Source organism: Parabacteroides sp. AF48-14 (genome assembly GCF_003477465.1).
Classification (GTDB): domain Bacteria; phylum Bacteroidota; class Bacteroidia; order Bacteroidales; family Tannerellaceae; genus Parabacteroides; species Parabacteroides acidifaciens.
Genome location: NZ_QUDI01000015.1, coordinates 57672 through 104295, shown reverse-complemented (window position 1 = coordinate 104295; position 46624 = coordinate 57672). Strand labels below are relative to the sequence as shown.

Annotated in this window: 38 protein-coding genes and 1 pseudogene (1 of these 39 running past the window's edge); 24 read left to right on the top strand and 15 right to left on the bottom strand. The window is 45.8% G+C overall.

Translation table 11 applies throughout. The features are described 5' to 3' along the window. Positions 1-261 precede the first annotated feature (261 nt). The 13 genes from uxaC to DW083_RS09070 all read right to left on the bottom strand — a co-directional run bounded on the left by uxaC (position 262) and on the right by DW083_RS09070 (position 18873). The gene (uxaC, locus tag DW083_RS09135; RefSeq protein WP_122332158.1) at positions 262-1665 is read right to left on the bottom strand and encodes a glucuronate isomerase; all 1404 of its coding nucleotides are present in this window, start codon (positions 1663-1665) and stop codon (positions 262-264) included. A gap of 20 nt (positions 1666-1685) precedes the next feature. Next, positions 1686-2354, bottom strand: a complete 669-nt coding sequence (locus DW083_RS09130; RefSeq protein WP_115498866.1) for a bifunctional 4-hydroxy-2-oxoglutarate aldolase/2-dehydro-3-deoxy-phosphogluconate aldolase — start codon at positions 2352-2354, stop codon at positions 1686-1688. Between the two features lie 112 nt (positions 2355-2466). Next, positions 2467-3510 carry a sugar kinase gene (locus DW083_RS09125; RefSeq protein ID WP_115498867.1) on the bottom strand — a complete coding sequence of 348 codons (1044 nt, stop codon included), beginning with the start codon at positions 3508-3510 and terminating at the stop codon, positions 2467-2469. A 341-nt stretch (positions 3511-3851) separates the two neighbouring features. Then, the gene (locus DW083_RS09115; RefSeq protein ID WP_122332156.1) at positions 3852-4856 is read right to left on the bottom strand and encodes a BF3164 family lipoprotein; all 1005 of its coding nucleotides are present in this window, start codon (positions 4854-4856) and stop codon (positions 3852-3854) included. A gap of 29 nt (positions 4857-4885) precedes the next feature. After that, positions 4886-7441: a glycoside hydrolase N-terminal domain-containing protein gene (locus tag DW083_RS09110; protein WP_122332155.1), complete on the bottom strand. Its 2556-nt coding sequence runs from the start codon at positions 7439-7441 to the stop codon at positions 4886-4888. A gap of 32 nt (positions 7442-7473) precedes the next feature. After that, positions 7474-8994, bottom strand: coding sequence for a toxin-antitoxin system YwqK family antitoxin (locus DW083_RS09105; RefSeq protein ID WP_158582099.1), 1521 nt, complete (start codon positions 8992-8994; stop codon positions 7474-7476). 154 nt (positions 8995-9148) lie between these two features. Continuing rightward, complete coding sequence (locus DW083_RS09100; protein WP_115498871.1) at positions 9149-10492, bottom strand: Gfo/Idh/MocA family protein; 1344 nt, start codon at positions 10490-10492, stop codon at positions 9149-9151. A 19-nt stretch (positions 10493-10511) separates the two neighbouring features. Continuing rightward, positions 10512-11228 carry a DUF1080 domain-containing protein gene (locus DW083_RS09095; RefSeq protein WP_233552018.1) on the bottom strand — a complete coding sequence of 239 codons (717 nt, stop codon included), beginning with the start codon at positions 11226-11228 and terminating at the stop codon, positions 10512-10514. An 11-nt stretch (positions 11229-11239) separates the two neighbouring features. Continuing rightward, positions 11240-11911, bottom strand: coding sequence for a cupin domain-containing protein (locus DW083_RS09090; RefSeq protein ID WP_233552016.1), 672 nt, complete (start codon positions 11909-11911; stop codon positions 11240-11242). A gap of 180 nt (positions 11912-12091) precedes the next feature. Continuing rightward, complete coding sequence (locus DW083_RS09085) at positions 12092-13660, bottom strand: RagB/SusD family nutrient uptake outer membrane protein (RefSeq protein ID WP_122332151.1); 1569 nt, start codon at positions 13658-13660, stop codon at positions 12092-12094. An 11-nt stretch (positions 13661-13671) separates the two neighbouring features. Continuing rightward, positions 13672-17106 carry a TonB-dependent receptor gene (locus tag DW083_RS09080; RefSeq protein ID WP_233552011.1) on the bottom strand — a complete coding sequence of 1145 codons (3435 nt, stop codon included), beginning with the start codon at positions 17104-17106 and terminating at the stop codon, positions 13672-13674. A gap of 156 nt (positions 17107-17262) precedes the next feature. After that, positions 17263-18252: a FecR family protein gene (locus DW083_RS09075; RefSeq protein ID WP_122332150.1), complete on the bottom strand. Its 990-nt coding sequence runs from the start codon at positions 18250-18252 to the stop codon at positions 17263-17265. 66 nt (positions 18253-18318) lie between these two features. Then, complete coding sequence (locus tag DW083_RS09070; protein ID WP_122332149.1) at positions 18319-18873, bottom strand: RNA polymerase sigma-70 factor; 555 nt, start codon at positions 18871-18873, stop codon at positions 18319-18321. Positions 18874-19033: 160 nt separating this feature from the next. Between DW083_RS09070 and DW083_RS09065 the strand changes: the two genes are divergently transcribed. From DW083_RS09065 to DW083_RS08990, 17 genes and pseudogenes are all read left to right on the top strand, one after another. After that, on the top strand, positions 19034-19414 hold the full coding sequence (locus DW083_RS09065; protein ID WP_147382117.1) for a hypothetical protein: 381 nt from the start codon (positions 19034-19036) through the stop codon (positions 19412-19414). Positions 19415-19673: 259 nt separating this feature from the next. Further along, positions 19674-20036, top strand: coding sequence for a BlaI/MecI/CopY family transcriptional regulator (locus tag DW083_RS09060; RefSeq protein WP_115498879.1), 363 nt, complete (start codon positions 19674-19676; stop codon positions 20034-20036). Positions 20037-20056: 20 nt separating this feature from the next. Continuing rightward, positions 20057-21796: a M56 family metallopeptidase gene (locus tag DW083_RS09055; protein ID WP_122332147.1), complete on the top strand. Its 1740-nt coding sequence runs from the start codon at positions 20057-20059 to the stop codon at positions 21794-21796. Between the two features lie 33 nt (positions 21797-21829). Beyond that, complete coding sequence (locus tag DW083_RS09050) at positions 21830-23260, top strand: lipopolysaccharide assembly protein LapB (protein ID WP_122332146.1); 1431 nt, start codon at positions 21830-21832, stop codon at positions 23258-23260. Next, a complete protein-coding gene (locus DW083_RS23345) occupies positions 23257-23382 on the top strand; it encodes a hypothetical protein (RefSeq protein WP_255419800.1) in 126 nt (41 codons plus the stop codon). The genes DW083_RS09050 and DW083_RS23345 overlap by 4 nt, the downstream gene beginning before the upstream one ends. A 33-nt stretch (positions 23383-23415) precedes the next feature. Further along, complete coding sequence (locus tag DW083_RS09045; RefSeq protein WP_233552009.1) at positions 23416-24984, top strand: lipopolysaccharide assembly protein LapB; 1569 nt, start codon at positions 23416-23418, stop codon at positions 24982-24984. Positions 24985-25004: 20 nt separating this feature from the next. Then, positions 25005-26204 (top strand): 6-bladed beta-propeller, encoded by a 1200-nt coding sequence (locus DW083_RS09040; protein WP_122332145.1) that lies wholly within the window; start codon positions 25005-25007, stop codon positions 26202-26204. Positions 26205-26337: 133 nt separating this feature from the next. Continuing rightward, positions 26338-28547: pseudogene (locus tag DW083_RS09035) on the top strand (patatin-like phospholipase family protein). A 19-nt stretch (positions 28548-28566) separates the two neighbouring features. Further along, complete coding sequence (locus tag DW083_RS09030; RefSeq protein WP_122332144.1) at positions 28567-29241, top strand: DUF2461 domain-containing protein; 675 nt, start codon at positions 28567-28569, stop codon at positions 29239-29241. Between the two features lie 408 nt (positions 29242-29649). Further along, positions 29650-30321, top strand: a complete 672-nt coding sequence (locus DW083_RS09025) for a DUF2975 domain-containing protein (RefSeq protein ID WP_122332143.1) — start codon at positions 29650-29652, stop codon at positions 30319-30321. A gap of 26 nt (positions 30322-30347) precedes the next feature. Next, positions 30348-32123, top strand: coding sequence for a signal peptide peptidase SppA (gene sppA, locus DW083_RS09020; RefSeq protein ID WP_122332142.1), 1776 nt, complete (start codon positions 30348-30350; stop codon positions 32121-32123). A gap of 158 nt (positions 32124-32281) precedes the next feature. Next, positions 32282-32947 carry a DUF2975 domain-containing protein gene (locus DW083_RS09015; protein WP_115498889.1) on the top strand — a complete coding sequence of 222 codons (666 nt, stop codon included), beginning with the start codon at positions 32282-32284 and terminating at the stop codon, positions 32945-32947. 12 nt (positions 32948-32959) lie between these two features. Next, complete coding sequence (locus DW083_RS09010; RefSeq protein WP_122332141.1) at positions 32960-33601, top strand: DUF2975 domain-containing protein; 642 nt, start codon at positions 32960-32962, stop codon at positions 33599-33601. An 11-nt stretch (positions 33602-33612) separates the two neighbouring features. Then, positions 33613-34413 carry a CPBP family intramembrane glutamic endopeptidase gene (locus DW083_RS09005; protein ID WP_122332140.1) on the top strand — a complete coding sequence of 267 codons (801 nt, stop codon included), beginning with the start codon at positions 33613-33615 and terminating at the stop codon, positions 34411-34413. A gap of 5 nt (positions 34414-34418) precedes the next feature. Continuing rightward, on the top strand, positions 34419-35246 hold the full coding sequence (locus tag DW083_RS09000; protein ID WP_122332139.1) for a CPBP family intramembrane glutamic endopeptidase: 828 nt from the start codon (positions 34419-34421) through the stop codon (positions 35244-35246). Between the two features lie 3 nt (positions 35247-35249). Further along, positions 35250-35462, top strand: a complete 213-nt coding sequence (locus DW083_RS08995) for a helix-turn-helix transcriptional regulator (RefSeq protein ID WP_115498893.1) — start codon at positions 35250-35252, stop codon at positions 35460-35462. Positions 35463-35650: 188 nt separating this feature from the next. Beyond that, complete coding sequence (locus tag DW083_RS08990) at positions 35651-36061, top strand: DUF3836 domain-containing protein (protein WP_115498894.1); 411 nt, start codon at positions 35651-35653, stop codon at positions 36059-36061. Between the two features lie 88 nt (positions 36062-36149). On the opposite strand, the gene DW083_RS08985 is transcribed toward DW083_RS08990, so the two are convergent. Continuing rightward, complete coding sequence (locus DW083_RS08985; RefSeq protein WP_122332138.1) at positions 36150-37514, bottom strand: TrpB-like pyridoxal phosphate-dependent enzyme; 1365 nt, start codon at positions 37512-37514, stop codon at positions 36150-36152. 155 nt (positions 37515-37669) lie between these two features. Between DW083_RS08985 and DW083_RS08980 the strand changes: the two genes are divergently transcribed. Beyond that, a complete protein-coding gene (locus tag DW083_RS08980) occupies positions 37670-38893 on the top strand; it encodes a DcaP family trimeric outer membrane transporter (protein ID WP_122332137.1) in 1224 nt (407 codons plus the stop codon). Then, entirely contained in the window at positions 38893-39765 is an 873-nt protein-coding gene (locus DW083_RS08975) for a DMT family transporter (RefSeq protein ID WP_122332136.1), read from the top strand. Before DW083_RS08980 ends, DW083_RS08975 begins: the two co-directional genes overlap by 1 nt. Here the strand turns inward: DW083_RS08975 and DW083_RS08970 are convergent. Continuing rightward, positions 39743-41905: an ATP-binding protein gene (locus tag DW083_RS08970; RefSeq protein WP_122332135.1), complete on the bottom strand. Its 2163-nt coding sequence runs from the start codon at positions 41903-41905 to the stop codon at positions 39743-39745. The two genes, DW083_RS08975 and DW083_RS08970, sit on opposite strands and share 23 nt — an antisense overlap. 351 nt (positions 41906-42256) lie before the next feature. Between DW083_RS08970 and rpoN the strand changes: the two genes are divergently transcribed. From rpoN to DW083_RS08945, 5 genes are all read left to right on the top strand, one after another. After that, positions 42257-43726 carry an RNA polymerase factor sigma-54 gene (rpoN, locus tag DW083_RS08965; protein ID WP_122332160.1) on the top strand — a complete coding sequence of 490 codons (1470 nt, stop codon included), beginning with the start codon at positions 42257-42259 and terminating at the stop codon, positions 43724-43726. Positions 43727-43738: 12 nt separating this feature from the next. Then, positions 43739-44359: a hypothetical protein gene (locus DW083_RS08960; protein WP_115498900.1), complete on the top strand. Its 621-nt coding sequence runs from the start codon at positions 43739-43741 to the stop codon at positions 44357-44359. Positions 44360-44375: 16 nt separating this feature from the next. Then, positions 44376-44756, top strand: a complete 381-nt coding sequence (gcvH, locus tag DW083_RS08955; RefSeq protein WP_122332134.1) for a glycine cleavage system protein GcvH — start codon at positions 44376-44378, stop codon at positions 44754-44756. Beyond that, positions 44753-45259: a 5-(carboxyamino)imidazole ribonucleotide mutase gene (gene purE / locus DW083_RS08950; RefSeq protein WP_115498902.1), complete on the top strand. Its 507-nt coding sequence runs from the start codon at positions 44753-44755 to the stop codon at positions 45257-45259. The genes gcvH and purE overlap by 4 nt, the downstream gene beginning before the upstream one ends. A gap of 112 nt (positions 45260-45371) precedes the next feature. After that, positions 45372-46624, top strand: partial view of a 4-hydroxy-3-methylbut-2-en-1-yl diphosphate synthase gene (locus tag DW083_RS08945; RefSeq protein ID WP_122332133.1) — the 5' portion only. The gene runs 586 nt beyond the window's last position; 1253 of the gene's 1839 nt are visible here — the first part of the coding sequence; its start codon is at positions 45372-45374; its stop codon lies off the right edge, out of view.

The window sequence follows — 46624 nt, the reverse complement described above, 5'->3', positions numbered from 1 at the left end:
TTTTATTTATTGTTTGTGATTCCAATGTATAAAAAAAGCCTGGACTACAAATAGCCAAGCTTTACTTGTGTATAGTCAAGGCTTCTTTGGTCAATCCGTCACCCCCTCTGTTTATGATATCTCTTAAAACGGGCAACACCACAAAGGAAGCCTTTTATCTTTGATAAAACAAACTTATCTGACTTTGATTTTTATGCTTCGCAACATGAAATAGGGAGTGTGTCTGACTTTTGACACACCCCCTTTTTGAGGAAAGGACTCTTAGAATCCGAAATACTGTTTTGCGTTATTGTAGCTGATGTCTTCAACCATCTTGCCGATGAAAGGCAGTTCGGATGCGGGCAATTCGCCATTTTCTACTTCGCGGCCGAGGATGTTACACAAGATACGGCGGAAGTATTCGTGACGCGGATAAGACAGGAAGCTACGTGAGTCTGTCAGCATACCGACGAAGCGGCTTAGTAATCCTAAGTCTGACAGAGCGTTCAGTTGCTTTTCCATACCGTGGATCTGATCCAGGAACCACCAGCCGGAACCGTATTGCATCTTTCCGGGCACCGTACCATCGTTGAAGCTGTAGATCGTGGTGACCATCAGTTCATTGTCACGCGGGTTCAGGTTGTAGAAGATCGACTTTGCCAACATGCCTTCTTCGTCCAGGCGGCTCAGGAAGCGGGATAGCGGAGTGGCGACTTCGGCATCGGCGATAGCGTCGTAACCGGTGTCCGGACCTAACTTCTTGAACATACGGGCGTTGTTGTTACGTGTAGCTCCAATGTGGAACTGCTGTACCCAATTACTGCGGGCATCCATTACTGCCAACTCATAGAGCATGGCGGAACGGAATTTGTCGATCTCTTCGGCTGTCAGCTCTTTCTTCATGCGGGCTTTCAGGAAGATGGCTTCGATTTCGGCATCTGTGTAGGGCTCGGCATAGAAAGTGGTCAGACCGTGATCGGACAGGTTGCAACCCTGCGATTCGAAGAAATCGTGACGTTTCTGCAGGGCGCCGATCAGATCTTTGAAGTTCAGAATCGACATATTGGCGGCGGCTTCCAGCTTCGTCAGATATTCATTGTATGTTGCGACATTCTCGATCGCCATTGCCTTATCCGGTCTCCAGGCAGGAAGAACTTTTGTTTTCAGACTGCTTTTGCGGATAGCTGCATGGTATTGTAAATCATCGATCGGATCGTCCGTCGTACAAACGACTTCCACATTCATCCGTTCCATGATCGCCTGGGCGCGGAATTCGGGTGTTTGCAGCTTGGCTGTACATTCGTCATAGATCTCGCGGGCGGTGGACGGGTTCAACACCTTGTCTACGCCGAAGATACGGCTCAGCTCGAGGTGAGTCCAATGATAGAGCGGGTTGCGCATGGCATGTTGCATGGTGTCCGCCCATTTTTCAAACTTCTCGTAAGCCGGTTTGTCTCCTGTGATATATTCTTCAGGTACACCGTTGGCACGCATGGCGCGCCATTTGTAGTGGTCGCCACCAAGCCATATCTCCGTCAGGTCGGCAAACTGGTAGTTGTCGGCTATCTGCTGTGGGATCAGGTGGCAGTGATAATCGATGATCGGCATTTTCGCTGCGTGTTCGTGATACAGCTTCTGGGCGGTATCCGACTGGAGCAGGAAATTGGAATCGAGAAATATCTTCATACTATTAGTGGTTTATGTTGTTAACGATATTTTTTGATAGTAGCCAGCGCGTCGCGGCAGAGAGTGGAGATTGCTTCCCAGTTTCCGGCTGAGATCATCTCTTTCGGGAACAGTTTGGAACCCATACCGACACAGGTCACGCCTGCTTTGAACCAAGCCGACAGGTTTTCTTCCGTCGGTTCGACAGCGCCTGTCGCCATAATCATGGACCAGGGCATCGGAGCTTTGATATTCTTCACGAAAGACGGACCGCCCACGTTTCCGGCCGGGAAGATCTTGCACAGGTCGCAACCTACTTCCTGAGCGAAACCGATTTCCGATACGGAACCGCAACCCGGTGTATAAGGAACTAAGCGACGGTTACAAACCTTCGCAATTTCCGGATTGAACAACGGGCCGACAATGAAGTTTGCACCCAATTGCAGGTACAGGGAAGCTGTTCCGGCGTCTACGATAGAGCCGACACCCAAAATCATTTCCGGACATTCTTTAGCTGTGAACTTGATCAGTTCGGCAAATACTTCGTGGGCGAAGTCACCGCGGTTTGTAAATTCGAAAGCGCGTACGCCACCTTCGTAACAAGCCTTTACGACTTGTTTTGCAGTTTCTACATCCTTATTGTAGTAAACAGGTACCATTCCAGTGCTGACGATTGCGTCGAGTACCTGCATTTTATTGAATCTTGCCATAATGAATAATTTATTAATGTGTTAATATGCCAATGTGCCAATTAGCTTATGTCCCGAATCTGTCTCTTCCATTGGCATATTGGCACATTGTCTAATTGTCGCATTATTCTTCTTATCTCGATACCCGTCCTGAAGCGTCTCCGCCCATCAGTTTTTCAACTTCATCAACAGTCACCTGGTTAAAGTCACCATAGATCGTGTGTTTCAGGCAGGAAGCCGCAACAGCGAAATCGAGCGCCTTCTGGTCGTCTGTTGTATAAGTCAAAAGACCGTAGATCAAGCCGCCCATGAAAGAGTCGCCACCGCCGACGCGGTCAACGATATGCGTGATGTCATAACGACGGGACTGATACAGTTTGCCGTCAGCATAGAGGACACCACCCCAGGTATTGTGGTTGGCATTGATAGCGCCGCGGAGTGTGATGATCACTTTCTTGGCACGCGGGAACTTAGCCATCAACTGTGTGCATACCGATTCGAATTCGGCAGCGTTTACTTCACCGTTTGTGGCTGTCACATCGAAACCTTCCGGTTTGATGCCGAATACCTTTTCTGCATCTTCTTCGTTACCCAGGATCACGTCGCAACCGGCAACCAATGCAGGCATCACTTCAGAAGCCGTCTTTCCATATTTCCACAGGTTCTTGCGGTAGTTGATGTCGCAGGATACGGGTACACCCATTCGGTTTGCTGTCTGGATTGCTTCCAGGCAAGCGTCTGCGGCGCCTTGCGAAATAGCGGGAGTAATACCTGTCCAGTGGAACCAGGATGCATCTTTGAATACTTCTTCCCAATTGACCATTCCCGGTTTGATTTCAGAGATAGCCGAATGGGCGCGATCGTAAACCACCTTGCTGGCACGGGCTACGGCACCTGTTTCCAGGAAATAGATACCTAAGCGGTCTCCACCGTAAACAATGTGGGAAGTTCCGACACCATATTTACGCAGGTCCATCACACAGGCACGTGCAATGTCGTTTTTCGGCAAACGGGTTACAAACTCTGTTGCAATACCATAGTTAGCCAGTGATACAGCTACGTTTGCTTCACCGCCACCGAAGGTAGCATTCAATTTATCACTCTGACAAAAACGGAGATAGTCTGGAGTGGCCAGTCTAAGCATGATTTCTCCAAAGGTTATTACTTTCTTATCCATATCAATGGTTTATAATGTGTTCAGACTACAAAAGTAGGAGTTTATTTTTAAATAAACATGGTGTGTGCGCGAAAACATGATTAATAACTGAAATTATTCCAGAAAACAGACGTATCCTTTTGTCCTCCTCTGCTTTTCCGGTCATCAGCATGGCCTGGCTCGGCATACTGACGACCCCGATAGGACGTCCCCGCAAACACCACCAGCGCCAATACGCTTCCGTTTCGTCCAATATACCCATCCGCTGTCGTCTGCCATGAAGAGTAGTAGCTTTTCTGAAAACAGAAGAAAGATATCAAAAGAACTCTCAAAAGACAGCTGAATAAATTTTAAACAGCATCTTATAGCTCTGCTTTGACAATACTATATTCCGGGTTTAACACGATAGAATAAAAACTATTGTCATTCCCTTGAGATGCCAAATTGATTCTTGGCATATTGAGATTGGCGATTTTAATTAAATTGAGGTTGTAATCATAAACTCCTACTGTGTGTCGTTTAGGGGAAGTCTGGCTGCGGTCAGTTCCTTTATAATCCGGGTCATTTAAAATAGACACAATGTAATCTTTGGTCAGACAAAATCCGACAAGACAATCTTTTCCCGGATTAGGAATGTTCATATTGTTGTCTGAAATATGATACTCGGCGTCCCCTATTTCTTGTTCATTTAAAAGGGTAATGTTGTTATCCTTAATTTGATAAACAGCTGTATATGGAAGCGTGTTTAAAGCAAGCACAAGTTTTTTGTTATAAGGGTTGTACATGATATTGCCCGAAAAACATTCTTGTCTATTAGATATATCTTGTGGATATGGCAACTTCCCGGCAGAAGCGATTTCTTTTCCATCTTTAGAATAGAGTGTGATAATACCCTCTTTTTTAGTTGGATTGTAAATAATGAAATTCCCTTCAAAATCTGTTTGTAAAGAGGCTACGTTATCATTGATAAAACAAGTCGTAATAGGATTTAAAAGCATGCCTTCTTTTGTGTTTTGAGAAATTGCAGAATTATATCTTCCCCATTGATTCCATACCAAGATGCCCTCGTCTTTATAGGGAGTGATATAGGGAGTTGTAAATTCTTCCGGTCCGTTTCCAATTTTCCCGATACTTGTATTAAAAGAGCCATCCGGATTATAGATTTTAATAAATCCATCAGTTTCTTTTATATCGGATATATAGAAAAAATCATTTGTCTTGATTAGTTTGCAATTCTTTGAAATATATAGTTCATTGGTGATAACTTTTGGAATCATGTTGATTCGTTCTACTTTTTGAGGATGCTGATTGCAGCCAATAAGTAAAAAAAGAAAGGCGGCAATGTGAATTTGTTTATAATATTTCATGATTGTTATTATTATTGATTGGTAAATAGTTAATCGAATAAAAGTGTTAATTTGTAACTATTCGACAAATGCGTATCTGATTGGAATGTTGCTTGGTGGTATTCCTTGCCGTTCGATCGGATAGGAGTAGAAGTGGCAACGACTTTGCCGTTTTGTTTGATTGTAAAAGGTTGTCCGGCACGCAGCGTACAGCTTTTCCCTGCCAGGGAATGGATATTTGCATCCGTCAGCTTGCCCTCTTTCCAGTTCATTGCGACTTCAAAGTTTCCTCTTGCTTTCAAGCCGGAAACCGTACCTTCCGCCCATACGTCGGGCAGGGCAGGCAGCAGGTGGATGTAGCCGGCATGGCTTTGCAACAGTATTTCCGTGACGCCGGCCGTATAGCCGAAGTTCCCGTCGATCTGGAAAGGCGGATGCGCACAAAGTATATTTCGGAACAGACCGCCGCCTTTGTGTTCGCTGTTGCCGAATCCGACCGGGTTGAACAGGTTGGCGATGATTTTATAGGCGTGGTTACCGTCTAACAAACGCGCCCAGCAGTTGATCTTCCATCCCATCGACCAGCCGGAAGCAAGGTCGCCGCGCAATTCGAGGGTTTTGCGGACGGCATTGAAAAGCTCCGGCGTCTTATCCGGTGTGATCTGGTCACTCGGGTGGAAGCCGTATAAGTGAGAGAAATGGCGGTGTTGGGGTTCACGTTCTTTGAAATCGTACATCCACTCCTGTAGTTGTCCCCGTTTCCCGACCTGGTAGGGGAGCAGGCGTTCCAGTTTGTCTTTCAGTTCGGCGCGGAGCGGTTCGTCGAGGTCGAACATCTCGGCAGTAGCGAGTGTGCGGGTGAAAGTTTCCCGTATGATCGCCATATCCATTGTCGGTCCCATGCTCATGGCCGCCTGCTGCCCGTCTTCCGTGATAAAGGTATTTTCGGGAGAGACGCCTACCGGGGTAACCAAATGTCCGTTGCCGTCGTCAATCAGCCAATCGGCGAAGAACTCGGCTGCTCCTTTCATCAGCGGGTATGCCTCGTTTTTCAGGAAGTCCGTATCTTGTGTAAACTGGTAGTGTTCCCAGAGATGGCTGCAAAGCCAACCTTGTACCATTGGCCAGAAAGAGGCTGTCGGCACATTGTCGTTCGGCAGGGATTCCCGCCAGATGGAAGTGTTGTGATGTGCTACCCAGCCACGGCGGCCATACATGTTTTGTGCGGTTTCTGCTCCTGAGACGGCTAACTCGCGGATCATCCGGAACAGCGGTTCCTGGCACTCTGACAAGTTGGTCAGTTCGGCCGGCCAGTAGTTCATTTCCGTATTGATGTTGATTGTATAACCGCAGTTCCAGGCGGGGATCGTGTCTTTATTCCACATTCCTTGCAGGTTCAAAGGTTGCCCTCCGGGACGTGAACCGCTGATCATCAGGTAGCGTCCGAACTGGAAGAGAAGTGCGGCCAGATCCGGATCGGCAGTTTGTGCAAACCGCTCGAGGCGTGTGTCGGTCGGCATTGCCTTTTGTCCGGGAGAAGATACCAGTTCTAAATTGACACGGTCGAAGAGAGAACGGTAGTCTTCCGTATGGCGTTGTTTCAATGTCGGGTAATCATAGGCAAGCGCTTTGTCGAGGATATCGGCTGCTTTGGCAGCTGGATCGATACCTTCCCGGCTCGGACTTTTGTCGAAACCGTTGAAGCTGGTTGCCATGCTAAGCAGGAAATAGACTTCTCCTGTATTATAGACGTGTATGCCGGAATCCGTGATTTCGCATTTTCCGTCCTTCGGAAGGACCGGTTTCAATTGGGCTTCGAAGAACATCCCTTTTCCGTCGATTTCATCTCCGTAGAGTATGCGTTTGTTGAATTTGCGGTTTCCCTTTGCATCGTAGAGTTCGGGATGTTTATATTGGTCGCCCCATTGCTCGAGTTGTTCGAATGTGCGCCGTTCCACATAGCCGGGAGCCTGTCCGTGCAGGATCAAGCGGTCGCTTTCTCCTTTCTGTACGGCTGTCGGATGGGGAGAGGTGAAGTCGAGTGAAATATCGATGCCTTTTGAGGTCTCGCTTTTCAGATGAATGACGATGACATCGTCCGGATGGGAGGCGAAGACTTCCCGTTCATAGCGTATGCCGTTTTGTTCGTATGCTGTTGTTGCGATAGCATCTGAAATGTTGAGTGTCCGTTTGTACTGTCCGGCATCTCCGTGTTTATTGTTTTGGATGTGCAGATCTCCGAACGGCTGGTAATACTGGTGCAGGCGTCCCAGCCAGTTCTTGCAGACCAGGTCGGATGCAGCCGTATATTTCCCGGCTTTCATCAGTCCGGTAACCCGGTCGAACATCTCCGGCGTGATCTTCACATCTTTGAAAACGACCGACGGTTCCCCACTGTACAAGGTGTTTTCATTCAATTGCAGTTGTTCTTTCTCAACTCCTCCGAAGACCATCGCTCCGGCCCGCCCGTTTCCTACCGGCAGGGCTTCATCCCAATTGTGTGCCGGCTCATGATACCAAAGGGCGAGAGGCTCTTTTTGTGGTGTTCCCGTACACGCAGCGAAACATAAAAAGAAAACGAAATAAGGAATAATGCGCATATTCATGGTGATTTTAGATTATACAAAACCAACTAAAGTCATATTTCTTCATCAAAATAATCGTCGTTAGACTCCAGTTCTTCTTTATCAAACTCTAATTGCATAAAGTCTTTCTCGCTACTGAGCAATACTGTGTAGTCACCCGTCCAGTTGATGCTCCAAAACGACATAGAACTGTTGTTTATTTTATAGGTACCAACAGGTACAAACGAACTGTACTCTTCGTTGGTCAGATATTTATAGATAGTCACGACGTAGTCACCTTCAAATATGGAACGCAGAGTAGCAATCATTCCGGAATGAGCGTTGATGGCAATTTCCACATCATACAAGGTGAGACAATCATCCGAATCTAAATCCATCATCCTACCGCTGCCATCATCCCGAACAATATACCAACGAACATGATTATAATCGCCGATACTTGAAAAAGCCTGATGGTATTTCAACACAGGATCATAACCATGATATTCATACCTGCGTTTTTCCTCATTTTCAAGTTCGAATATTAACTGCCCTTTTGCATTGTGAATTTTAAGCGGACGCATAATGTCACATCCTTCGAATGATTTTGAATCGCAGCACGTCTGCAAAAGTTGCTTACCTTCCGCTGCCGGAAGACGCGTCTCTTTCACACTGCTATCCGTCCCGCCATCATAGTTATTCTGTAATGTTTGTTCTCCGTTTTCATACATGGTACGCAAACAGATATTACCGTCTGTATTATACTGTTCGAAGATACCGTGAGGAATCAGCTGGTCATTGAAGCGCTCCAATGAAAGAAGGCATCCCTGTTTGTAATCGCGTATTTCAATACCCGAATCCAAAGTGTCCACACGTACTGAGTCGCAATCCGGTTTTAAAGACCAATATACTTCCTTCCCTTGATTATCGTACACCGTACGGCTTTTTAATTGAAGGCGGTCGCCCCCGAAAAGATATTGTTCAGTGATGCGCGGTGAACCTCCTTCAATATAAAAATTCTTCACCATTTCATTCTCCTCATAGTTCCAATTCGTTGACCAACCGTCTAACATACCGTCCTTGTAGTAGTCCACAGACTTCAAGTTTTCATCATTGTCCCATTCCATGCTCTCTCCGTTAAGACGTCCTTTTACATATTCACACGAGCGAAAGAGCGAATTTTTACTATTGTTATACCATTCCTTATAGATTCCCTCTGCATAACCGTCTACCGTACGTACTTCCTTAAAGAGCATATTAATGTCATAGTAGTACTCCGTACAAAGTATTTCATGTTCGGAAAGGCGAATTTCCCGTCTGGTCAACCAATCTGTTTTCTGGTCGTAATGCCACACAGTATCACTACAAATTCCCTCATGGAAATTTGCAGAATAATATTTCAGCACCCAATCATCCGAAAGGTAACGCACTTTCCAGCATCCCTCCAGTTTTTTACCTTTATAAAAATGAATGGGACGAGGACCGTCATTGTTTATCTCAAGACTCTCGCTATTCACTTCCTGTTGGGCATAAATTGTGTTCAAGCCGCACAGGAGCAGCATGACGAGAAGCAAGGCTTTCATGTTTAAATTCAAGTTTTTGTTTTTTTATGGCTTAGTTATTATTGAAAGTTCAAATTTACGATAAAATCTTTAATTTATATGCCAGTCTTATAAAAACAAAGCCGGAATTTGCTTTCACAAACAAATGTCCGGCTTTTCATCGTCTATTTTACCATGATATGACGCTTTAAACAATGGGTTCCCAACCCGGTTCGTAAGTGCGGCTCCACAGGCGTTGTGCTTCAGGGTCGTTGATGATGTGTCCGTTTGTCGGATCGATCATCAGGCGGTGTCCTGTTCGCCAGGCGATGTTGCCTAATTGAACCAGCAGTGTGCTTTTATGCAGCTCTTCTATGTCTCCATTCGGACGGCTGTTCGTCTTTATGGATTCGATAAAGTTTGCGATATGTCCCATATCCAGGTTTGCACTCGGGCTGGACGGGTCGCGTCCATCGATCACATCTTTGGATGCGACTTCTTTGATCAACTTGTTTTTCATATCGAAAATACGATATCCGTTCTCACCCGTTTCCAGCGCGCCGCCTTCTCCATAGAATATGACTCCACGGTCCCGTCCTTCCGTATTGCGGGAATTACAGCTGCGTCCTTCCCAGGAAACAAGGCAATTATCGCCAAAGCGAATATCGATTGTCTGTGTATCGGGTGTTTCCCAGTCATCCTTGAAGCGGAAACGGCCGCCTTCGGAACTGACACTTGTCGGGAAATCTAATCCCAATCCCCAGCGGATGACATCTATCTCATGTGTGCCGTTGTTCAATGCTTCGCCTGTACCCCAATGCCAGAACCAGTGCCAGTTGTAATGGATCAGGTTATCGCGGTAGGAGCGGCGGGGTGCAGGCCCCTGCCACAGATCGAAGTCGATCGTTGAAGGAGCAGGAACTTCCTTCCCGAAACCGATGGATGCACGGTTATTCGTGTACCAGCCTTTTGCAAAATGGATATGTCCGATAACGCCATTGTGCAACGCTTCGATGCCCTCTGTCAGTCCGGGCCAGGAACGGCGTTGTGCACCGACCTGTACGACACGGTTATATTTGCGGGCGGCGGCAATGCTTAGTTCCCCTTCATGCGGGTTGTGGCTGCACGGTTTCTCGCAGTAGACATGTTTTCCGGCCTGGCAAGCCATGATAGTGGCAGGTGCATGCCAATGGTCCGGAGCTGTTACCAGGATCGCATCGATGTTTTTATCTTCCAATATTTTCCGGATATCTTTTTCCGTCTTCGGATTACCGCCCGCTTTTTTCACGGCCGCAACACCTTTTGCCAATGCCTTTTCTTCGACATCGCAGACATACCGCATCTCTACATCTTTATGATTCTGGAAGTTGCGTGCCATACCTGCGCCGCGTCCGTTAGTCCCCATAACGGCCATGTTCACCCGTTCATTCGCCCCTACGATATTTGCATAACTTTTTGCACTTGATGCCTTGAAAGACATACCACCGATTGTCAGCCCCACACCTGTGGCGGCTACCTGTTTGATAAAACCTCTTCTTGTTGTATTTTTCATGTCTCAATTTGTTATAAGATTATTTTAATACTTTTATTTTCACATTGCGGAAAGAAACCTCGTCTCCATGGTCCTGTAAAAGGATATGTCCTTCCTTGACATCACCGAACATCGGCTTGGAATTTTTGTATTTGCTTAATTGCCATGCTTTTTTGTATTGTTCGCTGCTGCGATCAAAAGAAAGGATCTTTTTCCCGTTCAAATAATGAGTGACTTTTGTCCCTTTTGCCACGATACGTGCCTGGTTCCATTCTCCTATCGGATTGACCTGCTTGGGTGAGGTTGGCAACATGTCGTATAGTCCGCCTTCCAACCGGTTCCCATCGCGTCCCAATTTGGCATCCGGATGGTTTTCATCATCCAGAATCTGATATTCCAGTCCGAGCCATCCCCCTTTTTCGTATTTGGTAAAGAAGTATTTGATCCCGCTGTTAGCTCCTTTGGTGATACGGAAATCCACTTTCAGGTCGAAGTCCGAATATTGATCCCGGGTGATGATGTCACCTCCCCTTTTGTCACCCTGTTTACGCACGTTCAGGATACCGTTTTCAACAACCCAGCCGAATGCAGGCGGTGCGTCTTTCCCGACGGAAGTCCATCCATCCAGATTCTTCCCGTTAAAGAGTAATACCCAGCCTTCCTTTTTTTCTTTAGCTGTAAGCTGGTTATCCTGAGAATAAATGTTCCCTGTCCATAAGAACAGGAACATTGTTAGAAATGTGATTATTTTAGTCATATCTATTTTAATTATTTTGTCCTTACTACAATAAATTTCAAAACGTCTTTGCCGGCATTCCGGATACTATGTTTGGAGCCGGCAGGGCAATAGCAGGATGAAAGCGGTTCGATGGTCCGGCTTTCACCGTTAACCGAAACATTTGCTTTTCCATCCAGTATGAAATAAACCTCTTGTCCTGAATAGCCATCCGCTTCATACCGGGCAGAACCGGAAAGGATATGAAGTCGGGCATTCAGTCCTCCGGCAGACATTTCTTTTGTCAGATACCACATGGTCTTGTCATTGCCGTTTTTAGTCAGGGCTGATTCTTTGAAAGGAATCAGGCAGTCCTTCATCGAGTAATTTCTTACTCCCGGCAAAAACGGTTCCGACAGCTTCCCACGAATCTCACGTTTGAACATGACATACTTAATGGCTTGATGATCGTCTGTCCTGCGGATGTTGTGAGAGGAATTTCCCGGCGCATAAAAAGCATCCCCCGGCTTGAGAACATGTTCTTCTTCATTCAGGCGGACAATGGATGTTCCCTCGACCATGTAGAATAGCTCGTCTTCAAAATGGGAATGCGGCTCATGGGTTTTTATCCCTTTGTCTACATAGGACATTTTAACCGAAAGCGTATCCGCAATTCCGTCCGCAGGGATGAACCAGAAAGCCCAGCCTGTACTGTTCTTATTCACGTGTTCCTCCGAAAAAGTGGTTATGCAATCTGAGATTGTACACTTTTGTTCTTCTTTTTGAGCAAAGCAGACACAAGAAAGGCTGCATAATAAGAGACCGAATGTAATTCTTAATCTATTCATAACAATATAGGATTATAAGTTTATTACGAGGGGCGTTTTGCCCCTCGTAAAGATAGTTTATAATTGCGTATATCCTTTATTCTGAATGATTTTTCCCGGATTAGACTGCATAACGGTCATCGGAATCGGATAAGCCAATGCATCGTCACTCCAAGTAAATTCGGGATATCCGTCGAACTTTTGTTCGGCAGTCATTACGTCTTTAGCCCTTCCGGTACGGACCAGATCAAACCAGCGATGGTTCTCAAATGCCAGTTCCACGCGGCGCTCTTTTTCAATGGCGAGTAATAAATCATTCGCCGTTGGGAAATCGCCGGGTGTATAGTCACGTAGTAAATCAGCTGCCGGTGTAATATCCGGATCTCCCGGTGTATTGCGTGCACGTTCCCTGATTTTATTCACGTAATTAATCGCTGTTTGCTTATCTCCGTTTGTGCGGACAAGAGCTTCTGCATATAAGAGGTAAATGTCTCCCAGTCTCAACTCGATCCAATTGTTGTCATTATCCGAACCACTGGATGAAACGTCGTAATATTTGCAGACATATTTCTCATTTTCCCAGCTTCCGGTTTTTGCATTTGTCCAACCATCACGCATGGATACATATTTACGGGGATCTCCGACTTCATATGCATTAGACATATCTTGTGTAGGCGAGTTTTCCCCTCCTTTATCTCCGACCAGGACCACTTCTTTGTCGGAGAATCGAGGTGCGAAATTATTATTCCAAGGACTTCCGGTAGCTCCGCCCTGAGTGCCTTTTTTGTATTGGACTTCGAACAGAGACTCTGACGTATTTTTGTTGGAGACTTCAAACAAGTCTTTATAGGTCGCGACCAGAGAATAGCGGGGATTATTGATTGTCGATTTGAACTGTTCAATCGCCAATTTGTAATATTCATCCCCTTTGTTCAGCGGATAACCGGCCATTGTCATATATACTTTCCCCAATAGAGCGGTTGCTCCTCCTTTTGTCACACGGCCGATATCGGTAGAACCGTATGCTTCAGGTAAATTACCCTCCGCATACTTCAAGTCTTCGATTATCAGATCGTACATTTCCTGCAAAGGAGCTCTGCCCAATTCATACGCTTCGACCTGGGTGATTTCTTTATCCACTTTGATCGCCCCCAACAATTCGCCGTTTAATCCGTAACCGCCAAACGTACGATTCAGGTAAAAATAGATTAATGCACGTAAGAAGCGGGCTTCCGCAATATACTGATTCTTTAGCTTTTCGTCTTTGAACTCGATATTTCCGATTCGCCCGATAACAATGTTACAACGCAAAATAGTTTTATAACTGTTATCCCAGCAACTGGCTAAAAAATTGTTTTCAGGTAACAGCGGAGAAGCAAATTCATCCACTCCCTTCTCGTTTGCCGGGTTTCCGCTTAACCAGGAATAAGTCGTGTTGTCCGAACGGATTTCCCCTAACCTGACATAAGTCTGATTATAAAGAGATCGTAAATTAGCATAAGCCGACAGTACAGCCTGATTCATATCTGACTCAGTCTTGTAGAACCCTTCGGAGTTTAGATCGGAAGGAGGATTCTTGGTGATGAAATCATCACTGCAAGAGATACATAAAAGCGATAGTACGAATAATAAATATATCTTTTTCATAATGAATAGTATTAAGCATTTAGAACGTAATATTGGCACCGATTATAAATGAACGGGCAGTCGGATATCCAGATAGTCACCCCCTTGTGAAAGGCCGCTTTGGCTGCTGGTCTCTGGGTCGTAGCTACATAATTCGTAATAGTGAAGAGGTTCTGTCCTGTTACATACAGGCGCAACCCTTTCATCTTTACTTTATCCAACACTTTCTGGTCGAAGTTGTAGCCGAAAGTCAGGTTTCTCAATCGCAGGTAAGAAGCATCCTGTACCCAGGCTGAAGAAGGATCGCGTTGCCAGCCGGAAGGTGTACGGGTCGGGCGGAAGTGAATACCGTCACCCGGTTCGTTTTCCGAACGCCAGCGTCCCATTTGTTCAATCATGCCGTTACGATCACCGTGATAGATGCCGCACATGCGTTTATAGAAGCTGAATACTTCTGCGCCGTATGAACCTGTAAACTGGATGTCCAGCGTGAAATTCTTATAGCTGAAAGAGTTGCTGAAACCAGCTGTGAATAACGGATTGTTGTCTCCCAATATCGTTTTATCATTCTGATCGAGTTTCCCATCCTTGTTGACATCTTCATAGCGGCCGTCACCCACTTTATCTCCACTCAGATGGGGATATTTGGCTAATTCTTCCTCACTCTGGAAAACTCCGAGATATTTATATCCATAGAAACTGGCAATCGGATATCCCGGTTGGGTGATGAACGCATTATTGGCATTCGGTGCGCTTCCGTAGATCGGGCGGCCGTCAACGCCAACCTCTAACACTTTATTCTTATTGAATGAGATGTTAAAGTTGCTGGACCAGGTAAATGCTCCTGTCAGGTTCTTGGTATTCAAAGAAAATTCCATACCTCTATTCTGGACTTTTCCTATATTTTGCATCTGAGTGGAATAGCCTGTAATGGTCGGGACAGGGACGTTCAAAAGCAAGTCGATAGACCGGCTGTCATAGAAGTCGCCTTCCAAACGGATTCTATTGTTGAACATACCTAATTCAAAACCTAAATTATATTGGCGTGTACGTTCCCAACCCAAATCGTCGTTTGTCATCGTGTTCGGATTAACCGTGTTCTGGACTGCATCTCCTGTCGGATAGAATCCGGTGGATAACAAGCCGATGGCAGAGTAATTACCGATACGGTTATTACCGGAAATACCGAAGCTGGCACGGATCTTCAGGTCACTGATCTGTTTCACATCCTGCATGAACTTTTCCTGTGAAATACGCCATCCTAAGGAGACGGACGGGAAGGTACCCCATTTCTTATTCCGTCCGAAGCGGGAGGAACCGTCGCCACGAAGAGTCGTTGTCAACATATACCGGTTATCATAGACATAATTGATACGTCCCAGATAAGAGATCATCGAATATTCGGATTCGTCACTTGTCAAGGAATACATGGTTCCTGCGTTCAACGTCGTGATGTTGTCGTTCGCATACCCTCTGGCTTCTCCGTACATATGTTCGTAAGAATGCGATTGTGTGGTATATCCTAACAAAGCATTGATACTGTGTTTGTCTGCCAGTGTAAATGAATAGTTTAATGTATTTTCGATTACCCAGTCCCGATCTGTCCAACGTTCATTGATCCCTTTTGCCGGACGCGGCGCTTTGGAACTGTCGAAATCGACATACGACGGTTCGAACTTCTTGTTGATATTGTCCTGAATACTACCATTTATGCTAATACGGTATTTCAGGTTTTTAATGATTTCCCACTCTGCGAAAATCGTACCCAACCATCCGTGACGTTTCCGTTTGTTCATGACCTGTTCGGCTATCCCGATCGGGTTGGCTACGTCGCCTGCCAGAATTTCCGGATTGCGGACCATCGATCCGTATGTGCCATCTTCATTATAAAGAGGATAGATAGGCGGCAGGTTCAATGCGTACATGACAGGAGAGTCTTTTCCGTTGGCCTGCTCTGTTCCATTTGCATAATAAGCCATCAGGCTCATGCCGACATTCAGGCAATTTGCGATCTTGGAGGAAATGTTGGTACGGAAATTATAACGTTCATAGTCCGTATTCAAAACGATACCATCCTGGCTGGTATAACTGCCGGAGAATGTATAGCGCGTATTTTCCGCACCTCCTGAAACCGACAGCTCATATTGTTGCATCATCGCATTCCGGTATAGCAGGTCTTGCCAATCGTTGTCCGGCATTTGTGCAACGGAAGCCGGATCGAGGAAGTTGTATTTGTAGCTGCCTGTCCCGTCCGGTATCATATACTGGCTGCTTGCTCCCGAATAGAGGGCACGGCGGGAATTCGGATCGTTGATTGTATGCGGGGACTGGTCCGGATCGGATGAAATGACCTTTGCGTCCAACCATGCCTGGTTGCGGCCGTCGATAAACCACTGTACATATTGGTCGCGGTTCATCATCTCGACCTTTTTCTCACGTTGCTGGAATCCGACGTATGCATTCAATTGTACGCTCGGTTTCCCTATCTGTCCTTTCTTCGTCGTGATAATCACAACGCCGTTTGCACCTCTTGAACCGTAAATGGCAGTGGAAGATGCATCCTTCAATACCTGGATACTCTCTATATCAGAAGAGTTCAACAGGCGGAAGGCTCCCCCTTCCATCGGATAACCGTCTACTACATAGAGCGGGTCATTGGATTGTGTGATAGAGCCTGTTCCACGGACTTTAATCGTCAATCCTTCACCGCCGGGAGCACCATTCGTTTGTTGGATAAGTACACCCGGAACCTGTCCGGCCATTGCTTCGCCAAAACTTACGGCTGCCCGGTTTTTCAAGTTTTCGGAGGAAACAGAAGCGACTGCCGTTGTTACATCCGACTTTTTCTGTGTACCGTAACCGACAACGACCACTTCTTCCAGCATTTCCGTGTCTTCATTCAGTTTTATGCTGATATTCTGTTGAGTTCCGACCGCGATTTCACGTGGAGCATATCCGATGTAACTGATCAGCAATATGCTTTTTTCCGGGACTTCCAATGTGAAATCTCCGTTCATGTCTGTTATCGTACCGTTAGTCGTCCCTTTTTCAACGATATTGGCTCCGATAATCGGTTCGCCATTGGCGTCATTCACCTTTCCGGTGATTTTACGTTTCTGTGCCTGATTGACTTTCTGTGTTGAAATAACGATGTGTTTCCCTTCGATAGAGTAGGTATATCCGGTATTTTTCAACACGGTTTTTATAGCATCCGGCAAATTCAGATTGTTGATAGAAACATTTACGATTTTATTCAAACTGATGTTTGTATCTTCATAATCGACAGAGTATCCTGTTTGCTTTTCGATTTCTTCAAATGCAGTCTTTAAGGTTATACTTTTTGTAGTCAATGTTACTTTCTGGTTTTCCGCAAAGATTTGTTGCGGGAGTGTGAGAAGTAAACAAATAAAAGCAAAGATGAACAGACTATTTAGCCTGCCGTGTTGTGATTCTTTATTTATTTCCATATCTTTGTAAATTAGATTTTTTAGTTGAATACTTAGAATAAAATGCCCTTATCTGTAAAAAGATATCAGGCGTGGTGTTCTACGATTTCAATTCCGGGGAGAATGATTGGCGTCGGCTCCCCGGTTTCTTTTTTTCATGGTATGTGCCTCCTCTTTTTAATAAATGAATACGTTATTGTTCTCTACCTTGTATTTGAAGCCGATTATTTTTTGGAGAATATCCATCACGTGCTCCAATCCTTCATCCGGAGTGAACTTGATTGTAAATGTCCGCTCTTTGTATCGGCCGGCTTCATAGTTGACGGTAACCCCGAAGCTACGTTCGATCGTTTGTACGATTTCCCCGAATGTAGCTCCCTGGAATATCAGGTAGCCTTGTTTCCAGTAGGAGCATTTGTTTGCGTCAACCTTGCTGAAGGATACTTTCTTATTTATATGATTGTACACAACTTGTTCATTGGGTTTGATAATAAATGATTGCCGGACAGGATATTTCGTGTCGACTTTGATTTTTCCTTCTTCTAATGTCGCGATTGTATTAGGGGAATCCGGGTAGGATTGTACGTTAAAAATGGTCCCTAATGCCTCGACGTCCATGTATTTTGTATTTACGATGAATGGTTTCCGGGGATTCTTGGCTACTTTGAAATTGGCTTCTCCGCTTAAAAACAAAGTACGAGTGGCACCTTTGAAATCCTTTTCATAGACAAGAAGCGAACCTGCGTTTAACCAGACAACTGTTCCGTCCGACAGGGTGATTTGTTTTTTCTCTCCATAGGAAGTCGAACACTCCACCAATTCTGTTTTTTCAACAACCGGGTTTATCTCCGTTAAATAAAAGTACGTTCCAAAAGCTCCGAGTAAAGGCAAAAGCAGGATCGCAGCGATTCTCCGGATATACAAACCAATGGATTTATAAGGCTGCCGGTCGGTTGTTTTCATCCGTTTATGCAGTTGTTCGAGTTCTTGGAACGTTGAATCGTCTGCCACAGCCGGATCTTCCTCCCATAAAGCAGCCAATGCTTTTTCTTTTTCCTTCTGAAAATTCTCGTCAAGAAGCCAGGTGTGAAACTTCTTTTGTATTTCCGGGGACAGGTCGTTACCGAAAAATTTAGCAATTAGTATATGTATATAGCTTTTGTCCATTTTTTCGTCTTTATATAATAGCAGACGGACAAGTGGACGAGCACACACAGCCGGAATGTGATTTAATCAGAAAAAAAGCAAGATAATAGAATATGCAATCTTACGCAGTTCGGCAAGCGCTTGTGTCAGATGGTTTTCGACGGTTCGTTTGCTGATATTCAGGCGCAGGGAGATTTCTTCGTTGCTTAATCCGTCTTTGCGGCTCATGATGAATATGTTGCGCCGTTGGGGAGGCATTTTTTCCACGGCGATGTCTATAAGCAGAGATAACTCTTTGGCGTACAGCTCTTCTTCTATCAAGTCGCTGTAGTCGGATTTGTATTGTTCTTTCTGTTGGTAATTCTCTTCGATCAGGCTATGCTCGTAATAATCGTAGATCATATTGCGGGCCATGCGGAAGAGATACGCTTTAAATGAATCGACTTTTGAGATCGTTTCGCGGTTTGTCCAGATTTTATAAAAGATATCCTGTGCCATATCGCTGGCTTTGTCCGGATTTTTGATGAAGCTGGTTAAGAAATGCTTCACCTTCGGGCTGTATTGGATGTAAAGCGTGTCGAAGGCTTTATGATTTCCATTCCCAAGCTCTTTCAGATATTTTGATTCAAGGCTGATATCCATCTCTATAATGTATTGAACTCTCTTTACTTTACAAATGAGCAACGCAAGGTATAGAAAATAATTTGAAGGGACAATTTTTTGAGGGAGAATATGAAAAATAGGAGGGGGTTATTGTAAAAAACGTATTTTTCATCCTTGAAAAGCATCCGAGACCAAGTAAATGTCAACCATCTTTTCAGCCGTCAAAAAGGTGCTCTTTTCTCTTTTTCGGGAGTTTATTGCCGTGAAGTCGGACTTTATTTCGTTTTCCCGGTACTTTATCGCCATGAGAACGGTCGTCATACCCTATGAAGACGGTCGCCATTCCAATGAAGACGGTCGCGAAGGCGATGAAGACGGTCGTCACGGCGACAAGGCCCCTAAAAATTCCTTGCGATATTTGGAACGCCGTCCGTTTTGTTTTCAAATATTCGATTCTCCGGGAGTTAAGGTTTATCACTTTGCCGGCGTTTCCGGCTTTCGGCGATCAAATTGCCCGTTTATCGAAATGGGCTGCGCACCTCGTTTTTCTTATTGTCAGAAAGGGAAGCTTAAACCGTGAAAAGAGTCAATCCAAAATGGAACAACTTTTCGGACGAAATAGAAAAAACGGCCGAAAGGGGGTTCTTGTATATTTCGATGGTTTGCAGAAGGTTCGAATACTCTTATAATTGGCGTATCGACACCTTATAGAAGATTTGGCAGAAAATCCCGGGAGGTTATAAAAAGATGAGACATTAATACAAATTAACGCATTATCTCTTGTATATTTACGATGGATTCGTAGCTTTGCGATACGATCGTAAAATTAATATACAAACATGGAAAGATTAACAAGACAAGAAGAGGATGTGATGCGCTGGATCTGGCAGATCGCTCCTTGCTTTATCAAAGACATTTTGGCGCAGTATGAAGAGCCTAAACCTCCTTATACGACACTCGCCTCTATTGTGAAAAATCTGGAACGCAAGAAGTACGTGAAAGCGAAGCGTTACGGTAATACTTACGAGTACAGGCCGCTGATCCCACAGGAAGAATATAAACGGACGTTTATGGGAAGTGTGGTGAACAACTACTTCGAGAACTCATACAAGGAAATGGTCTCCTTCTTTGCCAAAGAGCAGAAGATTTCGGCTGATGAGCTGAAAGAGATCATCGATATGATAGAGAAAGGACGAGAATAAACCGTTAAATCCGTATTGCCATGACACCGGAATTTGCCTACTTTTTGAAGGTAAATGTAGCTTTTGTACTCCTTTATGCCTTCTATAGACTGTTCTTTTACAGGGACACTTTCTTCAAATTGCGCCGTACGACCCTGTTGGCGTTCTTTGGGGTGGCGTTGCTTTATCCGTTGATGAATATTCAGGATTGGATACGGGAACAGGAACCGATGGTAGAAGTCATTCAGATGTATTCGGCCATTTTACCCGAAACCACGATTACCCCCGATAATGTCCCTGAAACAGATTGGCATGGCTTGCTCCTTTCCGGTGTATCCTATTTGTATTGGGGAGGCGTTCTTGCCTTGTTGCTCCGTTTCCTGGTGCAGTTGAGCAGTATATTATTATTGGCGCGCAAATCGAAGGTCATGCAGATTTATGATACGCGTGTGCATGTTTTAGACCGCCCGGCCGGACCTTTTTCTTTCTTCCGGCTGATATTCCTGCATCCCGGCAGTCATTCGGACAAGGAGATCGACGAAATCCTGACACATGAAGGTACGCATGTCAGCCAATGGCATTCGATCGACGTGATCATTTGTGAGCTGATCTGTATCGTTTGCTGGGTGAATCCCTTTGTGTGGCTGTTGAAGAGGGAAGTGCGCCATAATCTCGAATATCTGGCGGACGATACCGTGCTCGAGTCGGGCTACGACAGCAGAAGCTATCAATACCATCTGTTGGGGCTGTCCCATACAAACAAATCGGCAACCTCTTTATCCAATAGTTTTAATATGCTGCACCTGAAGAACCGGATCAGCATGATGAACAAGAAACGTTCGCACGGTATCGGCAGGGCTAAATACCTGATCTTTATACCGATCGTGGGAGGACTGCTGATCTTTAGCAATATAGACGCCGTGGCACGTATCACGGATGAGCTGGTGGAAAGTTCTTTTGCCGAAGCTCTTATGCCGGAGGCCATACAGTTGCCGATACAATTGTTCCCTGCTGTGAACAAGGAGGAACCGGCTGAAATGCACAGAGGATATGTTCTTTCGAAAGAAGAATTGGCTGCTATTAAGCGGGCCGAGGAGCAAGTCTTTACGGTGGTCGAGAAAATGCCGGAGTATCCCGGTGGACAAAAAGCTTTGTTGAAATACTTGGCTTCCAGTGTCAAATATCCGGAATCCGCGATGCGGAACGGAATCGAAGGACGCGTAAGTTGTTCCTTTATCGTCCGGAAGAATGGCTCCATAACGGATGCGGAAGTGATCCGGGGTGTGGACCCGGCATTGAATGCGGAGGCGTTGCGCATCATAAACGCTATGCCGGAATGGTCGCCCGGCGAGCAGAGAGGGAAAGCGGTTAATGTGAAATATACGGTGCCGGTGTCTTTCCGCCTGGCCAATAAGCACAAGGCCTCTGTATCCGGGACGCCGGTAAAAGGAATCGATACTTCCGGCCGCATTTTTACAGTTGTAGAGCGGATGCCCGAATTTCCGGGCGGGCAGTATTCGTTGTTGCGATATCTGTCACAAAAGATTAAATATCCGGTCATAGCACAGGAAAACGGAATACAAGGCCGCGTCTCTTGCTCCTTTGTCATAGGGGCGGATGGAGCATTGAGCGATGTAAAAGTAATCCGGGGCGTGGATCCTTCGCTGGATGCGGAAGCCGTCCGGGTTATCAAATCGATGCCTAAATGGAAACCGGGTGTCCAGAATAATATGGCGGTTGCTGTGAAATATACCGTTCCTGTGACATTCCGTTTGCAGTAATTTGTTTTGGAGTTATACGAAATACGATACTATATGAAATGTAAGTTTTCTCTATTACTGTTTCTTTGCGCACTGTCCCTTTGGGGGCAGGCGCAGAGTTTTACACTCCAGGAGCTGGTCAACAGGAAACAGTTTCAGGCAGTTGTAGCACGCGCCGACAGCCTGACTCTGGCTGATTCGGCTGATTACGCCACCATGTCTGCCATCGGGCAGGCCTACGAAGGTCTGTTGCGCTATAAGGATGCATACCAATGTTTTTCCTATTGCCTGCAGATGGATACGAACAATGTGGATGCCTTGAATGCCGTCGCGCGGAATGCGATTAACTTCGGCCGGATAGCGGAAGCGAAACGTTGTTACCACAAGGTGCTGGATGCCGACAGCCTGAACTTTTATGCAAACTACCAGTTGGCGCGTCTCTATTACCAATTAGGAGATTACGGCAGGGCGACGGAACACTATCATGTGCTTGCCTCCATTGAAGGCGAGAATCCTTCTATCCTCACCGGCCTGGCGGATTGCCATATCAAAAGGGGCACGGCTCCGAATATAATGATTGCTTTAGAACTGTATGGGCGTGCTTTAAGTTTGAATCCGGAGAATATACGCGTCGCCTCTTCCCTGATCAACACACTGCTCCGGATGGGAGATGGAAAAGGCGCTTTGCAGGTCTGCGACACCGCCTTGTTCTATAATCCGGATAACAGCCAGATAAGGCAAAGCAAAGGGATGGCCTTGTATATGACAAAAGATTATCTGCAGGCAGATACGGTTTACACCGGTTTGCTGGCAGATGGTGATTCTTCGTTCCTGAATCTGAAATACGGAGGGGCTGCCCGCTATATGTCGGGGCACGCACTGGACGGAGTCGAACTCTTGGAGAAGGCTTATGAAATAGATTCGACAGATGTGGAAACAGCCATGCTGTACGGCGCTTCGCTTGGGAAGACCTATGACCGGAAGCGGGCTTACGAGCTGTTCGACCAGGCGGAACTGAATATGCAACCGAAGAAATTCTTTGTCAACCTGCTGACAACCTTCCGCGGAGATGCGTTGCAACGTGACGGACGTTGGAATGAAGCGGAAAAACTGTATTATGCAGCCTGGAAGAAAGACCCGACACAGTTGAATTTCCTGTATGAAATAAACCGGCACTACTGGGATTTGAACCCCGCCTTGTTTCAGAACGAGAAAGAACTGCAAAAAACTATTTTCAGTAAATATACGTACCTGACTGCCTATATGAAGACGGATAAGTCGCAACAGTACCTGTATAATTACCGTCCTTTCCTCGAAGCCGTTTGCGAAGATGCCTTTTTCAAGAACGACGATGAAGTGACGATGCTGGCCCCCGACGGAAAGAAATCAAAGCTGGCGGTTGCCGACCTGCGTGCACTGATCAGCCAATTGCCTGAAATGCCGGCAGAAGAAAGAGAGAGGCGTGAGAAGATGCAGGCCAGATGAAGAAAGCCATGGAAAAGGAAAAAACGCTACACAAAAGCGGAGCGAAACTCGATACGATCGCTCTCACCAAAGAAGAAAAAGAAAAGGCGCGAAAATTGTTGAAAGAGGCAGGGCTGGAATAAACGGAATATCTAAACATTAAATCGATAGACAATATGGAAAAGCAGATTCAAACGATACGGAAGCGGGTAGTGGTTTGGATGTGCCTGGCCCTTTGCTCGCTGTCTGTTTTCGGACAGGAACAGATCCCGACACTCCAGGAATTGGTGAACCGTAAACAGTTTGCTGCTGCCGTGGCGCGTGCCGGAAGCCTTACGCCGGCTGACTCGGCCGACTATGCTACGATGTCTGCTATCGGACAAGCCTATGAGGGCCTGCTTCAATATAGGGATGCGTATGCCTGTTATCAATATTGTTATCGGATGGATACGACGAGTTATGATGCCCTGAGTTCCGTTGCACGTATGGCTATGAATTTAGGGAAGGCTTCTGTCGCGCAGGATTGTTTTCAGAAAGTGTTGCAGAACGACAGTACGGACTTCTTTGCCAATTACCAGTTAGGCCGCCTGTATGTCCAGTTGGGTGATTATGAGAATGCGATCCGCCGCTTCGATGTTTTGCGGAATCAGGATACTGCGGTTGTGAATCCTGTCATCTACCGGAATCTTGCAGACTGCTATATGAAGATTAATGCGATCGATTCGGCTACGATCTGCTATTTCCAGGCGCATGATGCCAACCGGGAGAATGCCGGTCTTGCCAGCGCTTTGGTCAACTGCCTGCTCCGGCAGGGAGGGCCGAATGTGCTGGATGCCATTGAGGTATGCGACACAGCTCTGTATTATAATCCCGGAAACCATGCTCTGATGGGAAACAAGGCGATGGCCTATTATATGAATAAGAACTATGAGGAGGCGGACTCCATTTATGAAGTCTTGCTGGCGGAGAAAGACTCTTCCTTCTTTACGTTAAAGTATGGCGGTGCGGCCCGTTATCTGTCCGAACGCGCTTTCGACGCAATCCCGTTGCTCGAGAAAGCTTACTTGAAAGATACGGCGGATGTGGAAACGACTTTGCTTTTAGGGGCGGCCTTAGGAAAGACATATGACCGGAAGCGCGCCCTCGAGCTGTTTGACCGGGCGGAACAGTTGATGCGTCCGAATGAAGCGTTGGCCAATATGTTGCTGTTTTCCCGTGGTGAGACTTTATGGGCCGATGGGCAGGGATATAAGGCGGATGCCATGTTCTATAAAGCTTGGCTGGAAAATAAGGATCGTCTCGATTTGCTGTTTCGTATTGACCGGCAGTATGGCAATTGGGGAGTGGTAGATTACGGAACTGACGAGCGGAAGTCACGCGCTTTGTTTATCAAGAACCTTTTCCTGAACGAGTGTTTCCGTACCCGTCGTAAGACAGAAGGTTTCCATGCCTACCGGAGATTCCTGCAATATATGTATGAAGAGGCCTTCTTCCAGAATAAAAAAGAACTGGAAATGATCGCCCCTAACGGAAAAAGGAGCAAACTGGCTGTTGAAGACCTGAAGACATTAATCGACCGCCTGCCGGAAATCCCCGCCAATGAGAAAAAGTTTATGGACGAAATGGATGCCGCAATCAAGAAATCCCGTGAAATGAAAAAAAACGGCCAGACGGACACCGCCCTTTTCAACGCAGGCAGGAAAGCTGTACAGAAAGCAGAGGAGAAGACATTAAACACTAAATGATAATTTAATAATATATATTTATGACATACAAGTCCTTATTTCTAATTAGCCTGGCGTTTTCTCTTTTTGCCTGTGGTGGAAAGCAGACCGAACAACAGTCGGTAGCCGAAGTGGAACCGGTAGAACCCGAATATCCCATAGCTGTTCCGTTTGAAGCGGGAGTCGGTGTGGAACGGGAAATGAAACTGAGCGATATTGCCGACTCGGTACGGTATATTCCGTTGGAGACGAAAGATAATTGCCTGATTGATTTTATTAATTCGGGTACTGTGGTTAAAACCGGTAAATATTGGTTTGTATCGAGTAATACAGTGTTATACCAATATACGTTAGACGGGAAATTTATCCGGACGATCGGTTCACGAGGCGGAGGCCCCGGACAATTCAATTATTTCCAGCAAGTCGACGTAAATGAAGACTCCGGGTTGGTCTTTATGCTGACGACTTCCGGGAAGATAAATGTGTATAATATGGAGACGGGGAAGTTTCTTTATGATATAAAGACGCCCGACAGAGATCCGGCTCAGTTTGCCATGTTGAATGATAGCCTGGTTGCGACCTTTATGCTTAACAGCAGTGGGCAACAGAAAGAGCGTATTCATATCTCGAACCCGAAATGTGAGACATTGAATACCTTTTACCGTTCCGATTTGTTTGAGATGAAAAGCGGAATCCGGAGGTTAATGATGAGTGGAATTGACCGATATATATTCCATTATGATGGCAAGGTTTGTTATAAAGAGTTTTATTGTGATACCCTGTTTGTTGTTACTAAGGATGAACTCCAACCGCGTTATATCATTGATCTGGGTAAATATTCCATTCCTCTCGACTGCCGGATGGAAGTATGTGATGGAGATTGGAAAACGTATGCCACAGTCGCAGCCCCTTATATCCGCAACCAGGTGATTGAAACGGATTCTCTGCTTTTCATGCCTTATAATTATTGGGCGGGAGAGAGAACCCGCCACATGGTGCTTTATGACAAAAAAGCGAAGGAATGTTTTTCCATCCCGGGCGGTTATATAAAGAATGACTTTCCCGGTGCCTTGCCTTTGCGCCCGGCGACATCTCTGGATAAGAACCTTCTGCTCTCAGTCTGGGAGGTTGAAGAGATCATGAAAGAGGCAGAAAAGAATCCCGCTGTATTGGATCATCCCCAATTGAAGAAATTGACAGAGGATGATAATCCGGTATTGATGTTGGTCTATTTGAAATAAACATGATACGTTTTGTTAGATTGGTACTATTGATTTTTACAAATGGCTATCAACTAACCCAAGCCATGAACAAATTCATCTTTTAGCAGTCCACCGCTTGTGTACTTACGAAATGATGAGTATGTTTGCAATGATGAAGAAATTCCTGTCTCTTTTGCTCATGTTTCTGCTTGTGTGGCCTGCGATGGCGGGGGAGCGCAAGAAGGTTGCTGTCGTGTTGGGCGGTGGCGGGGCAAAAGGTGTGGCGCATATCGGGGTGTTGAAAGTCCTGGAGGAAGCGGGCATACCGGTTGATATTGTAACAGGAACCAGTATGGGAGCGATTGTCGGTGGACTGTACGCGATCGGATATAGCCCGGATGAGATTAAAGAGATGGTCGAGTCGCAAGACTGGCCGATGCTGCTTAGCGATAAGGTGAAGCGCAGCCACCTGTTTTTCCCCGAAAAGGAGAAAGCTGAACGATATATCCTTTCCCTGCCTTTCGGACGTGAAAAGAAAGACCGCGTGATTGACGGTGTGGTAAAGGGACAGAACTTGCAAAACCTGTTTTCCGACCTGACGATGGGTTACCATGACTCGGTCGATTTCAATACCTTCCAGATACCTTTTGCTTGTGTGGCCGTAGATATGGTCAGTGGTAAAGACTATGTGTTTCACGGAGGCAGTCTTCCGCTTGCCATGCGTGCCAGTATGGCGATTCCGGCGGTCTTTACCCCGGTGCGGCTGGATAGTATGGTGCTTGTCGACGGAGGATTGAATAACAACTATCCGGTGGATGTCGCGCTTGCGATGGGGGCCGATATCATTATTGGCGTAGACCTGGCAACCAGCGATCTGCGTACCTTCGACCGTTTGCATTCGCCCGGCGATATCGTGACGCAGATCATCGCTTTGCATGGTTATGACAAATATGCCCGTAATCGTGACCGGACGGACTTGCTTTTCCGGCCGGATATGGAGCCGTACCGCTCGGCCAGTTTTACAACAGCCGCCCTCGACACGATGATGCGGCGGGGAGAGATGGATGCCCGCCGCCGTTGGGACGAGATCATCGCCTTGAAACAGAAGATCGGCCTTCCGGATGATTATACGCCTCCTATTTTGGCCTCCCGGCAGAAACATCGACCGGTCCTCCCTGCCGATACGTTCAATATCCGTCATATCCGTTTTGATGGCGCCGATCCGCGGGATATCGGTTGGTTGCACCGCATCTGTGCTTTGAAAGAGAACAGCCGTATTACGTTGAAAGAGCTTCGGAAGGCTATGTCCGTGTTGGTCGGTACAAATGCTTATGCGTATGTGAATTATAAGTTGACGGGCGAGAACCAGCAGGATCTTGTCCTGACATTGCAGCCGAAATCGGAGAGTTCGGTGAATCTGGGAGTGCGCTTCGACTCGGAAGAGATTATCGGGGTGCTGCTCAACGCGACTTACCATCAAGGAAAACGGAACCATTCGCGGTTTGCCTTTACCGGGCGTGTGGGGAGCAAGATTTCTTCGGCCAGGCTGGACTATTCGATCGAGCGTTCCCCGCTCCGCAACTTCAACCTGTCCTACAAATTCAGCTATAACAATCTGGATATTTATGAAAAGGGGGATAAGCGGTTCAACACGACCTATACGCACCATCTGGCCGAGTTCGCCTATTCGGATATGAACTGGTTGAGCTTCAAGATTCAAGCCGGGCTCCGTTATGAGTATTTCAATTATAACTCATTCCTTTATACGGGAAACAGCGAGCAGTATGATGTGCGTCCGGAGAGCTTCCTGAGTTATTTTGCTACGGCACACCTCGAGACGTTCGACCGGCGCTATTTCCCGAACAAAGGCGTATCCTTAGAGGCGGATTATTCACTCTATACGGATAACTTTGTGGGGTATAACGGCAGTTCTCCTTTCTCGGCGATCGGGTTGAAGTTTATGACGGTTTGCCCCATCAGTTCGCGCCTGAGTCTTTTGCCGGCGCTTTACGGCCGTGTCCTGATCGGCGGAAACACGGCTTATCCGTTTTTGAATGCGGTAGGCGGTGAGACGTTTGGACGCTATTTGCCGCAGCAGTTGCCTTTTGCCGGCATTAGCCATATGGAGATATTGGACAATTCGGTTGTCATCGCCCGTTTGCAGTTGCGGCAACGTATTGCCGGGAATAATTATATCACTTTGACCGGTAACTATGGCATCCATAACGGCGACTTTTTCCATTTGCTGCAAGGAAAAAGCCTTTGGGGAGGCAGCCTGGGATATGCCTATAACAGCATAGCCGGACCGCTGAGTGCGACGTCGGGATGTCTAACCGCAACTCGAGCTTGCAGTTTTATATGAATTTAGGATTTATGTTTTAACGATATAATATATAAAGGTATGAATGCAGAAATAATACAATTCCTGACGGAACTGCGTCAGAACAATTACCGTGAATGGTTCCAGGCAAATAAGGATCGTTATGATGCTCTTCGCAAAGGCTTTATCGACGAAGTCCAACAATTGATCAACCGGATTGCCCTGTTCGATCCGGAGGTTGCCGGGTTGGAGGCGAAAGATTGCCTGTTCCGTATTTACCGGGATATCCGCTTCTCTCCGAATAAGACTCCTTACAAAACGCATTTTGCGGCCTATATTGCCTCTTGCGGTGGCCGCGGTAGTGAACGGGCGGGCTATTATATCTATCTCGAACCGGGTGGTTGTCTGCTTTCGGGCGGTGTCTGGTGTCCGCCGCCGGCTTTGTTGAAGGCGCTTCGCAAGGATATTTATGAGAATATAGAGGATTTTGTGGCGATCATGGAGAAACCGACTTTCAAGAAAGTATATCCGGTGATGGAAGGCGAAGTCCTGAAACGTATGCCTGCCGGCTATCCTTCCGATTTCAAATACGATGAAATCCTTCGCCATAAAGATTTTAGTGTCGTCTCCTACAAACCGGACGAATTCTTCTTCGCCTCCGACTGGATGGATAAAGCGGTTGCCGATTTCAAATTATTGTACCCGTTCAACCAATTCCTCAATTATACAGTGGATGAGTACGCCGGAAGGGTTTGATAAAAGAAACTTTTTCATTTTGTTTAATCTTAAAAGAACGTGTGATGAAACCAGGTTTATTTAAAAAGGTGTTTATCTCTTCATTGAAGGTGTATTGCTATTTCCTTATTGCAATAATGTTAACGTCATTTATATGTGGAAGTAATTTATTTGCGGAGAACATATGTTTGATCATTTCCATGTTTCCTATATATATGGGATGTAGTTTTTTAGCGTATGTGATTTCGTAGGGGCGAGCAGACCTCGCCCTTACCATCTTTTCCTACATTTCAATATATATTTCTCGCATTTCATAATATTTTTATCGAAAAACAATAAAAAAGTTTGGTAGTCTCGGAAATAATATATTCTTTTGCATATCGAATAACAATAAATATTGTTTGAGAAACGGATAGTAAAAGATTTTATATGAAAAGACGATTAAACATATTTGCTTTGTTGATACTTCTGGCACTGACTGTCCATACCGGATATACCCTGTTTTATTCATGGGGGGAGATTTCCACGGCCTATAAAGAAGGATATGAGAGTGCAAGAAAATTCCCAGAACAGCCAAGCAAAACGCAAGATAAGGAATATTTATCCAGACATGATATTTTTATCAGGAAAAAGGGTGGCGATGTAGCAATAATAGATTCGGTTTATAATACAAAGACAAATAGCTATGTTCCGACAGATGTACAAAAGGTACAAATAAGTATTTCAGAAAATGAGAATCCAGGTTACGGCATAGCGATTGGTATAATGGGATTTCTTTTGCTTCCGCTTTTGTTAGCTGTGATTATTCTTTTTTTAAAATTAATTGCTGACATACAGTCCGCTTTGATTTTTACGAAGGCTAATGTGTTGCGTTTGAGATGGATTGGCGTTTGTCTGTTGCTAATTGGTGTTATATATACGATTGGCAATTATATGGAACTGGTGTTCGTCCGCTCTGCTGTCGAGATATCCGGTTATGAAATTACTGGCGAAGGTATGATAGAGTTTCCTTCTTTAATAAATGCGATGATCGCTTTTTTGGCTGCGGAAATATTTGCAATAGGTTTGAGATTGAAAGAAGAGCAAGAATTAACGATATAAAATAAACTACAAACAGATAAAACATTATGAAACAGTTCTTCAAAACAGTATTTGCATCCACGCTGGGCGTGCTGATTGCGCTGGGAATCGTAACGATGGGTTCCATTTTCTTTTTCATCGGAGTAGCAGCCAGCTCTGGTGGTTCTACTGAATACAAACCGAGTAAGAACACGGTGTTCAAACTTTCTTTGAACGGTACGTTGGTAGAACAGTCGGTTAAGAATCCTTTTTCCGAGTTGATGGGCGAGAGCAGTGGTCAGTTGGCTGTGCCGGATGTGATCAAAGCAATCCGTCGTGCAAAGGCGGATGATAATATCAAAGGTATCTATCTGGAAGCCGGTTCCCTTTCTTCCGGTTTTGCCGGAGTTGAGGCAATCCGCCGCGAGTTGGAAGACTTCAAGAGTAGCGGTAAGTTTATCGTTTCTTATGGTGACTTCTATACACAAGGCTCCTACTATCTGTGTAGCGTAGCAGACTCTATATTCTTGAATCCGCAGGGAAGCGTTTCACTTGTCGGGCTTGCTTCACAAGGTATTTTCTATACTGGCCTTGCCGAAAAGATCGGAGTTGAGCATTATATCTTTAAGGTTGGAACCTATAAAAGTGCAGTGGAGCCTTATTTCCTGAAGAAGTTCAGCGACGCTAACCGCGAACAGCTTACTTCTCTTCTGGGTAGCGTCTGGGGAAATATGACATCTGCAATTGAAAAGAGCCGCAATATCTCTTCCGACGAATTGAACCGTTACCTGAATGAAGGTTTAGCAACGGGACAGGCAACGAATGCCGTAGATTATAAGTTGGCCGACAAACTTTGCTACCGCTATGAAGTGGAAAATGCAGTAAAGGAAATGGCCGGACAGGACGTGAAAGGCAAGCTGAAGACAGCCGGTGTTGATAAAGTCGCTTCAATCAAAGTCAAAGAAAAAGACAGTAAGAATAAGATTGCAATCCTCTATGCCGAAGGTGAAATCAGGGACGAAGATTCTTCTTCTCCTTTCGGAGCAAACGAACAGGTTATTTCCGAAGAAATGGCAAAGAAATTGCGTAAGCTGAAAGATGACGATGATGTGAAAGCTGTTGTATTTCGCGTAAATTCTCCGGGCGGTAGTGCGTATATCTCCGAACAGATATGGAAAGAGGTTGTTGAGCTGAAAGCAAAGAAGCCGATCGTCGTTTCAATGAGCAATTATGCTGCTTCCGGCGGATATTATATTTCTTGTGCTGCAAACAAGATCATTGCCGAACGTACGACACTGACCGGTTCAATAGGCGTGTTCGGCGTAGTCCGCAACTTTACCGGAACATTTGACAAGCTGGGTGTCACTACCGATATCGTGAAAACCAATACATATGCCGACCTGGGCGATTTCACCCGTCCGATGCGTGAAGATGAAAAAGCATTGATCCAGCGTGGTGTTGAACAAACATATGATCTGTTCTTGACTCGTTGCGCCGATGGCCGCGGTATGACAAAGGCAGAGATCGATTCAATCGGACAAGGCCGTGTCTGGACAGGTGAACAGGCATTGGAAAGAGGTCTGGTCGATAAGTTAGGCGGTATGGATGATGCTATTAAAGAGGCGGCTTCTTTAGCTGAACTGACTGATTACTCTGTAACGGTTGCCGACGGTCCGAAAGATTTCTTCACTAAGTTTATGGAGAAGAAGATGGACGAAGTAAAGGTTTCGATGGTTAAGTCTGTTATGGGCGAAGAACAATTCAATCTCTACTCCACTATCCAGAGAGCAAAAACGGAATCCGGTGTTATTGCCCGTATGCCGTTTGATATAAAAGGTTTATAATAAAACATAGGGGATGCGTCCTCCTTGTCCCCGCGCTTGACGCGGGGCCGCAAAGGAACAGGCTTCATCATACGGTTCGTTCTGATGTGATCCTGCGTCAAGCGCGGGAACGAGGGACTTTTGGCACATCCTCTTCTAACAAGAAAAGGCTATAGGTTATGAAAAAGCAATTAAATCTGATCTGTGTATTGATATTTTTCTTTGTCGGGCTGTCTTTAGTGCCGACCATCTACTCAATGGGCAACGCTTTTGTGGATGGTTTCAAGGTTGGAATGTCGCAAGTGGAAGAGGCTCACAAGCAAGGAGCAACAAATATCACGACGGAAATAATGAGTCCGCTGGCTCTTAATTTATGGCCGAAGTCTTTGGCTGCCACTTCTGATAAGGTCTTTAATCAGAAGGATCAGGAGTGGTATCCGGCTTCGCATATCAAAACGTTGGTTTGGGCAAAAACCAAAGATACTGGGTTTACACAGTTCGGTAGTTTCCTTGTCTTGATCGGCCTGTTCTTTATCGTGAAAGCAATCACCCAGTTCTATAAACTGATCAATGCGATTAACCATGAAGTGATATTCGACTGGGTGAATGTACGCCGCTTGAACTGCATCGGCCGCAACCTGCTGATCTCCTTTGTGCTGACACAGGCTTATATGTTGATGAACTATTGGGCTGCCGCCCGCCTTTTCGAACTGGAAGGCTATGAGCATAATTTCTGGTGTGACTTCCAGTCAATGACGCTGATTATGGGATTGATCGCTTTGTTGGTAGGCCGTATTTTCGCAATCGGCCTGAAGATGAAGGAGGAACAGGAGTTGACAATTTAAAGGAGATGTGAAATGAAAAATAGTATTCGGTTGTTTTGCATCCTGTTAGGTGTCTGCTATATTTTGTCTATCGGCAATGGTTTTCTGGAATTTGCGGAAGGATGGTCGGAGGCTTCACATGATGTGATTGAGCAGAAAGATGGTGAGGAGATACATCGGGTGAATCTGGATCTGAAGCCGTTGGCTGGTAATATCTTTCTGGATACATTACAACTATCGTCCGGTGATAAGTACCCTTATCAGTTGAGTGCTGTTACCGTGGCGCATAAGACATCTGACACCTATCAGCTTGTTTCTGCACTTATGGGTTTTATCGGGACTCCGGTTATCTTGGGTTTAGGAGTTTGGGCTTTGTTGTCTTTTGCTTATTTTATCCGTGATGTACAGCGGCAGCAAATATTTATACGTCCGAATATCCGGAGGCTTCGTGTTATTTGTCTGGCACTGGTTCTGGTGGGTGTTTTGGAGAATTTGTTTTCCGGAATCGATCATTATTTCTTGCTGAAGCAGAGTGGAATTGCTTTTCCGGGTTATTCGGTAGCTGATTTCGCATTCAAATTCCGGACATTCTTTATTGCACTTTTATTCGGCCTTTTTGCCGAAATATTTGCTTTGGGAGTTAAATTGAAAGAAGAACAGGAATTAACGGTTTAGGAGGAAGAAATATGAAAACGATTATTAAGTTAGTACTGATTTATATAGGATTTCAATTTATTGGAGGATTGCTGGCTTTACCGGTGATGTTTTTCCTAGATAAAACCTATATGCTGGCGTTTGCGCTGATCTTGGCTTCTTTGATGATGATCTGGTATCTGTTTAAGAAGGACTATATACGCATGAACGAGTACACTTGGTCGATCCGGTCGGTTTCTGTGCTGTCGTGGATGGTTGCCTATGGACTGGGTGCTTATTTCCTTGCTACTTGGTTGAACGAGCAGGTTGATTTGCCGAATGTGATGGAAGACCAGTTTATGGACTTGAGCTTTAATCCCTTGGGCGTTTTAGGCATCGTTGTATTAGGACCGGTTGCAGAGGAATTGTTGTTTCGTGGAGCGATATTGGGGTTCTTGCTGAAAAAGCTATCCTGGCGAAATGCGGTTTTGACTTCTGCATTAATATTTGGCATTATCCATATGAACCCGGCTCAGATACTTTATGCTTTTCTCTTGGGGATGGCGTTAGGCCGTATTTATTACAAAACCGGTAGCCTGCTGATTTGTATGATTATCCATGTGATGTTGAATGGAATCAGCACTGCACTTACAATCTGTTATCCGGATGCTCAGAGTCTTGGGGAGATGTCAGGTGTTGCGCCGGAGGGATGGTTCCTGTTAGTGGGTGCGCTTTTGCTGATTGGAGGTTCATATTATCTGAATCGAATGCGGGAACTTCCCTTTTGGAAAGATCCTGTATTGGCGGAAGAAACAGCCTCTGTAGAGTCTATTAACGAAGAATCAAAAGAGTAAGAGATATGGACAGAATTGTAAAACTACTGCTTGCTCAGATCGGGTTTGTATTTCTTGGGATTCTCCTGGGTATTCCTTTCTTCTTTTTTATGGAGGAATCCCTTGCTATAACCTATATGGCTATATCGGGGCTGCTTTTGGGCTGTTTGTTTTTTATCTGGTATATACTGTCGAAGAAGTATGTTCATTTCGACTCTTTGACCTGGTCATTCCGTTCAATGAAAGTAATCCTGCTGACGGTTATACTGAATATCGTGTTTTTCTATTTTGCGAGTGGACTGGATGGCTTGGGTAATTTCCTGGGTTATAAAGATCTGGATAAGCATTTGAATATCTTGAGGGATATCAGTCTGAGTCCATTTGGACTTTGTGTCCTTATCTTAGTTAGTCCGGTTACCGAAGAATTGTTGCATAGGGGAGCCATACTTAGCTCGTTGCTCGAGAAAAAAGACTTGGCGCCTAAATATGCGATTATAATTTCAGCCTTGATATTCGGTGTTATTCACCCGGGACATAATATCTCTTTTTTCTTGTTCGGATTGCTTTGGGGATACCTTTATTACCGGTCCGGTAGTTTGGGGTTATGTGTTCTTTCGAATATGATTGTGACTGCTCTCTTGGCTTTGCTTGTAATTTATTACCCGGATAAACATTCTGTGTATGAAATGACAGGCGTAATGCCTTTTGCCGGGCTTCTCTCTCTAAGTGTAATAGTGTCTGCTGTCTGTATCTATTTCTTGAACCGAAGCTTGAAGGCTCCGGCTTGGCAAATCTCGGAAAAGACGGATGGTGAAATAGATAGTATCGTAACTAATGAAGAATCAAAGGAGTAAGATATGGCTATAATAGTGAATTTGGATGTGATGATGGCAAAACGGAAGATTGCTTTGGGCGATTTGGCTGATCGTATCGGCATAACTCCGGCAAATCTTTCGATTTTAAAGACGGGTAAAGCCAAAGCTATACGCTTTTCTACTCTTGAAGCAATCTGTAAGGAGCTCGACTGCCAACCGGCGGATATTCTCGAATTTAAGGAAGATGAATCCTGATTTAAGAAAGGAAATTCGTTCTTTCCTTACAATATGTAAGTTGATTTGTGATTGGAAAGCGGATAAAAGGTTGAATATTGTTAAATAAGCTGTATTTGCTGACAATATGTAAGTAAATTCTTGTTTGATTCCGGTTTGCTCTCTACCTTTGCACCGCAATTTGAAAGTAATCTTAAAGTAATAAATATATGAAAGCTTCAATTTTAAGTAAAAGCATTCTTGTTCTTGCAGTTATGTTTTTGTGTAATCTTGCAATGAGCGCAGCCTCTCCCAGAGAGTACATGTATGATACGAAGGAAGAGAATGGTAAAGTTATTTCAAAAGTCATTTTCTTAAATGATAATGGACTTTTGAGTAAGGAATTTAAATATGAGTTTTCTTATAACGAAAACGGCAAGGTGTCAGAGAAAACGGCATATCGCTGGAACGAGAGTAAGGAAACATGGGTCCCCTATTATCAGACAATTTATACATATAATGTAGAAACAGGGGAGATCAATACCACATATGGCATGTGGAATCAGAAAAAAAAGGATTTTAGCTTAAATGTCCAAAATCTTGTTGCCCCGGCAACAAGTTATAATGATATTTTTTCATAATACCTAAGTTAGAATATTTCATAGACACATCGTAAATGGCGCGAATAACAAAAGACGTGAGTCCCTGTTATTAGCGCCATTTTCATATTTATTTGATGATCTTTTCTATCTCCGAAAGATTTTTTTCTACATCTGCATCTGTAACCTCGTAGTTTGTCAGGTCACCTGCCAGATATTGGTCGTAAGCGGCCATATCGATCAGTCCGTGACCGGAGAGGTTGAACAGGATTGTACGCGGTTTACCTTCGAGTTTGGCTTGTTCGGCTTCGCGGATGGCTGCAGCAATAGCGTGTGATGATTCGGGAGCCGGGATGATACCTTCGCTCTGTGCAAATAGGGTGGCAGCCTGGAATGTTTCCAATTGCTGGATGTCGACTGCATCCATTAATCCGTCTTTTTTCAGTTGGCTGACGATAGAACCTGCACCGTGATAGCGCAGACCTCCTGCATGGATATTGGCCGGAGCAAAGTTGTGTCCCAACGTGAACATCGGAAGGAGCGGAGTATAGCCGGCTTCGTCACCGAAATCGTACTGGAATTGTCCGCGTGTCAGTTTCGGGCAAGATGCCGGTTCTGCTGCAACGATGCGGATATCTTTACCCTGTGTCAGTTTATGGCGCAGGAACGGGAATGCAATACCGGAGAAGTTTGAACCGCCACCGAAGCAAGCGATGACGACATCCGGATATTCCCCTGCCATTTCCATCTGCTTTTCAGCTTCCAGACCGATAACGGTCTGGTGGAGCATTACGTGGTTCAGTACGCTGCCCAATACATATTTACAGTTTGGTGTCTGCATAGCCAATTCGACTGCTTCGGAGATAGCTGTACCCAGACTTCCCTGATAGTTCGGATGTTTGGTAATGATGTCGCGTCCGGCGCGTGTACTCATACTCGGTGATGCGACTACTTCAGCCCCGAATGTTTGCATCATGGAACGGCGGTAAGGTTTTTGATTGTAGCTTACCTTAACCATATAAACCGCTAATTCCAAGCCGAAATGTTTGGCTGCCATAGCCATAGATGCTCCCCATTGTCCGGCACCCGTCTCGGTTGTGATATTCGTCACACCTTCCTTTTTACAGAAGTAGGCTTGCGGGATAGCTGAGTTCAACTTGTGTGAACCGACCGGGCTGACGCTTTCGTTTTTAAAATAGATATGGGCCGGCGTATCCAATGCCTTTTCCAGTCCGTAAGCACGAACCAGCGGAGTCGGACGCCAGATTTTATACATCTCGCGCACTTCTTCCGGGATTTCAATCCAAGGGTCTGTCTGGTTTACTTCCTGATGAACCAATTCTTTGGCAAACAGCGGATAGAGGTCTTCCGGATTCAGTGGTTCCTTTGTTTTAGGGTTTAACGGAGGAAGCGGTTTATTCTTCATATCTGCTACAATGTTGTACCAAGCAGTAGGAATATCTTTCTCCTGCAATAAAAATTTCTTACTTTCCATAATATTGTTATGTCGTTTACATTATTAATCCAAAATGGCCATTAAGGCTTACAACTTGGAAGCAAAGTAACAAATAATATTCCATTCTTCAAATGAAATACCGGAAAATATATATCTTTGCGGCCAACTCTGTAAACTGATAACAAACGACAAATATGAAAAAGCTGATATTACTGCTGGCAGGCATCTGTATGTTCTTTCCGGCAACAGCGCAGAAGAAAGATTTCACCTATAAGTTTTACGGTTTTGTCCGTGGTGACCTTTTCTATAACTCTCGGGCTAACATGGCTCCGATAGACGGAAACTTCTATTTGTTTCCATTGGATAAAAAGCCGGACCCTGACGGCAAGGACTTGAACGCCAGTCCTAACGGCAGTTTCTACACGTTTACTTCCCGGTTGGGTTTGGATATGACCGGTCCGAATGTGGGTATAGCCCGGACAAGCGCTAAGATTGAAGTTGACTTTGGCGGTTTTTCGTCCAGTAATACGATGCTACGCGTCCGCCAGGCCTATGTTGCTTTGGACTGGGATCGGAGCCAAGTGCTGATCGGACACACCTGGCATCCCCTTTTCGGAAGTGTTTTCCCTGATATGTTGAACCTTTCGACAGGCGCGCCTTTCCAGCCTTTCAACCGCAGTCCCCAATTGCGTTATCAATATAAAGCCGGCAAGGTGAAGCTGACGGCTTCCGCTATCTGGCAATTACAGTATCTTTCGAGTGGGCCGAACGGGATGAGTGAGGAATATATTAAGAACAGCTGCGTGCCCGAATTCTATGTCGGTGCGGATTATGCGTCCGGCAATGGTTGGCTGGCAGGTGCCGGCATTCATTTGATTTCGCTGAAACCACGCACTTCGGCTGTCTGGGATGAAAAGACTTATAAAGTGAATGAGCGCATGACAGCCCTTTCTTATGAAGCGCATGTCAAATATACCGGGCGGAATTATACTTTTGCAGCGAAGAGCCTGATGGCTTCCAGCCTGGACCACACTGCGCTGATCGGTGGTTACGGTATCAGCGCGATCAATCCGGACAACGGCGAGCAGGAATATACTCCTTACCGCCATTCTACTTCCTGGGTGAATTTCACCTATGGGACCAAGTGGAAAGGGCATTTCTTTGCCGGTTATACGAAGAATCTGGGAACGTCTGATGCGTTGGTTTCTCCTGCTAAATATGGTATGGGCTTGGATCTGGACCAGTTGCTTTCTACCAATATCGCATTTTCGTACAACTTGCCACATTGGCAGATCGGTCTTGAATATATGCCGTCGACAGCTTGGTATGGCGAAACGGATATGGCTTCCGGCAAAGTGGTGGATATACATTCGGTAACGAACCACCGCATTCTGGGGCTTGTGATGTATTATTTCTGATGAGGGACGCATTTATAAAACTGCACATTTCCATTCTTTTGGCAGGCTTTACCGGCCTGTTTGGAAAACTGGTCACGCTGAACGAGGGATTGCTCGTCTGGTACCGGATGCTTTTGGCTGCAGTTATGCTTTTCCTGATTCTTTGGGGGAGTGGGAAACTAAAACGGGTCCCTTTTCGTGAAGTATTGAAGATCGCCGGGACAGGCTTGCTGTTGGGACTTCACTGGGTGTTTTTCTATGGGAGCATCAAGGCAGCGAATGTCTCGATCGGTGTAGTCTGCTTCTCGCTGGTCGGTTTCTTTACTGCGTTGTTGGAACCGCTGATTATCAGAAGGCGTCTTTCGATTAAAGAGATATTGTTCAGCCTGGTGGCCGTATGCGGCATTGTTTTGATTTTCCAGTTCGATACACGTTATCGGACAGGGATTATTATCGGTGTGGTTTCGTCGGCATTGGCGGCTCTGTTTACTATTACGAATAAGAAAGTGGGTGCGCGCCATTCTTCCAGCATGATGTTACTTTACGAAATGATTGGCGGTTTTTTAGGGCTGACCTGTCTGTTGCCGTTTTATCTGCATTTCTTTCCGGTAGAGACGATCTTGCCGGGGATGATTAATTTCCTTTATCTGCTGCTGCTTGCGTTGGTTTGTACGATAGGGCTTTACCTGTTGCAGATACAGGTGTTGAAGCAGGTTTCCGCGTTTACTGTGAATCTGAGTTATAATCTGGAGCCTGTCTACAGCATTATCCTTGCCATGCTCTTTTTCGGGGAAGCGAAAGAGTTGAACTTCGCTTTTTATGCAGGGCTGGGGTTGATCCTTCTTTCCGTCCTGTTGCAAACATGGGAGGCTATCCGTTATAAGGCAGCGTAAACCAGAAACGCGATCCTTCTCCGAGTTTGGAGTCTACTCCGATTGTTCCGTTGAGTGTTTCGACAATGGTTTTGCAAATGGTGAGTCCTAAACCGGTACCTTGTTTGAATGAATCAACTTTTACAAAGCGTTCGAAGATCGTGCGCTGGTTTTGGGGGGAGATTCCGATGCCCGTATCGATTACTTCGACTAAGATGCGTCGTTCCATAATGCGGTAAGAAAGCGTAATGCGACCTTTTTCCGTAAACTTGGTTGCATTAGAAATCAGGTTTGAAATGACCTGCGTGATACGTTTGGGATCTGTATGAACGATAATATCCGGCAAGGAGTCGAAATCACAGATCAGTTCAACCCCGTCGGGCATTTTCAGTGAATGGACTTGATACTGTTCGTGACATATTTCCTTCAGGCTGGCATCGGTAAGCGAGTAATCCAGGATGCCCGACTCTATTTTCGAGAAGTCCAGAATATCGGTTATCAGCCGAAGCAGCAAATCGCTGTTTTTGTTGATTATCTTGACAAATTCTTCTTTTTCTTCCTTGTTTTCTGTCTCAGCCAAGATGCCGGAGAAGCCGATTATGGCGTTGAGCGGCGTCCGGATCTCATGGCTCATATTGGCAAGGAATGCTGATTTTAGTTTATCAGCTTCGCGTACTTTTTGTATTTCCAGTTCCGACTGCCGGGTTTCATATTCTGCATGATACAATTTCTCTTCCAACAGTTTCTCTTCGGTTATGTCGGTGACGTGGCAAACCATTTTGTTCAACCGCTTGCTTCCCTTTGTCTTGTAAGCTTGTGCATTGATACGTATCCAGATCGTTTCGTTCTCGATACTGGTTCGGCATATAAAGCTGCAATGATCCTGCACTCCGTTTATTACCTGGAACAATTGGTTGACATTATCGGTTTTCCGGACAATCTGTTGTACGTTTTCGATAGTCATGTGCTTGTTGTTTCTCAGGTAATTGAAGAGTTTATTGCTCTCTCCTGCCTCATTGAGTAAGGGGTCGATGAACAATTCTTTTTTCTCTATATCATATTCGGCAACCAGCGAATGGCCGGAGAGGAGAACCGCTTTAAGGGTTGCCAGGTTGTTTTGCATACGCTCCTCTTCCAGTCGTTTTTCCGTTTCGTCGGATATGATAAGCAAGTAGCCGATATGGCCGAATTCATGGTCGGTCAAACCGATCCCTTTTATCATCAGATATTTAACTTGATCGGTTAGAGATGATAAATAATATCCGGAATCTCGTACGGCATTGAAATCGTATGTGAACGAAAAACTGAACGCTTTCCTTTTTGATATCTGGTCGAGAGCTTTGGCTGGGATAGACGGATCCTTGAATAAATTCACTCCTATCAATTGGTCGCGGCTTGTACCGAAGGTTTTGCAATCAGCGTCGTTTACGTCGATCAGATAACCTTCCGAGTCGTACAATTCCACGCCGATCGGCAGATTATTGAAAAACTGCTGGAACTTCGTGCTTAGTTCGGAAATGCGTTTTCTCGACTCTTCAAGGTTATTGTTGGTCTGCCAGCGTTCGATGATAATGGAAAATATACTGGCCGTAAGATGCATATCCTCGACTTCTGCTATTGTCCAGAAACGATGTGCGCGCACGGAGTCGAAACCGATGAATCCCTGTACTTTATTATGAAAAGTCAGCGGTATGATCAGCATGGATTTTAATTGTTGTTCGGTCAGCAAAGCCTTGTCGGTGGCAGCTTCGGATGGCAGCATGGCTATATCGCCCAACACGATGTCATGCCCGCTTCTGACGGTTTCGATAATCCAGGGAATTGTATCGTAGGTCAGCTTGCTCTGGTCGTCTTTGGGGACTTTTACCCATTCGCTCATCGCTTCGCAAATAAAGTTGGCGGTCTGTCCGTCTTCTTCGAAAATAGCAACGTAGCCCCAATCCGCATTGAAGTAGTCCAACAATACGCGCATAGCTTTTTCGATCGGATCTTTCTCTTCATTAAAGAGGATAACCAAAACTTCGGAAATAATACGTTTGATGGTTGGCGTTTCAAAGGGTGTGCGAACCTTGGATCTATCCGGTTCATTATCCCTAACTTCCAGTAATTGTATTAATTCTTCCCGGGTCAACAGATCGTATGGCGATGTTTTGAGAGTCATATCAGAATCTTTAGCTAATCGCAAAAGTAGAAAATAGTTTTGATTTTTAAAGCTTTCGCCGATTATTATCTAATATTCCCTATGTGTGCGCTCTTATTTGAAGCGGAGGAAATCTGTTTTCGGCGGCGTCGTGTATATTCTTGACGCTGTCGTGTAAGTTTTCGGCGACGTCGAATATATTTTTGAGGACGTCGGGAATAGATTTCTATTGCTTCGGATTCACAATGGATGACGGTTTCCTTTTAGAACTATTATAATTAGAATAGCAGGCTCATTCCGGGTAAAAAGTTATATTTGCATGTTCTAACATTGGTCGGCCCGGTGGTCGACCTGCCATTATTGATTTTGATTATGTTGAAACAACAGTTACAGCAAAAGTTACAGCAAAAACTCTCTCCTCAGCAGATCCAGTTGATCCGGCTTCTGGAACTTCCGGCTATCGAGCTGGAGGAACGCGTGAAGCATGAATTGGAGGATAATCCGGCGTTGGAAGAAGGGAAGGAGATTACTGACGACTTTGACCGTACTGACGAAGGGGGTGATGAGTTGGCATCTAACGATATGGATGGAGGAACGGAGAGTGATACCGACCTCTCTTTAGGCGATTATATGAGTGAAGACGATATTCCCGATTACAAACTCCGCGAATTGAGCGAGCGTGTCGAACGGAAAGAAGACGTACCCTTTTCAGTCAGCGAGTCTCTCAATGAATATCTGCTCCAGCAGCTTGGCTTGCGCGATTTGCCGGAGAAACAGGTAAAGATCGGCGAATATATTATCGGAAACATAGACGACGACGGATATCTGCGCCGTGACCTGTCTGCCATTGCAGATGACCTGGTATTCCAGGCGGGACAGGATGTGACAGAAGAAGAGATCGGCGAAGTTCTGACCATTATACAGGATTTCGATCCGGCAGGCGTGGCCGCCCGCAACTTGCAGGAATGCCTTTTGCTGCAACTGGCCCGTCGCGAGAAAACGCCCGATACGGAATTGGCAATCCGTATGCTGACCGACTATTTTGAGGAGTTTACCCGTAAGCATTACGATAAGATTATCCGCGGATTGGATATAGACGAAGCTGCCTTGAAACGGGCCATTCACGAAATAACAACCCTCGATCCTAAACCTTGCGGCAGCTGGGGCGGTTCTATGGAGACAGCTTTGAGCCAGGTGATTCCCGACTTTGTGGTGGAAGCTGTCAACGGTGAATTGATCCTGAGCATGAATAACCGGGGGATTCCCGATATGCGCATCAGCCGCGAATATGCCGAGATGTTCCAGGATTATGCCGGCAACAAGGCAAACCAGACATCCAAGATGAAGGAAGCTGTCCAGTTCGTAAAGCAGAAGCTCGACTCCGCCCAATGGTTCATCGATGCCATCCGCCAACGCCAGGAAACCTTGCAGCGTACGATGGAGACAATCATTCTCCTGCAACGCGACTTCTTCCTGACCGGCGACGAGGCGACTTTGCGTCCGATGATCCTCAAAGATGTGGCGGAACGGGCCGGATATGATATTTCGACCATCTCGCGTGTGAGCAACAGTAAGTACGTGCAGACGAATTTTGGTATCTATCCGCTGAAATACTTCTTTTCCGAATCGATGCAGACCGACAGTGGCGAAGAAATATCCACCCGCGAGGTGAAAAAGATTATGAAAGAGCATATCGACGGCGAAGATAAGCGCAAGCCGCTTACCGACGAGGAACTGGCCTCCATCCTGAAGGAAAAAGGCTACATCATCGCCCGCCGTACGGTAGCCAAATACCGCGAACAATTGGGCATTCCGGTTGCACGGCTCAGAAAAGAAATATAAATTTGAAGCGTTATGAAGTTATTTGCAAATATCATATCCGGGATGTTTCATCCGTTGCTGATGGTGACGTATGGTGTCGTGCTGGCACTGTCTTTCACCTATCTGGCGATCTATCCACCGACAATGAAGCTGTTGCTGGCCGGCGGTGCTTTCCTTTCGACGGCAGTCATACCCGGAGCTTTCATCTTTCTGATGGTGAAAAACGGGGCGGCAGTCGATATGGAGCTGTCCGACCGCCACGAACGCGTGGTGCCTTACCTGATCTTTATCACTTCGATCATGGTCTGCGCCTTTTACATGTATAAGATGATGTTGCCGTTCTGGTTTATATCCTTACTTTTAGGGGCCTGCGTATCGTTGATATTGGCATTGCTGATTAACTTTTTCTGGAAGATCAGCGCCCATGCGATCGGTATCGGAGGCTTACTGGGCGGCATTATGGGAGTGGCGCGTATCCACCTGATAAATCCTTATTGGGCCTTTATTGTCGTGATCGTGATTGCCGGACTGGTCGGCACTTCGCGCATCTTTTTGAAAAGACATACGCCTATGCAGGTATATGCCGGGTTTTGTCTCGGATTTATATGTACCTTTGTTGCATCATTTTTAAGTTATATCTATTTATTCATCTAATAAAAACACTAAGATTATGAATTTTCCTGCAGATTTAAAGTACACAAAAGATCATGAATGGATCCGTGTAGAAGGCAATGTTGCTTATGTCGGTATTACTGATTATGCACAGGGCGAACTTGGCGAAATCGTTTTCGTCGATATTACAACAGAAGGAGAAACAGTTGAAAAAGAAGAAGTTTTCGGTACTATCGAGGCTGTGAAGACTGTATCCGACTTGTTTATGCCGGTTAGCGGTGAAGTGATCGAAGCAAACGCCGAGCTGGACGACAAACCCGAATTGGTGAATGAAGATGTTTATGGCAACGGATGGCTGATCAAGATATCTATCTCTGATCCTTCCGAACTGGACGAGCTGATGTCTGCTGCCGAATATGAACAACTGATCGCAAAATGACACCTGTAGTAAGCATTATCATGGGCAGTACTTCGGATCTGCCCGTAATGGAAAAAGCAGCCAAACTGCTCGACGAGATGGAAATCCCGTTCGAGATGCACGCCTTGTCTGCCCACCGTACACCTGCTGAAGTAGAGGCTTTTGCCAAAGGAGCCAAAGGACGCGGTATCAAAGTGATTATTGCAGCTGCCGGAATGGCTGCCCACCTGTGTGGTGTGATTGCATCTATGACGACTGTGCCCGTAATTGGTGTGCCTATCAATTCGACGCTGGACGGAATGGACGCTTTGTTGGCTATCGTACAGATGCCTCCGGGAATCCCAGTTGCCACTGTCGGTATCAACGGTGCCCTGAATGCCGGTATCCTGGCAGTCCAGATGCTTGCCGTTGGAGACGAACAGCTCGAAGGCAAGCTGGCCGCTTACAAGGAAAACTTGAAAAAGAAAATCGTGAAAGCCAACGAAGAGCTGGCGAAGGTTTCTTTTAAGTATAAAACTAATTAATTGACAATTGACAATTGGCAATTGACAATTGCGACAAGCGATATCTTAACGCTTTGCGTTTCTTGTCTCTTTCCAATTGTCAATTGTCCATTTTCAATTGTCAATTGAAAGAATGGAACATTTTTTTAACTACAGTCGTCGTAAATCCTCAGTCGTTCATATCGGTAACACCCCGCTCGGGGGCGACAATCCGATTCGTATCCAGTCTATGGCAAACGTTTCTACGATGGATACCGATGCCGCCGTACGTCAGGCCATCCGCATGATCGAGGCCGGATCAGAGTATGTGCGTTTTACCGCCCAGGGAGAACGCGAAGCCCGCAACTTGGGCGTGATACGCAAACAACTGAATGAAGCCGGATATACCACCCCGCTGGTAGCCGACATCCATTTCAATCCGCGTGCAGCCGATGCCGCAGCCGAAGAAGTGGAGAAAGTCCGTATCAATCCCGGAAACTACGTGGATAAGGTAAAGACATTCGACCTGCTGGAATATACCGATGAGGAATATGCCGCAGAGTTGCAGAAGATACGCGACCGTTTCGTGCCATTCCTTAACATCTGTAAAGCACACGGAACCGCCATCCGCATTGGCGTGAATCATGGTTCGCTGTCTGACCGCATTATGAGTCGGTACGGCGATACTCCCGAAGGCATGGTTGCCTCCTGTATGGAATTCTTGCGTATCTGCCGGGATGAGAACTTCTCCGACGTAGTGATTTCCATTAAAGCCTCCAACACGGTTGTCATGGTGAAAACCGTCCGCTTGTTGGTCCGGACAATGGAAGCCGAAGATATGCATTATCCCTTGCACCTCGGCGTGACGGAAGCCGGTGACGGCGAAGACGGACGTATCAAGAGCGCTGTCGGTATCGGAACCTTGCTTTCCGACGGGATAGGCGATACGATCCGCGTTTCCCTGAGTGAAGACCCGGAAGCCGAGATTCCGGTAGCCCGCAAGTTAGTCGATTATATCCTCGAACGCGAGGGGCATGAGCCGATTGAAGCTTCCCCTGCTTCCGGCTATGACCCGGTCTATGCCGATCGCCGCAGCAGCCGTGCGACGGAAGGGATCGGGGGGAACTTCCCGCCTGTTGTCATCTCCGATCGCAGTAACGGTGATTTTGAATTTGACTATGCGTCTCTGCCTGACTATATATATATCGGTAAGGAAGACCCGGACAACCTGCCCGACAGCTTCCGCCTCCTGGTGGATGCCCATTTCTGGAAAGAACGTCCGAATGCATATCCTTTCTTCATCGCTTCGGAAGTCGAAGAGTTGAAGAACTATTCCACTCCGCTGAAGTTTATCCGCTTGACATATAGTGATCTGACCGACCGGGTGATCGAAGTCCTGAAACAGGA

Coding starts and splice junctions, on each gene's coding strand:
- uxaC (WP_122332158.1), bottom strand. CDS start 1,665: ATGAAGATATTTCTCGATTCCAATTTCCTGCTCCAGTCGGATACCGCC.
- DW083_RS09130 (WP_115498866.1), bottom strand. CDS start 2,354: ATGGCAAGATTCAATAAAATGCAGGTACTCGACGCAATCGTCAGCACT.
- DW083_RS09125 (WP_115498867.1), bottom strand. CDS start 3,510: ATGGATAAGAAAGTAATAACCTTTGGAGAAATCATGCTTAGACTGGCC.
- DW083_RS09115 (WP_122332156.1), bottom strand. CDS start 4,856: ATGAAATATTATAAACAAATTCACATTGCCGCCTTTCTTTTTTTACTT.
- DW083_RS09110 (WP_122332155.1), bottom strand. CDS start 7,441: ATGAATATGCGCATTATTCCTTATTTCGTTTTCTTTTTATGTTTCGCT.
- DW083_RS09100 (WP_115498871.1), bottom strand. CDS start 10,492: ATGAAAAATACAACAAGAAGAGGTTTTATCAAACAGGTAGCCGCCACA.
- DW083_RS09095 (WP_233552018.1), bottom strand. CDS start 11,228: ATGACTAAAATAATCACATTTCTAACAATGTTCCTGTTCTTATGGACA.
- DW083_RS09085 (WP_122332151.1), bottom strand. CDS start 13,660: ATGAAAAAGATATATTTATTATTCGTACTATCGCTTTTATGTATCTCT.
- DW083_RS09080 (WP_233552011.1), bottom strand. CDS start 17,106: ATGGAAATAAATAAAGAATCACAACACGGCAGGCTAAATAGTCTGTTC.
- DW083_RS09075 (WP_122332150.1), bottom strand. CDS start 18,252: ATGGACAAAAGCTATATACATATACTAATTGCTAAATTTTTCGGTAAC.
- DW083_RS09070 (WP_122332149.1), bottom strand. CDS start 18,873: ATGGATATCAGCCTTGAATCAAAATATCTGAAAGAGCTTGGGAATGGA.
- DW083_RS09065 (WP_147382117.1), top strand. CDS start 19,034: ATGTCAACCATCTTTTCAGCCGTCAAAAAGGTGCTCTTTTCTCTTTTT.
- DW083_RS09060 (WP_115498879.1), top strand. CDS start 19,674: ATGGAAAGATTAACAAGACAAGAAGAGGATGTGATGCGCTGGATCTGG.
- DW083_RS09055 (WP_122332147.1), top strand. CDS start 20,057: ATGACACCGGAATTTGCCTACTTTTTGAAGGTAAATGTAGCTTTTGTA.
- DW083_RS09050 (WP_122332146.1), top strand. CDS start 21,830: ATGAAATGTAAGTTTTCTCTATTACTGTTTCTTTGCGCACTGTCCCTT.
- DW083_RS23345 (WP_255419800.1), top strand. CDS start 23,257: ATGAAGAAAGCCATGGAAAAGGAAAAAACGCTACACAAAAGCGGAGCG.
- DW083_RS09045 (WP_233552009.1), top strand. CDS start 23,416: ATGGAAAAGCAGATTCAAACGATACGGAAGCGGGTAGTGGTTTGGATG.
- DW083_RS09040 (WP_122332145.1), top strand. CDS start 25,005: ATGACATACAAGTCCTTATTTCTAATTAGCCTGGCGTTTTCTCTTTTT.
- DW083_RS09030 (WP_122332144.1), top strand. CDS start 28,567: ATGAATGCAGAAATAATACAATTCCTGACGGAACTGCGTCAGAACAAT.
- DW083_RS09025 (WP_122332143.1), top strand. CDS start 29,650: ATGAAAAGACGATTAAACATATTTGCTTTGTTGATACTTCTGGCACTG.
- sppA (WP_122332142.1), top strand. CDS start 30,348: ATGAAACAGTTCTTCAAAACAGTATTTGCATCCACGCTGGGCGTGCTG.
- DW083_RS09015 (WP_115498889.1), top strand. CDS start 32,282: ATGAAAAAGCAATTAAATCTGATCTGTGTATTGATATTTTTCTTTGTC.
- DW083_RS09010 (WP_122332141.1), top strand. CDS start 32,960: ATGAAAAATAGTATTCGGTTGTTTTGCATCCTGTTAGGTGTCTGCTAT.
- DW083_RS09005 (WP_122332140.1), top strand. CDS start 33,613: ATGAAAACGATTATTAAGTTAGTACTGATTTATATAGGATTTCAATTT.
- DW083_RS09000 (WP_122332139.1), top strand. CDS start 34,419: ATGGACAGAATTGTAAAACTACTGCTTGCTCAGATCGGGTTTGTATTT.
- DW083_RS08995 (WP_115498893.1), top strand. CDS start 35,250: ATGGCTATAATAGTGAATTTGGATGTGATGATGGCAAAACGGAAGATT.
- DW083_RS08990 (WP_115498894.1), top strand. CDS start 35,651: ATGAAAGCTTCAATTTTAAGTAAAAGCATTCTTGTTCTTGCAGTTATG.
- DW083_RS08985 (WP_122332138.1), bottom strand. CDS start 37,514: ATGGAAAGTAAGAAATTTTTATTGCAGGAGAAAGATATTCCTACTGCT.
- DW083_RS08980 (WP_122332137.1), top strand. CDS start 37,670: ATGAAAAAGCTGATATTACTGCTGGCAGGCATCTGTATGTTCTTTCCG.
- DW083_RS08975 (WP_122332136.1), top strand. CDS start 38,893: ATGAGGGACGCATTTATAAAACTGCACATTTCCATTCTTTTGGCAGGC.
- DW083_RS08970 (WP_122332135.1), bottom strand. CDS start 41,905: ATGACTCTCAAAACATCGCCATACGATCTGTTGACCCGGGAAGAATTA.
- rpoN (WP_122332160.1), top strand. CDS start 42,257: ATGTTGAAACAACAGTTACAGCAAAAGTTACAGCAAAAACTCTCTCCT.
- DW083_RS08960 (WP_115498900.1), top strand. CDS start 43,739: ATGAAGTTATTTGCAAATATCATATCCGGGATGTTTCATCCGTTGCTG.
- gcvH (WP_122332134.1), top strand. CDS start 44,376: ATGAATTTTCCTGCAGATTTAAAGTACACAAAAGATCATGAATGGATC.
- purE (WP_115498902.1), top strand. CDS start 44,753: ATGACACCTGTAGTAAGCATTATCATGGGCAGTACTTCGGATCTGCCC.